Genomic DNA, 54,878 nt, shown 5'->3' on the forward strand with positions numbered 1-54,878 from the left:
GCCGGCCAGCATGATCAGCGCCGACACGGGCGGCAGCGCGTAGGTGGCGGGCAGCAGCATCGCGATGGTCGCCACCGGGCCGATGCCCGGGAGCACGCCGATCAGCGTGCCCAGGATGCAGCCGACCAGGCAATACAGCAGGTTGGTGAAGGTGAACGCGACACCAAAGCCGAGAGAGAGATTTGCAACGAGATCCATTTGTCGTCCTCAACCCGTAATGAAGGTGGGCCACACCTGGATCTGAAGCTTCAACGCCCAGATGAATGCGATGTAGCTGCCGACGGCCAGTACTGTTGCGAGAACGAGCACCTTGCGCAGATCGAATTCGCTGCCGGCAAGGCTGGCGATCAGCACGAGCGCGTAGATCGCGATGATCATGCCCATGGCGGGCACGCCGAAGCTCGGCAGTCCGCCGAGCAGCACGCCGAACGCGAGGTTGGCGCCGATGATGTAGACCACCTGCTTCCAGGCCCACTTGCCGATCTTCTCGCCGTCTTCCGTCTCGACCGTGAGGCCGGAGAACATGATGGCAAGGCCGATAACGGCCATGAGTATGCCGAGCATCAGGGGGAAGTAGCCGGGGCCCATGCGCGCGCCGTTGCCGACGTTGTAGGTCGTCGCGCCCCAGGCAAAAGCGACTCCGACGACGGCGAACATCACCCCCGAGAAGAAGTCTTTCTGACTCTTGATTTTCACGATCAGTCTCCACGAATGAATTCGATGGGCGATTGTGTGGTCAGCCAAGAGTCAGGTTGATGTGGGTTCCACCTACCGGAAATCGAGGGTTATCCCGGGCTCCCTACAATGCGGCCCCTTTTGCCCGCCCCCCGAATCCGCACGCCATGGACATCGTCGTCAACGAAGAACTCAAAGCCTATATCGATCCGCTGACCGAGGAGGAAGAGGAAGCGCTCGAACGCAGCATCCTCGCGGAAGGTTGCCGCGATGCGCTCGTCCTTTGGGGCGACGTGCTGGTCGACGGCCACAACCGCTATCGCATCTGCCGCAAGCACGAGCTGCCTTTCCAGACTGTGCAGAACACGCGCTTCCGATCGATCGAGGACGTGCACCTGTGGATGATCGATCAGCACCTGGGTCGCCGCAGCATCTCGGATTTCCAGCGCGGCGTGCTCGCGCTGCGAAAGCGGGAAATCGTCGCCGACAGGCGCACGCGCGCAGCAGGTGCATCCAGCGACGAGCCGTCTTCCGCGGCACCCGCCGAGGCAGTCGCGGACACGGGCACGCACCCACCGCTCGACAGCCGCGAAGCGCTCGCCAAGGCGGCACGCCTGAGCAGCAATCAGGTCGTGATGATCGAGAAGATCCAGAAGCAGGCTGCGCCGGAAGTGGTCGCCGCCGTGAAGTCCGGCACCATCTCGATCAACGCGGCGGCCGCGGTGGCGACCTTGCCTCCCGAGGAGCAGGTCGCCGCGGCGAATGCGGGCAAGGATGAACTGAAGCAGGCAGCCAAGAGAGCCCGCGAATCCCGGCGAAAGCCTCGCGAGGAACCCGCAGCGACGTCGCAGGACGCGGCGGAACTCGATGAATTGCAGACCCTGAGACAACGTGTGGCCGAACTGACGGCCGAGAACGAAGCGCTGCGTCGGCAACTGGCCGCGCTGGCGGCCGCCTAGGGCCTGTTCACACTACTTCCGGGGATCGCGTTGCCGTGCAAAGGGGCTGGATGCAAGGCGCCCGCGCGCAGCAAGGCTGTGGCCTTGCAAGCGTGGGCAACGCCGCAGACGGCCCCTTTGCACGACAACCCGAAGGGAAGGTATGCCAGGACGGGCCACTCGGCGTTGCGCTCCTTGCATGTGCCAACGCACATGCGGCGTCGCGCGCCTTGATTGACCCGTCCTGGCATACCTTCGCGACCCCGGAAGTAGTGTGAACAGGCCCTAGCCTCCGGCGTCAGTGCGCGCCGTGAAAGGAGTCTGAAGCTTTCTTGAGATGACTGGCCAGTTCGCGGCGGAACTTGGCCGTGTCATGCTGGTTGATGAGGTCGATCACCCAGCCGCCCGCCACGACCAGTGCCAGCACGCCAATCGTCAAAACTTCGGAATTCATCTTGATCTCCCGGATCGTTGGGAGACTCCACTTTGCGACGGTCGCGGCCCTTTGGGAATCATCCAAAATGCCGATGTTGCTATCCGCGCCGAGTGTGAATTTTTTCCTTGTTCCGGCCTGGGGCCAGAAGTCGGATCACTCCAGCGGCGGCGTCGCGCTCAGCACTTCTTCGATGGTGGTGACTCCTTCGGCCACGCGCAGCGCGCCGGCCAGGCGCAACGGCCGCATGCCGTCGGCCACGGCCTGCCGCCTGAGCGAAGTCATGTTCGGCTCCTTCGTGATTTCGCTCTTGAAGGCTTCGGTCACGCTGAGCAGTTCGTAAAGGCCCATGCGGCCCATGTAGCCCGTCATGCGGCAGTCCACGCAGCCGACCGGCTTGTAGGCACGCACCGAGCCGCTGATCTGCCAGGGCGATACGAACTCGGCGAGTTTCTCGCGCGTCACCGTCTCATCAGGCGCCTTGCAATGCGTGCACAGCGTGCGTACCAGCCGCTGGGCCAGCACGCCGAGCATCACGGCGTTGATCAGGTAGGAAGGCACACCCAACTCCATCAGGCGCGTGATCGCGCTCGGCGCATCGTTGGTGTGCAGGGTGCTGAAGACCAGGTGGCCGGTCAGCGCCGCCTGCACCGCCATCTCCGCCGTTGCGAGGTCGCGGATTTCGCCGACCATGATGATGTCCGGGTCCTGCCGCATCAGCGCACGCAGACCTTCGGTGAAGCCGAAGTCGAGCTGCGGCTGCACCTGCGTCTGGTTGAAGGACGGCTCGATCATTTCGATCGGGTCTTCGACCGTGCTCACGTTGACCTCTTCGGTCGCAACGCGCTTGAGCGTCGAGTACAGCGTCGTGGTCTTGCCCGAGCCCGTCGGGCCGGTCACCAGGATGATGCCGTGCGGCCGCGTCACGAGGTGCTCCCAGCGCCGCGCGTCGTGCTGCGCGAAGCCCAGTGCGTCCAGGTCCTTGACCGCCGTGTCGGGGTCGAAGATGCGCATCACCATCTTTTCGCCGAACGCCGTCGGCAGCGTCGACAGGCGCATTTCAACCTCGTCGCCGCGCATGTTGCGGGTCTTGATGCGGCCGTCGAGCGGCCGGCGCTTCTCGACCACGTCCATGCGGCCGAGGAGCTTGATGCGCGACACCATCGCGTTCATCACGCCCATCGGCATCTGGTAGGCGGGATGCAGGACGCCGTCGATGCGGAAGCGGATCACGCCCTGGTCACGCCGAGGCTCGAGATGGATGTCGCTTGCGCGCTGGTCGAAGGCGTATTGCCAGAGCCAGTCGACCACCTGCACCACGCTCTGGTCGTTGGCGTCGAGCTGCTTGGTGCTCTTGCCGAGCTCGACCAACTGTTCGAAGCTGGCGCCGCCCGTGTTCGAGCCCGCCTTCTGCGCGGCCCGAACCGACTTGGCGAGCGCGAAGAACTCCGCCGTGTAGCGCTGGATGTCGGTCGGATTGGCGACCACCCGCCGCACCGATCGCCGCGACTGGCGCTCGACTTCGGCGATCCAGTCCGTGAGGAAGGGCTCGGAAGTGGCCACCACCACTTCGCTCGGCGTCACCTGCACCGGGAGCACCTTGTGCCGTTCCGCGTAGGCCGCGCTCATGGTGTCCGCGACCTTTCCCACGTCGACCTTCAGCGGATCGATGCGCAGATAGGTGAGCCCCGCGCGGGCGGCGAGCCACTGCGTGAGCATCTCCAGGTCGAGCGGCTTGCCGTCGCTTTCGCGCGTCATCGCGACGTTCGCGAGCCGCACCAGCGGCGGCTGGCGGCTCTCGGCCTGGGCGCAGCGTGCGATCGTGCGCTTGGCCTCCGGCGGCGAGATGACGCCGTCCTTGGCGAGCCATTCGATCAGGTGGCGCAGGTCGAGCGGACCCTCGTGGCGCGACGGGGCGTGCGGGGCGGCGGAGACAGCACTCATGGATGAATCAGGTTTTCGCTTCGTGCGGTTTGAACACCCGGAGCCACTTCGGGGCAGGCAGGCGCCAGCGAGTCTGGATGGTTTGGGCGCGCTCGGCAAGCGCGGGACGCTTCAGCCGGCTCGCATTGCGCTGGGCGAGCACGACGGTGTTGCCCTCGCGCGTCGGCTTGAACGCCCAGATCGCGTCTTCGCCGAAAGCGGCCGAGATTTTCTCCAGGCTGCGCTCGTAGCTTGAAGAACGGCCGAAGAGATTGACGGTCATGCAGCCGTCCTCGGTCAGCAAGGCGCGGCAGTCGGCATAGAAGTCCTCGCTGTCGAGCACGGGCGCGGCGGCCTCGTGGTCATAGAGGTCGACCTGGAGCGCATCGACCGTGCCCAGCCATTGCGGCTTGCGGATCTCGGTCGCGGCGTCGGCGATCACGATCTCCAGCTTGCCGTCGTCCGGCGGCAGCTTGAACCAGCCGCGACATGCCGCGACAACCTGGGGATTGAGCTCGATCGCCGTGGTGCGCATGCGCAGCGCCTTGCGGCAGAACTTGGTGAGGCTCGCGGCGCCCAGGCCGAGCTGCATTGCATGGCGCTTCGGCACGCTGGCGTCGTCGACGAAGAGCAGCCACGCCATCATGCGCTGCACGTATTCGAGCTCGATCTCGAAGGGCGCATCGAGCTTCATCGAGCCCTGCACCCACTCGGTGCCCAGATGCAGATAGCGCACGTCTCCCCAATCGGAGAAGTTGACCTCGGGGAGAGCGACCTTCATGGGATGACCAGATACCTTTCAAACACTTCGCGCCAAGCCTGCACCTTGCGCTCGAAACTCCACGATGCGTTGGCCGGGCTCGACGAAGGCAATCGATGAACCGGAACGCCCAGCGTCAGGGTGTGCCTGGCGTGCCGGAAACTCTCGCCGCCGTTGTGGGCGATGGCCGCGAGTTTCGGCAGCCGAAGACTCGCGATGTCGTTGGCGACCGCGTCGCGGATCGCCGAATCCAGGCTGCCCTCGCGCCGGCAACTCGCATACACATCCCACACGCCCAACCCGCGGTCGACCAACCACTTGCTACGCTTTTGATAGCTATCTTCGCCCGCTGGCAGCGGGTTTCCGGGCCACAGAGCCTGCAAAATTTTCCAGAAGTGATTCTGCGGGTGCGCATAATACTGCTGCTGCGCGATCGACCGGGCGCCTGGAAAGCTGCCGAGGATCAACAAGGCGGTGTTGCCAGACACGATCGGTGCAAGCCCCGTGAGCACGACTTTCGCGTCGCCTGGGCGCGGAGTCGGCTTATCCATAACGATGGCTGGTTTGCAGAAGCACCGGCACCTGTGAGGAAACGAGCATGAATACGGAAGCGATCTGGGTTTTCCTGACGACGCAAGGGGTGGATTTTGGCCTGAAAGTGATCGGCGCCATCGTCGCCTGGGTCATCGGGCGATGGCTGATCGGCATCGCGCAGCGGCTGACGGCCAAGGCGCTCGAGCGCGGCAGGAAGCTGGATGCAACGCTGAGCAACTACCTCGTACAGATCCTCGGGGTCGTGCTCACCATCGTCCTGATCCTCGCGATCCTCGACATGTTCGGCATCCGGACGACCTCGTTCGCCGTGCTGCTCGCCGGCGCCGGCCTGGCGATCGGCACCGCCTGGGGCGGCCTGCTCACGCATTTCGCGGCGGGCGTGTTCCTGCAGGTGCTGCGCCCTTACGGGGTCGGGGATTTCGTCACCGTGGGCGGCGGCACGACCGGCACCGTGAAGGAACTCGGCCTCTTCGGCACGACGCTGATTTCGCCGGACAACACCATCATCACCGTGGGCAACAACAAGGTGCTGTCGGAGACGATCCAGAACTTCAGCCAACTGAAATGGCGCCGGGTCGACACCACGGCCAAGATCGCCAATGGCGTCGACGTGAACAAGGCCATCGAGTTGCTCAAGGCGGCGGTGGGCAAGATCCCCAATGTGTCGACCGAGCAGCCGGCCGACATCGAGATCCTCCAGTTCACGCCCGAGGGGCCGCTGCTTGCCGTACGGCCCTACACGCACACGGACCACTACTGGCAGGTGTATTTCGACACGCACCGCGCCATCGTCCAGACCTTCGGCGCCGCGGGCTATCCGACGCCGGAAACACCGATCGCGCACCGCACCGTCACGCCGGCCGCGGCCTGAAAAAAAGCCCGCACAGGCGGGCTTTTCGTTGGAGGGCCGGGAAAGCTCAGGGCTTGGCTTTCTTGGCGGCTTCGTTCTGCTCGGTGCCCGGAATCTTCTCGCCGATCTTGTCACCGACCTTGCGCGTGCCCGATGCCGCGTCGCTGGCCACGTCCCCGACGGCGTCGCCAGCCTTCTTGGCGCCCTTCTCGGTCGCATGCGCGGCCTTCTTGGTTCCGCTCTTTGTGGCATCCCAAGCCTTCTCTGTGCCTTTCTTGGTCGAATCCCAGGCCTTGTCGGCGTCCTTCTCCAGCTTCTGGGTTTCAGTCTGCGCGACGGCCGACATGCCCACGCAAGCAAAGGCCAGGGCCAGAGCGGCCGGCAGGGTGCGAACGATGATTTTGCTCATTGGAAGCTCCTTTATGGATTGCAGTGACAGACCAGTCACTTTGACGCAACGCTGTCGCGGAGTCAAAGGATGACACCGAACGCCAGCCTCGACGCCCGGCAAACGCAAGTCGAGCGCTTGGCCTACGCGCCTTGCGCCATCGCATCCGACACACCGATCAGCGCGGACAGACGCGGCAGCGCGGCCACGGCGTTGCGCGTCGTCGCCCCGGCCAAAACCGCGATCGGGATGCCGCGCAGTTCCGCCACGACTGCGGCGATGCGCGGCAGCTCGCCCGGTTCGTTGCGTCCCTGGGGCTCGCCGGCGTCGCGCTGGGCCTGCGTGCGGTAGAGCCAGTGCGGCTGGATGTCGGGTGCATCGGTTTCCATCACGATCGCGTCCAGCGGCAGCGTGGCCGCGAGGCGGCGCAGTTGGAGCGCGCGTTCGAAGGTCACCGCACCGCCGAAGCCCAGCTTGAGGCCCAGTTCGATGCAGGCCTGCGCCTGCTGCTCGCTGCCGTTGAAGGCGTGCGCGATCCCCTTCCACTTCTGCCCCGGCGCCACCTGACGAAGGTGCTTGAGCACCTTGTCCACGGAACGGCGCACGTGAATGATCACCGGCAGATCGTGCTTGCGTGCGAGTTGCAACTGAGTGTGAAAAAAATGCGCCTGCCTGTCGGGGTCCAGTCCTTCGACGAAGAAGTCGAGCCCGATTTCGCCGACCGCCACCAGCCGGGGATCGTCGCGCCGCCGTTCGAGTTCGGCATCGAGCAGCGCCAGGTGCTCGTCCAAGGCCTGGCCGGTGCACATCGGGTGGATGCCGAGCGCATAGGCGTCGCCCTGAAGATGCGCCAGTTCGCGCACCGTCTCGAAATTGAACGCTGCCACTGCGGGGATGACGCAAAGTGCCACGTTCAGGCTCGCCGCGCGCGCCCGGATCCGGGGCATTTCGGCGCCGAACTCGGGCGCGTCCAGATGGCAATGGGTATCGACAAAGGCGACCATCTTGCGATGATGCCCGAACGGATGCACAGCCGCGGAAAGCGTGCTACCGTGCCTCCTCAAGCGTTCTCTTTTGCCGGAGGTGCCCGATGCGCAGGCCAGCTTTCTACAGCCGCTCGCCCCGTGGGCCGCAGGATGCGGCCGTGCCCGGCGCGCCTGAAACACCGGAGACTTCCGACGCGTCCGACACCTCCGATTCGCACGACGGGGCGGGCACGTCGGTCCCGATGCCGCCCGCCCGGGTTGCCGCCAGGCGCTGGCAACCCGGGCGCCGGAGCCTCGCAGCGCTGCTCGTGCTCTGCGTGGGCCTCGGCGCCGGCGGTGCGATGCTATGGCCGCACCAGGCCACGCGCACGCTCACGCAGAAGGACATCGACGCAGCGGTGCTGCGCACGCTGCAGACCACGACGCTCCCCTCGCCTGCCGCCAAGGCAGCGGACATCATTCGGCCGTCGGTGGTGCGCGTGGTGGGCTACGGCACCGAGAAGACCACGCCCGACGCCAAGACCGAGAAGCGCGGGCGCAACCTTGCCAAGGGCAAGCCGCCGGAAGCCCCTCCCGACGAGGGCCCGGGACAGCTCGTGGAGCGCGGTGTCGGCACCGGCGTCGTGATCGTCGACAAGGGCATCATCCTCACCAACCTGCACGTGGTCGCCGGCGCGGAGTCCATCCACGTCACCTTCGCCGACGGGCTGGAGTCGGCCGCCACCATCACCGGCGTGCAGCCCGAGAACGACCTCGCGGTGCTGCAGGCGCAGAAACTGCCCGACGACCTCATTCCGGCCACGATGCGCTCGACTGCGGACCTCCAGCCCGGCGATCAGGTCGCGGCGGTCGGATTCCCGTTCGGCATCGGACCCTCGGTCTCCGCGGGCGTGGTGTCGGGACTGAATCGCTCGTTCCGCTCGCCCGAGGGCAAGCAGGAGCTGGGCAACCTCATCCAGTTCGATGCCGCGGCCAATCCCGGCAACTCTGGCGGCCCGCTCGTCAACATGAACGGCGAAGTGCTCGGCATCGTGACGGCCATCCTCAACCCGACCCAGCAGCGCACCTTCATCGGCATCGGTTTTGCAGTGCCGATCGAGAACGCCGCAACCGCCGCCGGCTCACCACCCTTCTGAGCCCTTCTGATTCCGATCACTCGAAGAAAGCAAAAGGCATGACCACAGAGACCGAACCGACTTCCGCTGCCACGGCCGAGCTGATGGAGCAGATCCTCTATCAGGTCAAGCGCGTCGTCGTCGGGCAGGACCGATTCCTCGAACGCGTGATGGTCGCCATGCTGGCGGGAGGGCACCTGCTGGTCGAGGGCGTGCCGGGCCTGGCCAAGACGCTCACGGTCCGGACGCTGGCCGACACCGTGCGCGGGCGGTTCAAGCGCATCCAGTTCACGCCCGACCTGGTCCCGGCGGACCTGGTGGGCACGCGCATCTACAACCAGAAGACGGGAGACTTCAGCACCTCGCTCGGCCCGGTCTTCGCCAACCTGCTGCTGGCCGACGAAATCAACCGTGCGCCGGCCAAGGTGCAAAGCGCGCTGCTCGAAGTGATGCAGGAACGCCAGGTCACCATTGCCGGCGAATCGCACAAGGTGCCGCGTCCTTTCCTCGTGATGGCGACGCAGAACCCGATCGAGACCGAAGGCACCTACCCGCTGCCGGAAGCGCAGGTCGACCGGTTCATGATGAAGGTGCTGGTCGACTACCCGAGCGACGAGGAAGAGTTCGTGATCGTCGAGCGCGTGATCGGACCGCCTGTCGAGGCGGCCGCGGTCGCGACCACCGACCAGCTTGCGGCCCTGCAGGCCGAAGCCCGCCGCGTGTACGTCGACCCTTCGCTGATCCAGTACGCGGTCAGGCTCGTGTCAGCCACCCGAACGCCCGAGCGGCATGGACTGAAGGACATGCGCCGCTTCATCACTTTCGGCGCCAGTCCCCGCGCCAGCATCAACCTGACCGAAGGCGCGCGCGCCCTGGCCCTCTTGCGAGGCCGGAGCTATGCGCTGCCCGAGGACATGACCGCGCTGGTGCCCGACGTGCTGCGCCATCGCGTGACGATGTCTTACGAAGGACTCTCCGAAGGGCTGACGCCCGACAGCCTGATCGACAGGATCATGAGGGCAGTGCCCGCACCCGCCAAACCGCTCGAACATGAAAAGCTGGTGGCCTAGGCGCGCGAAAGCGGCCAATGACGAGGCGCTCGCGGCGGCCGATGCCGCGGCGAGCGGCGTCGAGCGCGCGCTTCGCCGACTCGAATGGACGGTGATCCGCCGACTCGACGGTCTGTTGCAGGGCGACTACCGCACGCTGATGCGCGGCGCCGGCCTCGATCTGGCCGACCTGCGTGAATACCAGCACCACGACGACGTCCGGCACATCGACTGGAACGTGACCGCGCGCCTGCAGACCCCGCACGTGCGCGTCTTCACCGAAGACCGCGAGATGGCCGCATGGTTCGTTCTCGACCTGAGCCGCTCGGTCGATTTCGGCTCGGGCCTCCGGGCCAAGCGCGAGATCTCGGCCGGCTTCGTCGGGGTCATCGCCCGGCTGCTCACGCGCCACGGCAATCGCGTCGGCGCGATGGTCTACGGCAACGACGTGGAGGCGGTGATTCCTCCACGCTGCGGCCGGCGGCATGTGCTGCACCTGCTGCACGCCATGGAGCGGCGCGCGGCCAAGGTCGCGCCCGATCAGAAGGGCATGACCCGCCTCGCCGAGTTGCTCCGGTCCGCCGCCGTGCTGACGCCGCGCCGTTCGACCGTCTTCGTGGTGTCCGACTTCATGAGCGAGCCCGGCTGGGAAAAGCCGCTCGCGCATCTGGTCCAGCGCCATGACGTCGTGGCGGTGCGCCTCTTCGATCCGCTCGAACTCGAACTGCCCGACCTCGGACTGGTGCCTTTGCGCGATGCCGAAACCGGCGAGCAGCTCTGGGTCGACACGCATGACGCGGGCTTCCGCAAGCGCTTCGCACGCATCGCCTCGGAACGCGAAGCCACACTGCGCGCGGCGCTGGCGAAGATCGGCGTCGATACGCTCGAACTTTCGACCGACGACGACCTCGTGGAAGCCATCGTGCGTTTCGCCGACATGCGCAAGCGCCGCGTGCGTACCGGGCCGTCCAACTCCAAGGCGGTGGCAGCATGAATTTCCTGTGGCCCCAATTCCTCTGGCTGCTGCTGGCACTACCGCTGCTGGTGCTGCTGTACCTGTGGCTGATACGCCGCAAGAAAAAGCTGGCGCTGCGCTATGCCAGCCTGTCGATCGTGCGCGAGGCCATGAGCACCGGCCAGACCTTTCGCCGTCACGTTCCTCCCCTCCTGTTCATGCTGGCGCTGGCCGCCATGCTGATCGCCGCCGCGCGGCCGATGGCGGTGGTGGTGCTGCCGTCGAACCAGCAGACCATCATCCTCGCGATGGACGTGTCCGGCAGCATGCGCGCGGCCGACGTCCAGCCCAACCGGCTGGTGGCCGCGCAAGAGGCGGCCAAGAGCTTCCTGAAGGAGTTGCCGCGCACCGTGAAGGTCGGCGTCGTCGCCTTCGCCGGCAGCGCGCAGGTGGCGCAGTTGCCAACCACCAACCGCGAGGACCTGGTCACGGCGATCGACTCCTTCCAGCTGCAGCGGGCGACCGCGACCGGCAATGCCATCGTCGTCTCATTGGCCACGCTGTTCCCGGACGCAGGCATCGACATCTCCGACTTCGGCCCGCAACCCCGCGAGCGCGGCGTGTCGCTTGACCGCGCTGGCAAGCCGCAGCCGAAGGACTTCACGCCGGTCGCGCCGGGTTCCTACACATCGGCCGCGATCATCATGCTGACGGACGGCCAGCGCACCACCGGCGTTGATCCGCTCGATGCCGCCAAGGCCGCGGCGGATCGGGGCGTGCGCGTCTACACGGTGGGCATCGGCACGGTCGACGGCGAGACCATCGGCTTCGAGGGCTGGTCGATGCGCGTGCGGCTCGACGAGGAAACGCTCAAGGCGATCGCCAACAAGACGTCGGCCGAGTACTTCTACGCGGGCACGGCGACCGATCTCAAGAAGGTCTACAGCTCGCTCAGTTCGCGCCTCACCGTCGAGAAGAAGGAGACCGAAATCTCCGCGCTCTTCGCGATGGGCGCGGCTGCCCTGGCGCTGCTTTCGGCGGGGCTTTCGCTGCTCTGGTTCAACCGCATCCTCTGACATCGCCGGCGCCCTTTTGCACCTTGGTGCATCGAGAAATGCCCCTTGGAGCACGTAGGCGCCGGGCCCGCCTCCCGCAATAATTCCCGCAGTCCCGGCGGCGAATCCGGGACAGGGGAGTCTCATCCGCGAGACAGCGGCGGCACCGGAGGATCAGGTTCGTGATCAGTGAGTTCGTCGACATCCTGCGCGCACATCCGGAGATCGCACTCTTCCTGGTGCTCGCCCTCGGCTATGCCTTCGGCCAGATCCGCTTCGGCCCCATCCAGCTCGGCGGTGTATGCGGCACGCTGATCGTTGCGCTGCTCGTGGGCCAACTCGGCATCACGCTCGCGGACAGCGTGAAGAACACCTTCTTCATGCTCTTCATCTTCGCGCTCGGCTATGCCGGCGGGCCGCAATTCTTTGCCAACCTCGATGCCAAGGGGCTTCGCATGGGACTGCTCTGTCTGGTCGAAGTCGTCGTCGTCATCGGGCTGGTCGTCAGCGCGAGCCGCTTCTTCGGCTTCGACCAGGGCACGGCCGCCGGCCTGATGGCCGGCGCCGCGACCGAATCGGCCGTGGTCGGCACGGCCACCGATGCGATCTCCAAGCTGGCGCTTCCGCCTGACGAGATCCGTCAGTTGCAGGCCAACGTGGTGACGGCCTATTCGATCACCTACGTGTTCGGCCTGATCGCGATCGTGGTGACCACGAGCCAGATCTTTCCGCTGGTGCTGCGCATCAACCTTCGCGAAGAAGCGGACAAGCTCTGGCGCGCGATGGGCGGCGGGGAAGACGATGCAGCCACGCTGGCAACACCCGAGATGGTCGGCCGGGTGTTCCAGGTCACCGCTGCGCACGGGCGCACGGTGGGGGAACTGATGGCGCCCCTGCAGCGGCGCGCCGGCATCGAGCGGGTAATGCGCGGCGACCGGATCCTGGAGATCACGTCGTCGCTTCGTCTCGAAGCCGGCGACCAGGTGCTGGTGCTCGGCCAACGCCCTGCGATGGTCACGCTCGCGAGTCAGTTGGGCCCGGAGTTCGCGGACACCGCCGCCTTCGACGTGGTGGTCGAAACCGCCGAGGTGATGCTCAGCCAGCCCGAGTGGGTCGACCGCGAGTTGCGCGACCTGAAGGCCGATCGCATCGGCGAGATCAGCCATCTCCCGCGCCTGCCGCAGAACGTCCACGTCGTCGGCGTGATCCGCGACGGCCACACGATGCCGCTCCTGCCGGATCTCAAGCTGAAGAAGCGCGACGTGCTGAAGGTCTTCGGTCCCGCCGCCGACATGCCGAGGGTCGTGCCGATCTTCGGCGTGCGCGTCGTCCGGTCGACCAAGAGCAACATCAGCTACATGGCGGCGGGCATCCTCCTGGGCGTCTTCATCGGCGGCTTCAGCGTCAAGATCGGCGGCATTCCCTTCGCGCTCGGCACCGGCGGCGGCGCACTGCTCACCGGGCTTGCCTTCGGCTGGTTCCAGGCGAGAAATCCGCACCGGCTGAGCATTCCCGAAGACGCGCTCGCACTGATGAAGGACATCGGCCTGGCTACCTTCATCGCTTGCGTCGGCCTCGCCTCGGGACCGCAGGCGCTCACGCTCATCCGCAAGTTCGGCGTCGCGCTGCCCCTGCTCGGGATTGCCATCGCGGTGCTTCCGGCATGCATTTCGCTCTTCATCGGTCGCCGCCTGCTCAAGATCGAGACACCGGTGCTGCTCGGCGCGATCGCCGGGCAGCAGTGCAGCACACCCGCGTTGAGCGCCATCCAGAATGTGGCCGGCAACACGACGCCGCTGCTGGGCTACACGATCACCTACGCCATTTCGAATGTGGTTCTGCCGTTGATGGGCCCGCTGATCGTGGGCATCGTCGGCGTGCTGCAGGCGAAGTGACCCCATCAACCTGAAGACAGGAAGGATCGCTCATGGAATGGCTGCACGATCTCTTCAAGAGATCACCGGAGATGGCGCTCTTCCTTTCCCTGGCGCTGGGCTACTACATCGGCAAGCTGAAGTTCGGCAAGTTCCAGCTGGGCGGCGTGGCCGGTTCGCTGCTGGTCGCGGTGGTTGTCAGCCAGGTTGGCGTGAAGATCGACGACGGCGTCAAGGCGGTGCTTTTCGCGCTCTTCATCTACGCAGTCGGCTTCGAAAGCGGACCGCAGTTCTTCAGCTCGCTCGGCAAGCGCTCGGTCAAGGAAATCGTGCTCGCCCTCGTGATGGCTGTCACTGGCCTCGCCACCGTGATCGTCATGGCAAAGCTGTACAGCCTCGACAAAGGCCTCGCAGCGGGGGTTGCGGCGGGCGGCCTGACGCAGTCCGCCGTCATCGGTACCGCCGGCGACGCCATTGCCAAGCTGGGGCTTGCCCCGGACGAGATGACGCGCCTTCAAGGCAACGTGGCCATCGGCTATGCAGTCACCTACGTCTTCGGCTCTTTCGGCGCGATCATCATCTGCGTCAACATCCTGCCGAAGTTCATGGGCCGCTCGATCCGCGACGATGCCATCGCGGCCGAGACCGCCATGCAGGCCGGCGCCGCAGTGCTCGGGCCCGACCAGGACGCCGCAGCCCCCGCGCTGGTGGGCCGCATCTACGAACTCACGACCGATCTCCAGCGAACGGTGGCCGAGATCGAATACGAGAATCCCACCGCAACCATCACCGTCGAAAAGGTCAAGCGCGACGGCAAGTTCATCGAGGTCGGCCCACAACTGAAGCTGCGCAAGGGCGATGTGGTTCTCGTCGTCGGGCGGCGCGCGGCGGTGGTGGAAGGCGCCTCCAAGGTGGGCAAGGAGCTCTACGACGTCGACGGCATGGAACTCACCATGCAGAAGCGCGAGATCGTGCTGACCAACAAGGCGTTGGATCACAAGACGATCGGCCAGATTCGCGACGAGACCGCGGGCGGCGCGCGCCACGGCATCTTCGTCATCAGGATCAGCCGCATGGGCAAGGACCTGCCGATGGAGTCCGCCACCGTCGTGCAGGTCGGCGACATGGTGACGATCTTCGGCGCGGAGCAGGACGTCAAGCGCGTGTCGACGCGCATCGGCGAGGTCATCGTTCCGAGCACGAAGACCGATTTCGTCTACCTCGGCGCGGGGCTCGTGGTCGGCTTGCTGGTCGGCCTGCTGAGCGTCAGGATCGGCGGCATTCCGCTGACGCTCGGCAGCGGCGGCGGCGCGTTGCTGTCGGGCCTGCTCTTCGGCTGGTATCGGGCCAGGCGCCAGACTTTCGGCGCCCTGCCCGGCGGCGCGGTGCAGTTGCTCAAGGATTTCGGGCTCGCGAGCTTCGTGGTGGTCGTGGGGCTCTCGTCCGGCCTTCAGGCGGTCGAGACCATCAGGCAGCTCGGGCTGACGATCTTCGGGGTCGGCGTCGTGGTCACGATCGTGCCGATGATCATCACGATGCTGATCGGCCGCTACGTTCTGCGTTACGACAACGCGGCGACCTTCGCGGGCGCGCTGTCGGGTTCGCGCAGCGCCAATCCGGCCTTCGGCGAGGTCCTGGACAAGGCGGAGAACGCGATCCCGACCGTGCCATTCGCGATCACGTACGCACTGGCCAACGTGTTTCTCACGCTGCTCGGTCCGCTCATCATTGCGCTGGCGTAAGACACTTGCACCAAGGAGTGAATCAAGATGTTTGATCTGACGGGGAAAGTAGCGCTCGTGACGGGCGGCAACGGCGGCATCGGCCTCGGCATGGCGCAGGGCTTGGCCAAGGCCGGGGCGCGCGTGGTGATCGCGGCGCGCAATGCACAGAAGTCGGCGGCCGCGGTCGAGGCGTTGAAGGCGCTGGGCAGCGACAGCTTCGCGCTCGCGGCCGACGTGACCCATGAGGAATCGGTGCGGGCCTTGTTCGATCAGCTCGCGGCGCGCTGCGGACGGCTGGATATCCTCGTCAACAACGCCGGCACGACGGTGCGCAAGCCGGTGGACCAACTCGCGCTGGCCGAGTGGAACCAGGTGATGGACACCAACCTCACGAGCGCCTTTCTCTGCTGCCGCGCCGCGCATCCGCATCTGAAGGCGGCCGGCGGCGGCAAGATCATCAACATCGGCTCGATGATGTCGATCTTCGGCGCGCCCTATGCGCCGGCCTATGGCGCCAGCAAGGGCGGGATCGTGCAGCTGACCCGCGCGATGGCCGCATCGTGGGCAGAGGACGACATACAGGTCAATGCGGTACTGCCGGGTTGGATCCAGACGGAGCTGACCGACGGCGCGCGCGCCCAGGTGCCGGGACTCAACGAGCGCGTGATTGCGCGCACCGCGGCGGGACGCTGGGGCCAGCCCGAGGATCTCGCCGGCATCGCGGTGTTCCTCGCGAGCGCGGCGTCGAACTTCGTGACCGGAACGGCCATTCCGGTCGATGGCGGCTATTCAATCGCGGCCTGAATCACAGCCTCAGGCCATCTGCGCGAGGATGTCGCGCAGCCTGTCGAGCGACGGATCGATGTCCTCTGTCTCGATGGCGCCGAAGCCCATCATCAGGCCCTGTCGCGCCGGGCCGGCGTGGTGGAACCCGTCGAGGCTGTAGAGCCCGACATCGACGCGCCGCGCCAGTCGCAACAGCATGTCCATGTCGATCGGCCGCCGGCACAGCGCCGCAAGGTGGATGCCCGCCGTGGCCGGCACGAGTTCGAACCAGGAAGAAAGGTCGCCTTCGAAGCGCCGGATGATGCGTTCGCGCCGCTCGGCGTAGACCGCATGGCAGCGACGGATGTGCCTGAGCAGATCGCCGTCGGCGATGAACTTCGCGAGTGCCGACTGGGCCGGTGTCGACGTGTGCCAGTCGCTCAGGTGCTTGGCGACGCAGACCGCCTGCAGGATCGCCTGCGGCGCGATGAGGTAGCCCAGGCGCAACTCCGGCGACAGCGTCTTGGAGAAGGTGCCGACAAATGCGACGCAGCCCTGCGTGTCCATGCTCTGGAGTGAGTCGGTCGGCCGGCCCTCGTAGCGGAATTCGCAGTCGTAGTCATCCTCGATGACGATGGCGCCGAGTTCGTGGGCGCGCGCCAGCAGCGCCTCGCGGCGCCGCGCACTCATCGGCATGCCGAGCGGAAACTGGTGCGCGGGCGTCACGTAGATGAGCCGCGTGCCGTCGGGTATCCGATCCACCCTCATTCCTTCGGCATCGACCGGAATGCCAGCCACCTGGGCGCCCTGCGCGCTGAACAGCAGACGCGCGGGCGGATAGCCGGGCTCCTCGACGGCGACCGTGCTGCCGGGCTCGACGAGCACCCGCGCCACCAGGTCCAGTGCCTGCTGCGCGCCGTTGGTGACGAGGATGTCGTCCACCCCGCAGTGCACGCCCCTCGAGAAAGCCGCATGCCGCGCGATCGCATCACGCAACGCCGGCAGGCCTTCCACCGGCCCGTACATCCCGCGCGAACGGGTGCCTTCGCGCAGCGCATGCAGAACGCAACGGCGCCAGTCGGCGTGCGGAAACAGGCTGCGGGCCGGTGCGCCTCCGATGTACTCGTAGCGCGAATTGCCGGCGGGCGCGGGGTGCCGCAAGGGCGTGTCCATGCTGCGCCAGCGCTCGACCGTCGCGGCGCCGGCAAAACGCACACCGGCCTCCGGCGCCACCCTGGGCCTGACGTCGCCGGCGACGAAGGTCCCGCTGCCGACGCGGCCGACCAGGAGTTTGTCGTAGGTGAGCCTGCCATAGGCCTCGCCGACCGTCTTGCGCGACAGGCCGAGTTGTTCGGCCAGCAGGCGCGAGGGTGGCAGTCGTTCGCCCGCCGCCAGGCGGCCCGAACGGATGGCCTCCTTCAGCTGCCGGTAAAGCTGCCCGGTCAGGTCCTTGTCACCGTCGATGACGACGTGCAGCTCCATGCGATTGGCCTCCTGCAAATGGCTGGAATTGGCCGCCCGTGAAGGGGGCTGCGGTTTTTAGCATGGAGGCACTCGCAACAACCAACCAACCACCGGAGCGACACCATGGAACAAAGGATCGATTTTTACAAGGCCTCTCCCGACGCCCTCAAGGGCCTGATCGCACTCGAGGTCGCCGTCGGCAAGCTCGGCCTCGAACCGGCACTGCTCGACCTCGTGAAGCTGCGTGCATCGCAGATCAACGGCTGCGCATTCTGCGTCGACCTGCATGCCAGCGACCTGCGCAAGAAGGGCGAGACGGAACGCCGCATCTACGCCGTTTCCGTCTGGCGCGAAACGCCCTTCTTCACGCCGCGCGAACGCGCCGCGCTGGCCTGGACCGAGGCCATCACCAACATTGCGACCAGCCGCGCGCCCGATGCCGACTACGACAGCCTTCGCGCCGAGTTCAGCGAGAGCGAGATGGTGAACCTCACCCTCGCAATCGGCGTGATCAACACCTGGAACCGTCTCTCGATCGGCTTCCGCAAGACGTTGACGGCCTGAGCCTGAAACGCCATGGCCTCGCCATCCGTCCCGCCCTGGTCGCAGAAACTGCCGCTGTACGCCCTGATCGCGGCACTGCCTTTCAGCGACTTCCTGCAGACCGGCATCATGGCTTTCAACGCCGCGCCGGTGATGGGCGGCATCGGGGCGAGCCCGGAGGAATACAGCCTCGTCGCCACGCTCTACGCCGTGATCGCGATCGGCGCGATCATGATGCATCGGTGGCTGATCGAGCGCCTGGGCTGGCGTCGCCTGCTGCTGATTGCCAGCGCCCTGTTCGCCCTGGGCGCGATGGCCTGCGCGTTGAGCGGCAACCTCGTCCAGTTCGGCCTGGGCCGCGCATCGATGGCGCTGGGTTGCTCATCCTTCATGACCGCCGGCCGCGTGCTGGTGAACCACATACCGCCCTCGCCGCGTCGCTTCACCGGCATCAAGTTCTTTGCTTCCGGACTTGCGTGGGGCATCGTCGCTGGGCCCGTGGTGGCGTCGACGGCGCTCGCGCTGCAGGGCTGGCGCACGGCATTCGTTGTGCTTCTCGTGCCCGCAGCCTTGGTGGCGACATTGGCCCACTGCGCCCTGGACGATCGGCGGGACCTCGCCGAAACAGCCTCCCAGCCGCATCCCATCGGCCTGCTCGCGCTCATGGGCGGCAGCTTCCTGCTTCTGCATGCATTGCAGCGCTCGAGCTTCGATTTCTTCGCCGGCGCCGCCACTGTCGCCGCCGCGGCAGCGCTTGCTCTGCCGGCGCTATGGATCTTCGTGTGGCTGGACATGCGGCGCGCGAAGCCGCTCATCCGATTCGGGGCGCTCGGGCAGCGGCGCTACATCGCCGGACTTGCGATGTTCGGCCTTTGCTACGTCGTGCTCGGCGCCAACAACATGATGCTGCCGGTGCTGCTGCAAAGGGCGCTCGGCCTGCCGCTGGAAGTCATCGGCCGCTACCTGGGGATGGGAGCGCTGGCCGGCGTCGTGAGCTGGATCGTCCTGTCACGGCTGCTGCCGCGCAGCCAAGGTCCGACGCGCTATTACGTTGCGGGTTTCACTGCACTGCTGTTGTGCGGCTGGCAGCTCTCTCGCCTGAGCGAAGCGGCCCATCCGATGCTCGGTGCCATGCCGGCGCTGCTGTGCAACGGCGCCTTCGTGATCGTCGTCCTGGCGACGACGGCGATGCAGACCTTCCAGACGCTGCAGCGCGACGAAGCGACGTTCTCGAACGCCAACCAGGTGAAGAACATGCTGGGCCAATTCGGCGTGGCTGCTGGCACGGCGCTCGCCACCCTGTGCATGCAGTGGCGCAGCAGCGTGCACTTCGAGCGCTTGAACGAAAGCCTGTCGCCGTCCAATCCCGCCGTGCAGCAGGCGCTCGAACAGATGACGCGTCATTTTTCAGGCACACAGGCCGCCTTCGACGCGCCTCGTCTGGCGATGGCGCAGCTTGGGCTGCAGGCCACGCAGGAAGCGACCTTCATGGCCGCGCTCGACTATTTTCATGGCGTGGCGCTGGTGGCTGCGGCCTGTCTCTCGCTGGTGCTGTTCGGGCGGCTGGTCCGCGGTGCGCTCACGCGGCGGGCGGCGGTCCGTTCGCGAGCCGCCCCGCTGTGAGGCGCAACACGCGGTCGCATCGCGCGGCCAGGCTCTCATCGTGCGTGACCATCACGAAGGCCGTATTTCGCTCATGCGCCAGCCGCAGCATGAGTGCGAACACGCTGTCCGCGGTGGCCCGGTCGAGGTTGCCGGTGGGTTCGTCGGCCAGCACGCAATCGGGTTGCGTGACCAGTGCGCGCGCGATGGCGACGCGCTGGCGTTCTCCCCCCGAGAGTTCGGCGGGGCGGTGCTGGACGCGCTCCCCGAGCCCCACCGCCGTGAGCATCGCCACCGCCGCTTCGTTCGCCTCGGCGGGCGGCATGCGACGGATCTTCAGCGGCATCGCGACGTTGTCGAGCGCGCTGAATTCCGGCAGCAGATGATGGAACTGGTAGACGAAACCCAGATGGCGATTGCGCAGGCGCCCCTGCTCGGCCGCGTCGACGTGCGCGATGTTTTCGCCGTGCAGTTCGACGCTGCCGGCTGTCGGCGCGTCGAGACCGCCCATCAGGTGGAGCAACGTGCTCTTGCCCGAACCCGAAGCGCCGACGATCGCCAGCGTCTCGCCGGCATGCACGTCGAGGTCGACGCCATGGAGCACGGTGAGATCAATCCGGCCTTCGTGGAAACGCTTGGTCAGTCCGCGGACCTTCAGCACCACGTCATTCATCGGCTTACTCATAGCGCAGCGCCTCGGCGGGATTGACGCGGCTCGCGCGCCAGCTCGGGTAGAGGGTCGCAACGAAGGCAAGGATGAGCGAGATCACCGTGATGGGCACGATGTCGCCCCGCTGCGGGTCGCTCGGCATCTGGCTGATGAGATAGATGTCCTTCGGCAGGAAGCTCGCATGGAACAACCGCTCCAGCGCCGGGACGATCACGTCGATGTTGTAGGCGATGCCCAGGCCCAGCAGCAGCCCGCCAAGCGTGCCGATGACGCCCACCATCGCGCCCTGAACCACGAAGATGCCCATGATGCTTCGCGGGCTGGAACCCAGTGTGCGCAGGATCGCGATGTCGGCGCGCTTGTCGGTCACCGTCATCACCAGCGTGGAGACGAGATTGAAGGCCGCGACCGCGACGATCAGCGTCAGGATGATGAACATCATGCGTTTTTCGACCTGCACGGCGGCGAACCAGGTCCTGTTCGCGCGCGTCCAGTCGCGGATGAGGAACTGTCCCGGCAGCGTGGCAGCCAGTTCGTCGGCCACCTCGCGGGCCTGGTGCAGGTCCTTGAGCTTGAGGCGCACGCCGCTTGGCCCTTCGAGGCGGAACACGCGCGCGGCGTCTTCCTCGTGGATCATCGCGAGCGTCGAGTCGTATTCGTAGTGGCCCGAATCGAAAGTGCCGACCACGGTGAACTGCTTGAGCCGCGGCACCACGCCGGCCGGCGTGACCTGGCCTCCGGGCGCGATCAGCGTGACCTGGTCCCCTTCGCGCACATACAGCGAGCGCGCGAGCTCGACGCCGAGCACGATGCCGAACTGCCCCGGCACCAGCTTCGACAGCGAGCCGTGCTGCATGTCGCTCGAAAGATCGGTCACCTGCGTTTCCAGCTCGGGCTGGATGCCGCGCACCAGCGCGCCCTTCATGTCTTCGCCGCGCGCGATCAGCGCCTGCGCCGAAATGAACGGCGCCACGCCGATCACCTGCGGGTTCTTGCGCGCTTCGGCCATGATCGCGTCGATGTCGCCGAGCGCCTGGCCGTCGCGCGAGAAGATCTCGATATGGGAGATCACGCCGAGCATTCGATCGGTCACTTCCTTCTGGAAGCCGTTCATCACGCTAAGCACGATGATCAGCGCGGCCACGCCGAGCGCAATGCCGAACATGGAGACGCCGGAGATGAAGGAAATGAAGCCGTTGCGCCGCGTCGCCCGGCCTGCGCGTGTGTAACGCCAGCCGAGTTGCAGTTCGTAGGGGAGAGGCATAGGGCGGCCATTGTGGCATCCCGGACAATAGGCCTATGCCTGTGTCTCCCACTCCCCGCCATTTGCTGATTCCTTTCGCCGGCCGCGGCTCGCCCGCCTGCCGCGAAGCATTGGCGGGTCTTCGCCTGCCGAAGCTCGAAGCCCTTCTTGGCCGGCTCTCGCTCATCCACGAAGACGTGCAGGACGAAAGCACCCTCTCTCCACCGCACGAACGCGCATTGGCGGCTGCGCTGGGCATCCCGGCGCCCGATGGCTGCATTCCCTGGGCGGCGCTCGAAGCGAAGCAATCCGGCCTGGGGCCCACCGACGGCGGCGAAAGCTGGGGTCTGGCGACGTTGTGCCATTGGCAGGTCGGCATCGACGACGTGGTTCTGGGCGATCCGGCCGCCATCGAGATCGATGCGTCGGAGTCGGCCGCGTTGCTGGCAGCGGCGCAGCCCTTCTTCGCGGAGGACGGCATCGCACTGCATGCATCGGCGACGCCCGGCCGCTGGCTCGCCCGCGGCAAGGTCTTCGACGGACTCGCCACGGCATCGATCGATCGCGCTGTCGGCTATCCGATCTCCGAGTGGTCGCCGCTGACCGACGCGGCACGCCCCATGCGCAAGCTCCAGAACGAGATGCAGATGCTGCTCTATACCGAGCGTGTGAACGACGAGCGCACCGCGCGCGGCGTTCCGCCGATCAATTCATTCTGGCTCAGCGGCACCGGCAGCCTGCCGGCCGCGGCGAGCCCGAATGGCACCACGCCAACGGTCGCCGACGCACTGCGCCCCCCAGCCCTGCGCGACGACGGTGCCGCCTGGGCATCGGCCTGGCAGGCGCTCGACGCCGGCCCGGTGGCCGCGCTGCTGGCCGATGCCGCGGGTGGCGCCGACGTCACGCTCACGCTGTGCGGCGACCGTGGAGCCTGCAGCTACGGCGTGCAGCCACGCGGCCTCGTCGGCTGGGCCCGCAGCCTCTTCAACCGGCAGGGCGCAGCGACTGTGCTCGGGGCGCTGTGATCATGAAGATCATCGCCAGGGACATTCCTCCGCGCAGCGCCTGGGTGCTCGAACAAGCCGGCGTGCATCCGCTGCTGGCGCGGCTCTATGCGGCGCGCGGCGTGCTGGGCAAGGACGAACTCGATGACGGCCTCGCGCTCCTGCTCGCGCCGGACACGCTGCGCGGCGCGCGCGAGGCAGCAGTGCTGCTGGCGGACGCCATCCGCGACGACAAGCGACTCTGCGTCGTGGCCGACTACGACTGCGATGGCGCGACCGCCTGCGCCGTCGCCGTGCGCGGCTTGCGGCTGCTGGGCGCGAAGCACGCGAGTTACCTCGTGCCCGACCGCGTGACCGACGGCTACGGCCTCACGCCGCCCATTGCCGAGCGCGTGGCCGACAGCGGCGCCGACGTGCTGATCACGGTGGACAACGGCATCGCGAGTGTCGAAGGCGTGGCTGCCGCCAAGGCGCGCGGACTGGCCGTGCTCGTGACCGATCACCACCTGCCGGGCCCCGCGCTGCCGGAGGCCGATGTGCTCGTGAATCCCAACCAGCCGAGTTGCACATTCGAAAGCAAGAGCATCGCCGGCGTCGGCGTGATGTTCTACGTGCTGCTCGCACTGCGGTCGGAGTTGCGCACGCGGGGCGTGTTCGACGTCAGGAACCAGCCCAAGCTCGATGCCTTGCTGCCCTTGGTCGCGCTGGGCACGGTGGCGGACGTGGTCCGGCTCGATGCGAACAACCGGCGGCTGGTGGCGCAAGGCCTGCGGCGCATCCGCGCCGGCGCGATGCCCGCCGGGATTGCGGCACTCTTCAAGGCCGCAGGCCGCAACGCCGCAGCAGCGACGACATTCGACTTCGGCTTCGCGCTCGGCCCGCGCATCAACGCAGCCGGCCGGCTCGCCGACATGACGCTCGGCATCGAATGCCTGCTGACCGACGACGCCGGGCGCGCCGAAGAACTCGCGCGCATGCTCGACGGCATCAACCGCGAGCGGCGCGACATCGAAGGCGGCATGCGCGACAAGGCGCTGTTGCTGGCGGAATCGCTGTTCGACGATGTGCAGGCGCCGCCGGCGGCCATCAGCGTGTTCGGAGCAGACTTCCACGAGGGCGTGGTCGGCATCGTCGCGTCGCGCATCAAGGAGCGTTTCCATCGGCCGACCTTCGTCTTCGCGGCGAGCGGCGCCGACGGCAAGTCGCACGAACTCAAGGGATCCGGGCGATCCATACCCGGGTTTCATCTGCGCGATGCGCTCGATCTCGTCGCCAAGCGCCATCCCGGTGTGCTGCTGCGGTTTGGCGGCCACGCGATGGCGGCGGGATGCACCGTCGCGCGTGAGCAGTTCCCGGCTTTCGAGCAGGCACTGGCCGAAGTCGCGCAGGAATGGCTCGATGCAGCCACCCTGACGCGCAGGCTGGACACCGACGGGCCGCTCGCGCCGGAATACCTCCGTGTGGATCTCGTCGACACCCTGCACCGCGAAGTGTGGGGCCAGGGCTTCGCGCCGCCGACCTTCAGCGAAGAGGTGGAAGTGATTTCGCAGCGGCTCGTGGGCGAAAAGCACCTGGCGCTCAAGCTCAAGCACCGGGGCAAGCCGGTGGACGGCATCTGGTTCGGTCATACCGAGCCGCTTCCGCCTCGCGTGGTCATTGCCTACCGGCTCGACGCCGACGAATGGCAGGGCGTGCGCCGGGTCAGGTTCCTGGTGGAAGGCGCCGAGATCTGAGGCGCCGGGCGCGCGCTCAGGAAGCGGGGGGACGAATGCGCTCCGTCCGGCCTTTCGGGGTGGCGCTCACGACGTCTTCTTTCGCAACAACTTCTGGAGCATCCGAGCGTTGGCGCTTGGGCAGCGCGTCCTCTTCATCCGCCTCTGCCGGTGCGACGACGACGATCTCGTCCACGCAGATGGGTGGCGCGTCTTCCACCGCGCCGCGCACCGCCTCCATCACGTGCGCCGTGCCGTGCGGCGACTGAAGGTCGATGAGGATGCGGCGGGCGCCGAAGCCGCGCGCGTTGGCCCGAAGGAAATCCGCAAGGTGTGCCCGAAGCTCCGGCCAATGGAGCTTGTCCCAGATCACCGCCCTGGGCACGGCGCTCAGCGCGAGGGGAAAGAAGCTTGCCGCCTCGCCACGCTCGTTGATCCGGGTGACGAGTTCCTCCACCTGTTCACGCGGCACGCGCCGCTTCGTGTAGTGGGGCAAGGGCCCGTAACCGGAGTCGGCGTAGGTGAGTACGTGGTAGTCCGAGATCGGTCCTTCGACCTTGTTCGAAGGGGTCCGCACGATTCGCATGGCGAGCCTTTCGCGGGGGGCGTTCGACTGCGAATCAGTGTGCAGGGATGCGTCGTTTCGTGGCATGGGCTAGTGGGGCCTCACTCGTCCGAAACGTGAACTACATCACGGTCGCGTGAAGCATGGATGACATGCGGCGCGAGTCTGCATGGCCTGCGCGCCTTGCGCATCCGCCTTACGGAGGATGCCCATCGGCATAGGGGGTGGCTCTCTGCCTCTTTACGCGGGCTTTACCCGTGCTCAACGCGCCTTTGAGGCGTGCCGCCTCTAATGCGTCGGCGGCCGCGCAAGGCATCGGCATGCAAGGAACTCGAATGGCAGGAATCAGGCAGAAACTCGCGTGGGTCGTCTTGCTGGCGGTCGTCAGCTGCCACAGCTTTGCCCAGTTCGGCGGCGGTGGTGGCATGGGCGGGGGCATGGGTGGTGGCAGGCGCGGGCGCAGCGCCGACACGCCACCCGCATCGCGCGCCAACGAACAGCCGACCAACCCGCAGGCACAGGCGAACGCGCTCAGGGACAAGCTCTACGACCTGCGATTGCGCCTGATGATCACGCCGGAACAGACTGCTCTGTGGGACGCCTTCTACAGCAAGATGTGGGATATCGCGGCGAGGGGCACCATGAGCCGGCCGGCGACGTCCGAGGACGTCACGGCCGTCGAGTTGTTTCAGCGGCGGGCGGCCGACGCGAAGGACCGCGCCGCGCGCCTGCAGGAACTTGCCGATGCGCTCGCCAAGCTGTATGCAGGGCTGACGCCCGAGCAGAAGCACACGGCCGACCAGGCGCTGACGGGTGTCCTCCCCTGAGAGAAGCCGCCTGTCAAAAGCCCCGAAACTCCTGATTGACCCCGATCACGTAGCCCCAGACCCCATCCGTTCCGCTGCGCGAGCCGGTCAGGTCGATGCTGAGCAGAGGCCTGACCGTGTATCGCAATCCACCCCTCGAAGTCCAGATACCGAACGCGCGGAAGCGCTCGAACATCAGGGAAACCCGGTCGTTCAGCGCCCATTCGGCCTGGAGCCCGCCGCGGCCGCTGCGTTCGCCGTTCACCGTGTCCCAGTCGGCCCCGAGGTTCGCGTGGATCCACAGGCTGTCGAGCGCTCGCCAACTCACGGGAAACACCAGTTGCCCACCGGTGTGCCCGCCGTGCGTCACGTCGTAGCTCAGGCCGGCCGATATCGCCGCGGCGAGTCGCGCATCGGGCGCCTGACCCAGGTAGGTCCACTTGACCTGCGGGCCCACGACATATCCATGCGCGTCCTCCGCCGAATAGCGATCAATGTTCAGGCCCAGTTCGACGGGTCCGACGCGGCAGGCCGGCCCGAGGTGGTAGTCCGTGATCCGGTCCACGCCGAATCGCCCCGCCCAGACCTCGTACTGGCATTGGCCAGGATCCAGCGTCCCGGCGTCGTCGACGTCGAAATGACCGCCGGCGTGCACTGCCGCGGCCGACCACCATAAAACCAGGAAGAGAACACGCCGGACCATGGCGGCGGATTCTAGGAGCCGCAGATGCAAGCCCCATGGCAGCTCATGGCAGCCCCGCCGCGCCTCCACGCCGGGGGCGCCGGGACGCCCGCTTCAGAGTTCGAACTGCGGCTGCAATTCGCGGATGCGCTTCATCGCAACGCCCGCCGCCGCGGTCCGTGTCTCGACGCCCAGCTTGACATACACGCGTTCCAGGTGCTTCTTGGCGGTCGCCGGGCTGCTGCCCAAAATCTCACCGATGTCCTTGTTGGTCTTGCCCTTGACCACCCAATAGAGCACCTCGGCCTCGCGCGTGGTGAGTTTCAGGCTCAAGCTCATGGCCTCGATCACCGAGGTGTCGGACACCTCGCGCATGATGATCAGCCAGTCGTCGCCGTCGTCGTCGTGGCCAGTCTGCTGATGCAGGCGCAGCTCGAGGCGGGTAGGGCCTTGTTCGATCGACAGCACAGGCGGCTCGATCTGCCGCTGCGACGCGTCGGGCAGATGCCGTTGCAGCCATTCGAGCACCACGGGCGGCGTCATCGGCGCGCTGGTGCCGCAATAGCGCAGCAGCAGGTCGCGCGCCAGCACGGTCTGCCAGATCAGCTTGCCGTCAGGCATGCGCACGGTGATGCTCGCGTAGCCGAAAGCATCGAGCGCATTGCGCGCCTGCCCTGCCTGCTGCGCTTCCTGCCGCGCGCGGCGGGCGCCCTGCAGATGCACGTTCATCCGCGCCAGCACTTCCTTGGGCTTGATGGGCTTGGTCACGTAGTCCACGCCACCGGCTTCCAGGGCAGCAACGAGATGCTCGGTCTCGGTCAGCCCGGTCATGAAGACGATCGGAATGTGCGCGGTCGCGGCATCGGCCTTGAGCCTGCGCGCGACCTCGAAGCCGTCGATGCCCGGCATCATCGCGTCGAGCAGCACGATGTCGGGTCGCGCCTGAGCGGCACGCTGCAGCGCCTGCTCCCCGTTGGTCGCGACGAGCACGGTGTAGCCCGATTCATCGAGCGCATCGTGCAGCACGGCGAGGTTGTCCGGCACGTCGTCGACGATGAGAACGAGATCGCTGTTGCCCGCGAAATCGCGTGCGGACGTGCTCATGAACTGCTCCCCACGGGGAGAGAACACATCTTGTCGAACTGGAATTGCCGCGCCAGGGCGCGTTGGGCGGCGGTCCAGGCCACGCATTCGGGATGGGCCGCATCGATGTCGTCGAGCTGATTCATGATTCCGCGAAAGTAGCCCAGGCTCACCGCTTCCTCGAGTGCGCGCAGCCTGTCGGGCGAAGGCATCGTGGCCGCGGCCGCGGGTTGTGAAGGCGGCTCCGCGGCCACGGCGCTGTCTGTCCACCGAAGTTCGAGCCGCCGCTCCAGCCAGTCGAGCAACTCACTGTGCCGAACCGGCTTGACGAAGAAGTCCTCGGGCGTGATGCCGACGTCGTTGTCCAACCGCTTGTCGAAGGCGTTGGCCGACACGATGGCGACAGCCGCGTGCGCCAGCCCCAGCGCATGCGAACGGCGGATGGTCTCCCAGCCGTCGATACCGGGCATGGCAAGGTCGATGAACATCGCGTCGGGCCGCCAGCCCGCCGCGATCAGGTCGAGCGCATCGTGGCCGCTCGCCGCGGTGCGCAATTCGAAGCCGAGCGGCGCAAGCACCTGCGCGAGCAGCTCGCGGTCGGCTTCCTCGTTGTCGACGACCATCAAGCGCCGGCGTCGGCCTTCGTAGCCACGCCGAGCGCGCGGCGCCGGCACGCGGCGCAGGTGCTGCCCGGGCGGTAACGCGTGCACGTGCGGCAGGAAGAGGCGCAACCGGAACACCGAACCCGCGCCGGGGGTGCTCTGCACCGTCATCTCGCCGCCCATCAGGTCGATCAGCATCTTCGCGATCGTGAGTCCGAGCCCCGCGCCGGGCGCTGCCGATCCGGCGGTGCTGCCACGCGCGAAGGGCTCGAAGATGCGGCCCAGCTCTTCGGCCGACATGCCCGGCCCCGTATCCTCGATCTCGATCGCGGCGAATTCGCGTGCGTACCGAAGGCGCAGCGTGACCTGTCCCGTCGTCGTGAACTTGATGGCATTGCCCAGCAGGTTGATGAGGATTTGCCGCACGCGCTTTTCATCGGCGCGCACCAGTTCCGGCAACGCGCCCGTGGTCTCGAAGCGAAACGCCAGGCCTTTTTCGACCGCCTGCAACTCGAACATGTCGGCCAGTTCGCTCATCACTTGGGCAAACTGCATCGGCTTCGCGTGCAGCGTGAGCTTGCCGGCCTCGATGTGCGCGATGTCGAGCGTTCCTTCGATCAGCGACAACAGATGCTCGCCGCCGCGCTTGATCACCGCGACGGCCTGCCGGCGATGCGGCGGCACGGCGGCGTCCTCGCCCATCAGCTGCGCATAGCCCAGGATGCTGTTGAGCGGCGTACGCAGCTCGTGGCTGATGGCGCTGATGTAACGGCTCTTGGCCTGGTTGGCCTGGTCGGCCGTCTGTTTGGCGGCCTGCAGCGCGCGGTCGGTTTCGCGGTGAAGCTCGATCTCGCGCACCAGCAGGTGCGTCTGGCGGTTCGATTCTTCCTGCGCGACCTTGCGGCTCTGCTGCGCGAGCACGAGCCACCAGGCCACGATGCCGGAGATCAGCATGAGTGCCATGTAGGCCTTGAGAAAACCGGAACGCAGCGATGCAAGCTCCATATCGAGCATGGGGCCGTTCAGCGCACCCTCGCCGAGCGCGCGCAGTTCCTGCTGATAGAGCACGCCGAAGACCGCCGCGAGCAGCGGCACGACGATCAGCATCAGCAGCAGGAAATGGCCGAGTCCGGTGTCGAGATAGGGCCACACCCGGCGCGGCAACAGCCAGCGCAACGCGCCGGACCATTGGGCCGACAGGCTCGCCTGCGGCTTGCACAAGTCGCCGCAGCGCGCATCGAGCGTGCAGCACAGCGAGCAGATCGGACCTTGGTAGGCCGGGCAGTGCGCCATGTCCGGCCCCTCGTATTCGCGCTCGCAGATGGCGCAGCGTTGCACGGCAAGGCGCCGATAACTGCCGGCATCGGACTCGACGCGCGCCCAGCGCACTGCCGAGCGACGCGCGGACGGCACGAACGGCGCGGCGCCGCCTTCGTCGGAGATTCGCGCGATGTAGTACTTGCCGCGTGTCGCCCAGGCAATGACCGGCGACGCGACAAAGGCCGTGCCCAGCGCGATCAATGCCGAGAAAGCCTGCGCCAGCGGCCCGAACACGCCCAGATGCGCCGTGATCGACACCGCCGAAGCCAGCGCCATCGCGCCGACGCCGACCGGATTGATGTCCCACAGGTGCGCGCGCTTGAACTCGATGCCCGGCGGCGAGAGCCCCAGCGGCTTGTTGATGACCAGGTCGGCCACCACCGCCATCATCCAGGCGATGGCAATGTTGGCGTAGAGACCGAGCACGTCGCCCAGGGCCTCGAACACGTTCATCTCCATCAGCATGAAAGCGATGAGCGCGTTGAACACCACCCACACGACGCGGCCCGGATGGCTGTGCGTGACGCGGGAGAAGAAGTTGCTCCACGCCAGCGAGCCCGCGTAGGCGTTGGTGACGTTGATCTTGAGCTGCGAGATCACGACGAAGATGGCCGTCGCCAGCACTGCCCAGCCGTAGTTCGGGAACACGTATTCGTACGCGGCGAGGTACATCTGGTTCGGGTCGATCGCGCGCTCGGGCGGCACCATGTGGCTGATCGCGAGGTAGGCGAGCAGCGCGCCGCCGAGCATCTTGAGCACTCCGAGCACGACCCAGCCCGGCCCACCGACCAGCACGCCGGCCCACCAGCGCCGGCGATTGGCTGCCGAGCGCGCCGGCATGAATCGCAGGTAGTCGGCCTGTTCGCCCATCTGCGTGATCAGTGCGATTCCCACGGTCAGCGCGGCACCGAACAGGTGCAGATCGAATCCGCTCGACGTCGACCTGACACCGACATAGTGCGCAATGCCCGAAAACGCACCAGGATCGCGCGCCAGCACATAGACGAATGGCACGACCAGCATCAGCAGCCAGATCGGCTGCGTCCACACCTGCAACCGACTGATCGCGGAGATGCCGTGCGTCACAAGCGGGATCACCACCAGCGCACAGACCAGGTAGCCCCAGACCGGTGGCACGCCCAGCGCAAGCTCCAGCGCATAGGCCATGACTGCGGCTTCAAGCGCGAAGAAGATGAAGGTGAACGACGCGTAGATCAGCGACGTCAGCGTCGAGCCGATGTAGCCGAAGCCGGCACCGCGCGTGAGCAGATCCATGTCAACGCCGTAGCGCGCCGCATAGACGCTGATCGGCAGACCCGCAAGGAAGATGATGAGCCCCGTGCCCAGGATGGCCCAGAAGGCATTGACGAATCCGTACTGCACCAGCAGCGTGGCGCCGACCGCCTCCAGGATCAGGAACGAGGCCGCGCCGCCGAAAGCCGTGCTCGCCACGCGCCATTCCGCCATGCGGCGAAAGCGCTGCGGCGTGAAGCGCAGTGCGTAGTCTTCGAGGGTTTCGCTGGCGACCCAGCTGTTGTAGTCGCGCCGGACCTTGACGATGCGCTGCGGTGCTTCGTCGCTCGGGGCGGGGGGAACGGCGGTGGAGTCCACGCGTCAACGGTGCACCTTTCATGCCCGCACGTGGCCGCGCACACCGGGAGGCACGACTGTTGCAACGCACATTGCTTGCCCATAATGACTCGCCCCTAGACGCCAACCCTCGCACCCATGGAACTGACACCGCGCGAAAAAGACAAGCTGCTGATCTTCACGGCGGCCCTGCTGGCCGAACGTCGCCGCGCCCGCGGGCTGAAGCTCAATTACCCCGAGGCTGTCGCGCTGATCTCGGCGGCGGTGATGGAAGGTGCACGCGACGGCAAGAGCGTTGCATCGCTCATGAGCGAGGGGCGCACGGTGCTGACCCGCGCCGATGTGATGGAAGGGGTTCCGGAAATGATCCCGGACATCCAGGTGGAGGCCACCTTCCCCGACGGCACCAAACTCGTCACGGTGCACCAACCCATACTATGACTCGCCCCCAGGTTGGCTCACTTCGTGTAGCCGCCCACCCCCTACCAGGGGCAACACCGGCGGCCCGGCAGAGCCGGTTCCGCGGTGTTTCCGGGACTGAATAACAAACCAAGGACTTGTCCATGCGTCTTTCTCGATTTGCACCTGCACTTGCTTTGCTCGCAGCATTGCCCTTGGCCGCCAGCGCCCACACCGGGGTCGATGGTGGGCTTCATCACGGACTCTTCACCGGCTTTCTTCATCCGCTGACCGGTGCGGACCATCTGGCCGCGATGGTGGCGGTGGGGCTCTGGAGCGCGCTCACCGCGCGTCGTGCGTGGCCTGATCTGCTGTGGGCACCCTTGGGTTTCGCCGCGATGCTGCTGGTCGGCGCGGTGGCGGGTCTCGGCGGTCTGCAACTTCCGGCCGTCGAGCCGATGATTGCCGCGTCGCTGCTGGTGATCGGTCTGCTGGTCGTCACGCAACGGCGCCTTCCCGGGTTGACTGCTGCGATGCTCGTCGGGGTGTTCGCCGTCTTCCACGGCGTGGCACACGGGCAGGAACTGGCGGGCGAATCCGGTGCCGCGCTGACGCTGGCTGGCATGCTCGCCGCGACCGTGCTGTTGCACATCGCCGGTATCGCCATCGGCTGGTCGCTGCGCAACGGTCACCGCTGGCTGCCTCGTCTTGCGGGCGCCGCCGTGGCGGCATTCGGCGTCGCGCTGCTCGGCGGGCTTGCCTGAGGCATTTCGATGATTCCTGGCGAACTCATCACCGACGACGGCGACCACGTCCTCAACCCCGGACGCCGCACGCTGACGCTGGTCGTCAAGAACACCGCGGATCGGCCGATCCAGGTCGGCTCGCACTACCACTTCGCTGAGACCAACGGCGCGTTGGGCTTCGACCGCGAAGCCGCGCGCGGCATGCGATTGAACATCGCGTCGGGCACGGCCGTGCGTTTCGAGCCCGGACAGCAACGCACCGTCGAACTGGTGGATTTCTCGGGTGACCGCGTGATCTACGGCTTTCGCGGCCTCGTGCAAGGAAAGCTCTGAACATGGCAACCATCGGGCGCCGCGCCTACGCAGAAATCTTCGGCCCCACGGTGGGCGACCGCATCCGACTCGCCGACACCGATCTCGTGATCGAAGTCGAGGAGGACTACACGCTGCATGCCGGCGGCTACGGCGAGGAGGTCAAGTTCGGCGGCGGCAAGACCATCCGCGACGGCATGGCGCAAGGCCAGCGCACCCGCGCCGAAGGCACGGTCGACACGGTGATGACCAATGCGCTCATCCTCGATCACTGGGGCATCGTGAAGGCGGACATCGGCCTGAAGGACGGCCGCATCGTCGCCATCGGCAAGGCGGGCAATCCCGACGTGCAGCCGGGCGTGGATATCGTCATCGGCGCGGGCACCGAGGTGATCAGCTGCGAAGGCAACATCGTCACCGCCGGCGGCATCGACAGTCACATCCATTTCATCTGCCCGCAGCAAATCGAGGAAGCGCTGGCCTCGGGCGTGACCACCATGCTCGGCGGCGGCACGGGGCCCGCCACCGGCACCTTCGCGACGACCGCGACGCCGGGGCCTTGGCACATCGAGCGCATGCTCCAGGCTGCAGACGCATTCCCGATGAACCTCGGCTTCCTCGGCAAGGGCAACGCGAGCCTGCCGGCGGCGCTGCACGAGCAGATCGACGCGGGCGTCATCGGCCTCAAGCTGCACGAGGACTGGGGCACCACCCCGGCCGCGATCAGCAACTGCCTCGACGTGGCCGACGCCACCGACACGCAGGTGGCGATCCACAGCGACACACTCAACGAATCGGGCTTCGTCGAGAACACCATCGCGGCCGTGAAGGGCCGCGCGATCTGCGCCTTCCACACCGAAGGCGCCGGCGGCGGCCATGCGCCCGACATCCTGCGCGTGGTGGGCGAGGCGAACTTCCTGCCTTCGTCGACCAACCCGACGATGCCCTACACCGTGAACACGCTCGACGAGCACGTCGACATGCTCATGGTCTGCCATCACCTCGATGCCGGCATCGCCGAGGACCTTGCCTTTGCCGAAAGCCGCATCCGCAAGGAAACCATCGCGGCGGAGGACATCCTGCACGACATGGGCGCCATCAGCATGTTCAGCTCCGACAGCCAGGCGATGGGCCGGGTCGGCGAGGTCGTCATCCGCTGCTGGCAGACCGCCCACAAGATGAAAGCGCAGCGCGGCAAGCTGCCGGAAGACCCGGCGCGCAGCGACAATTTCCGCGCCAAGCGCTACGTGGCCAAGTACACGATCAACCCCGCCATTGCACACGGCATCGCGCACGAGGTGGGCAGCATCGAAGTCGGCAAATGGGCCGACCTGGTCGTGTGGAAGCCGGCCTTCTTCGGCGTCAAGCCCTTCGCGATCCTGAAGGGCGGCACCATCGCCATGGCCGCGATGGGCGACCCGAACGCATCGATCCCGACGCCGCAGCCCGTGCACTACCGCCCGATGTTCGGCGCCTTCGGCGGATCGCTCGCGAAAAGCTCGCTGACCTTCGTTTCGCAGGCAGGACTCGCAGCGGACATCGGACGCCGCTACGGTCTCGCGAAGAACCTGAGCGCGGTGAAGAACATCCGCGGCGTGCGCAAGCAGCACATGGTGCACAACGCCTATACCCCTGCGATGGAGATCGATGCCCAGACCTACGCTGTGCGCGCCGACGGGCAGTTGCTGACCTGCGATCCGGCGGTTTCGTTGCCGATGACGCAGCGGTATTTCCTGTTCTGAATGTCAGCCGTTGGACGTAGCAAGGCGGTCGCGAATCCATTTCGCAAGGACGTCCTCATCCAACTGGCCAGCAGCAAGGCCCAGCATCACGAGAACACACTCTTCGTCGGTCGCATTGAGTTCGAACCCGTTGAGGTCGAGAAAGAGTTCCATCGCAATGAAAGCCGTTCGCTTGTTGCCATCGACGAACGGATGATTGCGAGCGATCGCGAAGGCGTAGCTTGCCGCGAGCGTCGCCGCATCGGGCGATTCATACAGGGCCCGGTGCTGAGGACGCGCCAAGGCAGACGCCAGGAGGCCTTCATCGCGCAGTCCACCGGGCCCTCCGTGTTCGACCAACTGCTCGTCGTGCGCTGCATGGATCATGCGCATGCTCAGCCAGACCCATTGCTCATTGGCTGCCGTCACTTGGCCAACTCACGCAGCACGTTGCGTCGCTTCTTCATGATTCGCCGGGCAGCTTCCATCTGCCGCTCGAACTCGTCGTCATACGGCGAAAGATTCACCCCGCCATTGGTGGCCTGGGTGAGGTAGATCGTGTCGCCCTTGCCCAAATTCATCTTTGCCAGGACGTCCTTCGGGAGGATCACTCCGACGGAATTGCCGATCTGGGTCAGTTTGAGGGCGGACATCGAATACTCCGGGGCTTCAAAGTTATAACAAGCGTTATATTATCGCCCGACCTATCCAAGCCGCAAGCAACGATGCTCACCGCCAACAAACTCATGCCCCAGGGCGGCGGCCTCGCGCCCGTCCTGCTGAAGCGCGCCGCCACCGTCGAACTCGACTGGGACGTCCGCCAGAAAAGCCGTTTCGACACCACCGATTCGCAGGGTCGCCAGATCGGCGTCTTCCTGCCGCGCGGCACCGCAGTGCGCGGCGGCGACGTGCTGGTCGCGGAAGACGGCTCGCTCATCAAGGTGATCGCGGCGCCGCAGCCCGTGCTGGTCATCACGCATTGCAGCGAGCACGGCACGCCTTTCGACTTGCTGCGGGCCGCCTACCACCTCGGCAACCGGCATGTGCCGATCGAACTCAAGCCCGACCACCTGAAGATCGAGCCCGACCATGTGCTGGCCGGCATGCTGCGATCGATGCACTTGATCGTGCGCGAAGCCGCGGAAGCCTTCGAGCCCGAGGGCGGCGCGTATGGATCGCAGGGCCATTCGCACGGTGCCGGCCCCGTTGGGCCGGTGCTGCATCCGGATGCGTACGCGGGTTCGCACGATCACGATCATGCGCACGATCATGACCACGACCATTCCCACGGCCACTCTCACTGATGGATGACGCGCCAGCCGCCCTCCCCGCTTCGAGCCTGCTTCAGCTGATCTGGCTGGCATCGCCCGCGCTCCCTGTCGGCGGCTTCTCCTACTCCGAAGGGTTGGAAGCGGCCATCGAATGGGCCGGCATCGGCACCGAGCAGGCCGCCGCCGACTGGCTGGTCGACCAGTTGCACCTGAGCTTGGCGCGCGCCGATCTCGCTGTCGTGGCCGAGGCGATCGGGGCATGGCGATGCGGCGACTTGCCGCGCATCCATTCGCTCAACGACTGGGTCTTCCATACGCGCGAGTCCGCGGAATTCCTGCTGCAGACCGAGCAGATGGGCCGTTCCTTCGTCGAGTGGCTGAAGCTGCACCACGCCGATGCCGCCGACGTCTTCGACACCTTGCCGGCCAGCTACCCGATCGCCTTCGCCTTCGCGGCGAGTCGCACCGACGCGGCCGCGCGCGACGCCTGCCTGGCCTTCGCCTTCGGCTGGGCCGAGAACATGGTCGCTGCCGCGGTCAAGGCCGTGCCGCTCGGCCAGAGCGCGGGGCAGCGCATGCTCGCCCGGCTGGCCGCCGAAATCCCCACGGCGGTCGCGCATGCGAGCGCGCTGGAGGATGATGACCGCCAAGCCTTTTCCCCCATGCTTGCCGTGCTGTCGGCCCGCCACGAAACCCAGTACTCGCGTCTTTTCAGAAGCTAAGCCTGTTCAAGCACCATGTCCTCCGCCCTCCACCACATCGCCCACCGCACCAAGAGACTGCCGCCGCTTCGCGTGGGCATCGGCGGCCCGGTCGGCTCCGGCAAGACCACGCTGCTCGAGATGCTCTGCAAGGCGATGCGCGACAAGTACGACCTCATTGCCATCACCAACGACATCTACACGAAGGAAGACCAGCGCCTGCTGACGGTCGCCGGCGCGCTGCCGGCCGAACGCATCATGGGTGTGGAAACAGGCGGCTGCCCGCACACCGCCATTCGCGAGGATGCATCGATCAATCTCGAGGCGATCGACCGGATGCTCGACCAGTTTCCGGATGCCGACGTGGTGTTCGTCGAATCAGGCGGCGACAACCTCGCAGCGACCTTCAGCCCCGAACTGTCCGATCTCACGATCTACGTGATCGACGTGGCGGCGGGCGAGAAGATCCCTCGCAAGGGCGGTCCCGGCATCACCAAGAGCGACCTCTTCGTGATCAACAAGACCGATCTGGCGCCCTATGTCGGTGCGGATCTCGGCGTGATGGAAGCCGACACGAAGCGCATGCGCAAGCAGCGCCCCTTCGTGATGACAAATCTGAAAACGCATGCCGGCTTGGCCGAAGTGGTGTCGTTCATCGAAGAGCGCGGCATGCTCACTCACACCTGAGCGATACCAAGCCCATTCGCGAAACACCGCAGAACCGGCTTGGCCGGGCCGCTGGTGTTGCCCCCGGCAGGGGGTGGGCGGCTACACGAAGTGAGCCAACCTGGGGGCGAGTCAAAGCTCGCTGGCGTCCTTGAGTTGTCTGGCCTTGTAGACCAGGCGGACGCTGGCGTGCCGCGGATCGCTGGTGCGCTGGGCATAGACGTCCATATCGCCGCTCACCCAAGCCGCGTAGGCACTGCCGGGATCGTTCGAGCTCAGTTCGGGGCCATAGCTGCCGCGGCCCCACGCGACGATTTCGGCGAAGGCGGCTGCACCCAGGTCGGGCAATGCGTCCGCCGCCGCCACCCATTCGACCCGCCGCAACTCGCCGCCGGCGAAGAAAAAGACAGGCTCGAAGACGACGCCCGCAAATTTTGTCGGCGTCGCATGCCAAGTGCCGGCGAGTCCGCCCGCCAGACGCTGGGGCCGCTGCACGCGTTCCAGATCCGGCAGCGCCGCATGGAGTTCTTCGGCCGACATCCCGAACCGCACGCCGGCCGGCAGCGCTTGGGCGTGCAGCGCGGTGACCGCAAGGAGAAGGGTCGAGGCGAGCAGCGTGCGGATTGGTTTCATGGGTCGGATGGCGAGCGCGAGGCAAAGGCGAATTGTGACCAACCCGACAAGCGAACTTGGGTCGGCCCGCCGCGCCGATTGGCATCGATTTGTGACGACAGCCGTGAAATGGTCCGCAATTTGCTCGGGGACATAGAACTTCGGACCTATATTCCGAGCACTGTTAACACCGGATACTGATTGAAACGAATTCTGACATTCGAGATCACCATGGCCTCCGAAGCGATCTTCATCCCCGCAGCTGGCACAGTCCAGTTCGCCATTTACCCGGACGGATACGACGGCGCACGGATCATTGCCCGGATTGACGAGGAAGCGCTCCACACCCGCTTCCACGCACCGGAAGGCGAGGATTCGGAACTGGTGGAGGCCTACGCCCGCAACGCCGATTCGATCGACGCGCTGGCCACGGCGCGCTACCGGGAAAATCCGACCGTCGCCATCTGCCTGCATAGCAACGACTTCTGACCTGAGGGCGGAAGCGCCGTCGCTCACGCCATCAGGGCTTTCACCTTGCCGCTCGTGAAGGGCACGCTGCGCAGGCGCACGCCGGTGGCATCGAACACCGCGTTCGCCAGCGCGGCCGGCACCGGGCTGGAAGCGGCTTCGCCCGCGCCGAGCGGCGGATCGTCACGGCGGTCGATCAGGGCAATCTCCAGGCGGGGCACCGCTGTGAAGCGCAACAGCGGATAGCTGGCCCAGTCGACGCTCGTGACGCGCGAGCGGTCGAAGGTGGTCTCCTCATACAAGGTGCGCGACAGCGTCTGCAGGATGTTTCCCTCGACCTGCGCACGCACCGTATCGGGGTTGATCATCAGGCCGCAATCGTGCGCGCAGCACACGCGGCGCACCGAGATGTTGCCCGTCGAGCGATCGACCTCCACCTCCATCGCCATGGCGACGAAAGTCTCGTTGTTCTTGTAGTGGACGTACGCCATGCCGCGTCCCACGGCCACATTGCCCTGCGCCGAAGATGAGGCCGGCGACGGCCTGGGCTTCCAGCCGATCATCTGCCCGACGCGCCGGATCACCTCCGCACCACGCGGGTTCGACACATCCCGAAGCCGATAGGCCAACGGATCCACGCGCGCCTTGGCCGCGAGTTCGTCGACGAAGCTTTCCACGGCGAAACAGTTCGCCACCTTGCCCGGCGCGCGGATGTTCGAGGGCCGCAATGGCGCCGGCCCCAACCAGTGCGCGGAGACCTTCACCGCATTCGCGGCGTAAGGCGGATCGCCGTTCTGCGACACGAGACCCACGGACTGACCCACCGGCTGCCGGATACCCGCGGCCAGCGGAGACAGCAGCGGAATCCATTCCAGGTTGGCCGTGGCGCGCGGCACCCACATCTCGGTCTCCCAGGCATCGATGCGACCGTCGGGCATCTGCGTGGCCTTGAGTTCGAGCAACTGGGGCGGGCCCTTGGGATCCCAGCCGAGTTCGTCCTGCCGGCTCCACTGCACGCGCACGGGCTTTTCGACCGCCTTGGACAGCAGCACCGCATCCGCGGCCGCATCGTCGTGCCCGTTCATGCCGTAGCAGCCGGCGCCGTCGAGGTAGATGACGCGCAACTTGTCGCGCGGCAGATCGACGAGCCCCGCGAAGACGCTCAGGAAACGATGGCTGGCTTGCGATGCCGTCCAGACCGTGCCGCCGTCGTGCTTGACGTCCGCCACCGCGCAGGACGGGCCGATGGAGCCGTGCGACTGAATGGGCCACGCGTAGGTCGCCTTGGCGATGTCCGTCGCATTGCGCAGATCGGCGATGCGCTGTGCATCGCCCTTGGAACTGATCACCTCGTCGGCGACGAAGGGGCCGCTCCGAGCCCATTCGACGAGTGCTTCATGGCCGATGAGCGGCGCGCTATCGCTCCATTCCACCTTGAGTTCGCGCGCGGCGCGCACGGCCGCCCATTCGTCGGGACTGACGACACCAACGAAATCGGCGATGCGCACGACGCGCACGCCCGGCAGACGCGACACCGACGCCTCGTCGACCGCCAGCACCCGCGCACCCACCGAGGGCGGCCGCACAACGCGCCCGTGCAGCATGCCGGGCATGACCAGGTCATGGACGTAGACATGGCGCCCGGTCACCTTCGTGGGCACGTCAGGGCGCGGGAGCGGCTTGCCGACCAGCACGTAATCGGCCGGTCGCTTGAGCGGCGCCTTGGGATTCATCTTGACGTCGAAGGTGCGGCCGCCGACCAGCGCCGCGACTTCCACGCCTCGGCCGTCGGGGGTACGCACCGCGCCGTCGACCAGCCGGAGCTGATCGGCCGGCACCTGAAGCTTCTGCGACGCCATGGCAACCAGCGCTTCGCGCGCCGTCGCCGCCGCCTGCCGGAGTTCCACGCCGCCGCGCATGATGCCGCTGCTGCCGGCGGTGGGGCCTTGGTTGGGTGTCAGCGCGGTGTCGCCTTCGATCAATTCGATGTGTTCGACCGGTGCGCCGAGTTCCTCGCCCACCATCTGCCGCATAGCGATGCGGTGACCGGTGCCCAGATCGACCTTGCCTGAATAGATGACCACCGTGCCGTCGGCGCGCACGGCGAGGAAGGCATCGACCTGGTCGAGCGACAGCGTCCGCTGCCCGGCGGCGGCGGTTTGCGCCAACGCGGAGGTGGCCGGCGCCAGACCCAAACCCACGACCAGCGCCCCGGCCTGAAGCATGGCGCGCCGCGTCAGCGTGCCGGTACGGGGCTCGTCGATGTGCATCGTGGTCATGACGTCAGGCCCTCGCGGTGCCGGCAGCGCGCTCGACGGCGCGCAGCACCCGGTCGTGGGATCCACATCGGCACAAGTTGCCGGCCAGCGCCTGCTGCGCCTCTTCGCGCGTCGGCCGCGGCACGCGCTTCAGGAGCGCCACCGTGCTCATGACCATGCCGTTGGTGCAGTAGCCGCATTGCGCGGCCTGCTCGGCAATGAAGGCCGCCTGCACCGCATGCGGCTTGTCGGGCGAGCCGAGCCCCTCGGCGGTGATGATGCGCCGCCCCGCCGCATCACCGACCCGCACGGTGCACGAACGCACCGGTGCGTCGTCGAGCAGCACGGTACAGGCGCCGCATTGCCCGAGGCCGCAGCCGAACTTGGTCGCATGGAGGGCCAGGTCGTTGCGCAGGGCATAGAGCAATGGCATGTCCGGGTCCCAGGCCTCCACGTCCCTGGAGGTGCCGTTGACGATCACGGTGATGACAGGCATTCGAAACTCCTTGCATCGGAACCCGGCCAGGGAGGCCGGGCAGATCGACGGCGATGCAGATTGCCACACGGCGCCGAATGCTTCAAGCCGGCTTGACCTTGCAGTCACTTGAGGGTTTCCAATGACGACATGGCAAGAACAACAACCCCGGAAACATCGATCGCCGCCGCTCACCGGACGGACAGCGGCGCGCATGGCCATGTCGCCCACTCAGACTACTGCTGTTCGGCCGACCACCACGACGTCCCCGAGCCCGCGCAAGACGGGCCGGTCGCCGCCAATACCTTTCGCATTCCAACCATGGATTGCAGCGCGGAAGAATCGGACATTCGCCGCGTCGTCGAACCGATCGCGGGGATTCGCGGACTGCATTTCCAGTTGGGCCGGAGAACGCTGAGGATCGACGGCGCTCCGGGGGCGATTCCACACGCCCTGGCGGCCATTCGCAAGGCTGGCTATGTACCCGAACCGCTCGCGCCACAGGGCTCGGCAGGCGCCGAAACCGCATTGAACGATGATCACGGGCACAGCGGCGGCTACCTGCGACTCGCCACCGCCCTCGCGCTGGCGCTCGTGGCCGAAGGTGTCTCCTATTTCGCGCCGGACACCATGCCCTGGAAGGTGGCCGGCATGGCAGTTGCCGTGGCGGCCATCGGCCTGGCCGGCCTCGAAACCTATGCGAAGGGTCTGCAGGCCCTCCGGCACGCGAGGCTCAACATCAACGCGCTCATGTCGGTGGCCGTCACAGGCGCGTTCGTCATCGGCCAATGGCCCGAGGCGGCGATGGTGATGGCGCTCTATGCAATTGCAGAATTGATCGAGGCACGCGCGGTGGACCGTGCGCGCAATGCCATCAAGGGCCTCGTCGACCTCGCGCCGAACGATGCCGAGGTGCGGCAGGCCGACGGAAGCTGGGTGCGCATTCTGGCCAACGACATTCCGCTGGGCGCCGTCGCACGGGTGAAGCCCGGCGAACGCGTTGCGCTGGACGGCATCGTCACGCGCGGCAACAGCAGCATCAACCAGGCGCCCGTCACCGGTGAAAGCATCCCGGTCGACAAGGCGCCGGGCGAGCCGGTCTTCGCAGGCACCATCAACGAAAACGGCGAGATCGAGTTCCGCGTCACGGCGGCCGCCAACGACACGACGCTGGCGCGCATCATCCACGCGGTCGAGGAAGCACAGGGCTCCCGCGCGCCAACGCAGCGTTTCGTGGATCGCTTTGCGGCCGTCTACACGCCGACAGTGTTCGTCCTGGCCGTGGCGGTGGCCGTGCTGCCGCCGCTTTTTCTAGGCTGGGAGTGGCTGGCTGCAATCTACAAGGCGCTGGTTCTGCTGGTGATCGCCTGCCCCTGCGCGCTGGTGATCTCGACGCCGGTCACGGTCGTGAGCGGCCTTGCCTCTGCTGCGCGGCGTGGCATCCTGATCAAGGGCGGCACCTACCTCGAAGATGCGCGCCGGCTCAAGGCCGTTGCGCTGGACAAGACCGGCACCATCACCGAAGGCAAGCCTCAGTTGGTGGCCTTCCGCTCATGGGGGAACACCGACGAAGCCGTTGCCTTTCAACACGCGAGGAGCCTGGCGGCACGATCCGATCACCCCGTCTCCAAGGCCATCGCGGAAGGCCTGGAGGGCCCCGTCTCCGACGTCGATGCATTCGCCGCGCTGCTGGGGCGCGGCGTCGAGGGCGTGATCCACGGCGAGCGTCTGGTGCTCGGCAACCATCGGCTCATCCGCGAACGCGGCCAAGGCGATCCGGCGCTCGACGCGGCGCTCCTCGCGCACGAGGCCGAAGGACGCACGGTGACCCTCCTCGCGAGCGAGCGCGGCGTGCTCGGACTTTTCGCCGTGGCCGACACCGTCAAGCCCAGCTCCATCGAAGCCATCGCCCAACTCAAGCGCCTCGGCGTGATGCCCGTGATGCTGACCGGCGACAACGAAGCCACGGCGCAGGCGGTGGCACGCGAGGCGGGCATCGGCGATGCGCGCGGCGGGTTGCTGCCGCAAGACAAGCTCGGCGCCATCGATCAGATGCGCGAGCGCTACGGCCCCACCGCGATGACCGGCGACGGCATCAACGACGCGCCGGCGCTGGCCCGCGCCGACATCGGATTCGCCATGGGTGCGGCGGGAACGGACACGGCGATGGAAGCGGCGGACGTCGTGATCATGAACGACGATCTCGGCCGCATCGCGGAGACGATCCGCCTGTCCCGGCGCACGCACACCGTGCTGTGGCAGAACATCGGCCTGGCGCTCGCCATCAAGGCCGTGTTCTTCTTGCTGGCGGTGTTCGGCGGCGCGACGATGTGGATGGCGGTTTTCGCGGACATGGGCGCGAGCCTGCTGGTCGTGGGCAATGGCCTGCGATTGCTGCGCCGGATCGAAGCCTGACCCGACCGCGAACCCTCCAAAAAGAAAACGGCCCCGAGGGGCCGTTTTCCTTGGGACGCAGCCATCGGCTGCGAGAAGAAGAATTTACTTCTTGGCGGCCTTCTTGGCGGGAGCAGCCTTCTTCGCCGCAGGCTTGGCAGCGGCCTTCTCGGCCTTGCGCTTGGCGGCCTTGGGATCGATGGCCGCCTTGAAAGCAGCGCCGGGGACGAACTTCGGCACCTTTTGTGCAGCGATCTTGATCTTGGCACCGGCCTGGGGGTTGAAGCCCGTGCGAGCGGCGCGCGCCACCTGCTTGAAGGTGCCGAAGCCGATGAGCTGGACGGGGTCGCCCTTCTTCACTGCGGCGACGATGGAACCCGTCACTGTTTCCAGGATGCGGGCGGCTTCGGCCTTGCTGACGTTGTGGGCGGTGGCGATCTTTTCGACCAGTTCGATACGGTTCACGAGGTTTTCCTTAGGATTGATTTCGCCATGTTGCCGATGGCGGCGCAGCATTCGATACAAGCTGCAAGCGGCGCGGAGTATAGGGCAGTGCGCAAGCCCGTCGGCAAAGCCGGCGGTGGCTACCTGTCAGAGGGCCTTCTCGCGGAGTGCGAGCTGCGGTCTGCAATGAACGAGTATTGAGCCGACACGTCCCTGCTCTGGCCGGTGTGCATCTCGCTGGCAGCGACCTTGTCGGCGCCTGTCCCCAACGCATTGGACCGAAGAGGATCACCGACATACGCGGCGCCGCATGGCCGATCGGAGAGCACCGTTTGCCCCCTGTCGTCCTTGCATCGGTGAATCTCTGCCGACGCCGAGGCGCCAATGGCGCCGATCGCGAGAACGACGGCAACTCGGATGACGTGCGAAACCGGAGAAGACATAGGGTCGCTTTCAATTTGTTACGACTATGCTAACCTGACGGAAATGCCCGTCCACCCGTTCTTCAAGATAGGTGAGCCGACCGTGAAAAAAGACTCGACGTGCCAGAGCCGCTGGCCCTCGCCACACCGATCGGACCCTATGGATGCGGCAGCGTCGCGATGCCACAATGAAATTCGAAAGTGCATCGGATGAATTGCGCAAGGGGGGTCAGCATGCCGACCGTTTGTCGAATCGGGTTCGTACTTTGGCTCGCGGCCTTGTTGCCGCTCGAAGCAGTCGCCGCGCTCGGCGGCCCTGCGTCGTCCGTGGCAACGGACCAGACGCACATGAAAGCCACGCGCGAAGTGAAGGCCGGCCCGGCCTACACCGTGCATGAAATCACCACCCCCACCGGAACCGTGGTCCGGGAGTTCGTCTCTCCCGCCTCGGGCCAAGTCTTCGCGGTGACATGGCAGGGCCCCTTCATGCCCGACCTGAAGCAGGTGCTGGGCGATCACTTCGCCACCTTCGCGGAGGCTGCAGGCAAGGGACGCATCGGCCGCGGCAACGCCCTGGTGAGCCGGCCGGAAGTGGTCATCCATTCGGGCGGACACATGCGTGCCTTTGAAGGCAAGGCCTATCTGCCCGGCCAGTTGCCGGAGGGAGTACGCCTTGAAGACATTCGCTAGCCGACTCGGACTCGGCATGCGCAGCGTGCAGCTTGCGCTCGCGATGGCCGTCTGTGCCTTGGTCATGACAGGATGCGGGGGCGGAGGCGGCGGAGGCGGTGCCGGCTTGCCGGCTTCCCTCCCGGCGACCGGCTCGACCCCGGGGACCGGGGGCACCAGCCCGCCTTCCGGCGGTGGGGCAACGGTCGCCGGCCCCAACGTCACGGCCATCATTCTCGATGCCGGGCCCGTCGGCGCCACCGGCATCGTCAATGCGCCCTATGTCAGCCTCACGGTGTGTGCACCGGGCACCTCGTCCTGCCAGACCATCGACCACATCATCCTCGACACCGGATCGAGCGGCCTGCGCTTGATGGCCTCGGCAGTGAACAACCGCTCGGCCCTGCTGCAACAGGCCGACGCCTCGAACAACCCCATCGCCGAATGCGCGCAGTTCGTCAGCAGCTATTCCTGGGGCTCGGTCAAGCTGGCCGATGTCACCATGGGGAGCTTGACGGCCGCATCGGTGCCGGTGCAGATCATCGCGGACCCCGATTTCGCCAGCGTCCCCGCCACCTGCTCGAACGCCGGCGCAGCGAACAACACGGTCGCAAGCCTGGGCGGCAATGGCCTGCTCGGCGTGGGTTCGTTCCGCCAGGACTGCGGCGACGCCTGCGTGGCCAAGGCCATTCCCGGAACCTACTACGCCTGCCCCGGCGGCAACGGGTGCTCGGCCACCGCCCTTCCCCTGGGCAAGCAGGTGACCAATCCGGTGGCGCTTCTCCCGTCGGACAACAACGGCGTGCTGATCCAGCTCCCCGCGATCGATCCCCGCGGCGCGACGAACGTGATCGGCTCGCTGGTGCTCGGCATCGGCACGCGCGCCAACAATGCGCTGGGCAGCGCCCAGGCCTACGGTGTCGACAGCTCCGGGGATTTCACGACCGTGTTCAACGGGCAAACCTACCTTCACAGCTTCATCGACAGCGGCTCGAATTTCTTCTTCTTCGGTACCACCGCGCTGCCGACCTGCCCCAACATGGGCGAGAGCGGTTTCTATTGCCCGGCATCGACGCAATCGCTCACCGCCGTCAACCTGGGGACCAACGGCACGAGCGGCTCGGTCACCTTCAGCGTCGCGAACGCCCACACCCAGTTCACGAGCAATACGGCAGCAACCGCGTTCAGCAACGTCGCCGGGACGTTCCCGGGGGGCACCGGATTCGACTGGGGCCTGCCCTTCTTCTTCGGTCGCAATGTCTTCTCGGCCATCGAAGGCGCCTCGACGCCTGCAGGAACGGGGCCGTACGTCGCCTACTGACAGATCGTCGCGACCACCACGAAATCATCCGATGCTTCAAATCGACGTAGCCGCCATCCATTTCATGAACGCCTATGCGGGAGTCTCGCGCGGCTTCGACACATTCGAGATGGCGTTTGCGTACAACGGACTGCTCAAGGTCGGCCCCCTGCTGATTTCATTCTGGGCGCTTTGGTTTGCGCCCAATCCCACCGACCCACAGCAGCGCCACGCGCGCCTTGTGTCGGCCGTTGTCGCCAGTTGCTTCGCCGCGGTCATTTCCGTCGGGCTGACGCATATCCTGCCGTCCCGGCCCCGGCCGATCATCGATCCGCAACTCGGCTTCGTGCTGCCCTACGGGATGCACCCCGAAGGTTGGGATCGCAGCAGTTCGCTGCCGAGCGACCATGCGGCAATGTTCTTCGCCCTGGCTGCCGGCATGTGGTTCGTGTCGCGCCTGTGGGGCGGACTGGCGCTGCTGTTCGTGCTGCTGTTCATCGCGGTGCCGCGCGCCTACCTGGGCTTGCACTACGTCTCAGATCTCGCGGCAGGCGGGGCCATCGGCGTGGCGCTTGCATGGATCGGCAACACCAGACTGGGCCTGAGAGTCTTTTCCCAGCACGCGATGACGATGCAATCCCGCCGCCCCGACATCTTCTACCCCGCGATGATTCTCATCACCTACCAGATCGCAGATCTGTTCTGGGACGCCAGGCAACTGTTGAATCTGATGAAGCAGGTGGTCCACGGCACTTGGTAAGTCAGAACCTGGGTGACGTGCAGGTCGCCTCGGCACGCACCTTCCTGACGACAGCGTCGCGTCCGGGTGCGTCGAGCTTCATGTAGATGTTCCTGAGATGCCACTTGACGGTGTCGAGCGAGAGCCCCAGCGCATGCGCGATCTTCTTGTTCGGCATCGATTGCGCGAGCAGTTCGGCGACCTCCCCCTCACGCGGCGTGAGCAAGTCGGCCCACCGCGCGCCTCTTGCCCGACCCGTCTCCGGCAAAGCGCCCTGGATGCCAGTGAACTGGGCGCGCGCCAGCGCCTCGATGCGCTCCACATAGAAGGAAAGCAGCGGATCGACATCGGGCTCCGCGCAAGCTTCACGGATCAGCGCCAGCGCGCCATCGTGTGACCACAGGATGGTCTGCTTGAGGCCGAGGGCATGGCCCAGGCGAAGCGCACTTCGAACCCGGGTTCTGCACGGTTCCGCACGCCCGAGCCTTCTTTCGACCTCCGCAGCCTGCAGCGAAAAATAGACCACGTGCCGCAACTCTCCGCTTTGCGCGGACGCGGTCACGAGCCCTTCGATTTTCGCGAGCGCAACGTGCAAATCGCCTTCATGCATCGCCATGCGTACCCGGGCCTCTTCCGCCAACCGGCGGATACGGCGCGGCGCCCCACCTTGCGCGCCCGTGTGACGCCCGGCCAACGCCCCGATCGCTTCCATGCTTCCACGCGCGAATTCGACATCGCCGCGCGCGAGCTGAATTTTCAGTTGATCGATCAATGCCAGCGCCTGCATACGGTCTATCCGAAAGCGTTGCGCGAGAGTCCTCATGCGTGCGATGCAGGCCAGCGCTTCTTCCGTGCGGCCGGCGGCCTGATGCGCACGATTCAATGCCGCCATGATTCGCAACGTGGTGTCCGGCATCAGGGTGTCATTGGCCCCACCGTGCTCCTCGATGAACCGCATGGCGGCCTCGGGGCCCTCCTGCTCGTAGAGAACCTCGACCAGCAACAGCGCCGCGAGACGGGCTGCTTCGGCGCATGGAGCGCCGCGCTCCTCGGCTTCGCGAAGCACTTCGCGGTAGACCTGCTCCCCGAGACGCATGTGACCCTGGACAACATGCGAGAGTCCGACAAGACATCGCCCCGCCAGCGATCCAAAAATGGAACCGACGATCGGCTCGCCATCCAGAGTCGGGGTCGGCTCTTCGGACTGGATGCGCCGCGCACGTTCGAACTCTCCGACGTGGATGAAGAGCCAAGTCAGGATGTTGCGACGCCCGGCCAGCGCAATGGCATCGGCCTCCGCAGGCGGTTGCAGCAATTCGGACTGCATCGCCTTCACCGTATCGGAATCGTCGAGGCGAATGGCAAGGAGGCAGCGCAGCAGCGTGAGCCGGAAGCGAATCGCGGGTTGGGCATCCGCCAGTTCCACCTGCAAGCGGACGATGCTGGCCGCACAGTCCTCCAGGCGGTATTCGCACAATTCGATCCAGGCCGCCCAGAGGCGAAGGGCAACATTGGCGCGCAAAAGAGTTTGCGGAAGCTGGCGCAGCAGCGCGATCAGCGGGCGCACATCGCCCTTGGCGAACAGGACCATGGCGCCACGGTCCGCGAGCTCGGCGGCCGCCTCCTCATCACCCGCCAGCAGGGCGTGCCTGACGGCTTCGTGATGGATGCCGCGGTCTGCGAAGAACTGCCACAACGTCGCATGGATCTGCCGGCGGTCGTGCTCCGGCCACGCTCTTGCGTGAGCAGCAAGCGTGCTGCGAAGCAACGGATGCATGAGCCACCACCGTTCGCCCGGCAACGCGGCGGACTGCGCACCGAGGAGGCCTTCGCCGGCGAGACGGTCGAACAACCCCTTGCAGCCCGAAAGCGCCGCCGGAACCCCGACGAGGCCGGCACAAAGCGTTTCGTCGAACATGGCAGGTACCGCGCAGCAGACCAGAACATGCAGCTCGCCTTCGGAAAACCGCGAGAGCACTTCCGTCTCGAAAAAGTCCGCGAAGGGCGCCGGATCGGCCATGCCGTCCACCGGGGGCGGAAACACGCCGCGCCGGCGACGCAGGTCTGCACTCGCCAGATTGAGCAACGCTGCCCATCCTTCCGTCTGGCGATGCACCCCTTGTGCCAGGCGGGGATCGACGCCTGAGCCCATGGCTGCCAGATATTCGAGCGTTTCGATGCGGGAAAAGCGCAAGTCCTCGATGCCCAGGTCCAGCACCGTTCGCGCAGCCTGCGCTCGCGCCAGCGAAATCGGAAGCGGCTGCCGGGTCGCAAACACGCATCGAAGGTTCGTCGGGGCGTAGTCGACGAGAAGCTGGATTGCCAATTGCACGCCTGGCTCGCGGGCGAGATGAGCGTCGTCAATGACCAATACGACTTCGCCACTGTGCGCAGCAATACCTCGCACCAGCGCGATGATCACGCGCTCGATGCTTTCGTCATCGGGTTCGAGGCCGGCAAGCCGTGCAGGCTCGCGAGCGATCGGGAGATCCGTGATCGCCAGCGACGCCACCAGGTCGGCCAGGAAGCCCGAAACGTCCGCGTGTCGCTCGGCGAGGTCCAGCCAGGCGACGTCCACACCGGCCGGCACCAGTTCACCCCGCCAGGAGGCCAGGAGGCTGCTCTTGCCGAAGCCGGCCGGCGCTCGCAGGACCACGTACCTGTGACGCGCATCGGCGAGCCTGTCGAGCAGGCTGCGGCGAATCAGGAGATAGCGGCTGCGTGTGCGCAGCGCCGGCGCACGACCGAGGGGCGCGGATTTCTTGCGCAGCCTGGTGAGGTCATAAGTTTGCATTGGCGTGGATTGTCTCCAACGCGCCACGCCGATTACCTTACGGCGGCGTCGAAAGTCCTGGCCGCTGACTCATAGGCGACACCGCGCCCCTGCCGCAATCGTCTGCGGCGCCGCGTTGAGCGTCTCGATGGCGAAGCCCGCCGCAGCCTTGTAACGCGCCGTGAAGGCCTCGCGCTCGGCTGCGAGCACCAGCGCCGAAATATCGGCGCACAGCTTGTTGTTGTACGCCTGCAACGCGGCGGGGCTCACGCCATGCTCGACGATCGCCGCGCCGAGCACCCGCGCGTCGACGATGGCCTGGCTTGCGCCGTTGGAACCCACCGGGTACATCACGTGCGCGGCATCGCCGAATCGGAGAAGAATGCACTCCGCCGCAGTTGCGGCCCTCATCAACCGATCAACCTCTGGAAGGAACCCATCCGTGAGCTTAATCACCACCAAGGACGGCGTCGAGATCTTCTACAAGGACTGGGGCCAAGGCCAGCCCATCGTGTTCAGCCACGGCTGGCCGCTCTCTTCCGACGACTGGGATGCGCAGATGATGTTCTTTCTGAAGAACGGCTATCGCGTCATCGCCCACGACCGCCGCGGCCACGGCCGCTCCAGCCAGGTCGACAGCGGCCACGACATGAACCACTACGCCGACGACCTGGCGGCGCTGACCGCGCACCTCGACCTCAAGAATGCGGTGCATGTCGGCCACTCGACCGGCGGCGGCGAAGTGGTGCACTATTTGGCGCGCCACGGAGAGAGCCGGGCGGCCAAGGCCGTGATCATCAGCGCCGTACCCCCGTTGATGGTGAAGACGGAATCCAATCCGGGCGGACTTCCCAAGGAAGTGTTCGACGACTTCCAGGCGCAAACCGCAAGCAACCGCGCCCAGTTCTTCCACGACATCGCCGCAGGACCGTTCTATGGCTACAACCGGCCGGGCGCGAAGCCGGCGCCGGGCGTGATCCTGAACTGGTGGCGCCAGGGAATGATGGGAGGCGCCAAGGCGCACCATGACGGCATCGTCGCCTTTTCCCAGACGGACTTCACCGAAGACCTGAAGAAGCTCAACCTGCCGGTGCTGGTGATGCATGGCGACGACGACCAGATCGTGCCGTATGCCGATTCGGCGCCGCTGTCCGCAAAGCTTCTGAAAAACGGAACGCTGAAAACCTACAAGGGCTTTCCGCACGGCATGCCGACGACCCATGCGGATGTCATCAACGCCGATCTGCTCGCTTTCGTGAAGGGGTGATGCCGCGCTCCGGTGGCTTTGCCAATCGATCCAGCCGGAGGCGTTGCCGCTCATCGGTGATGGCGCGCGCGGCGAGGTACACCGCTCCGGCGGCAGCCAGGCCGCCCGCGCCTGTCAGCAGGAAGAGCAGCAGGATCTGATACTTCACCGCCTCGATCGGATCCATGCCCGCGAGCAACTGGCCGGTCATGATGCCCGGCAGCGTGATGATCCCCGCAGCCGACATCTGGTTGACGATGGGGATCATCGCCCGACGGATCGACGACCGAAGCAGTTCGGCGAGCGCCTCGTGGATGGACGCGCCGAGTGCGAGCTGGGCCTCGATCGCCGGACGCCGCAGCACCACGCCTTCCAGAAAACTGTCGAGTCCAAGGCTCGCCGAATTGAGCACGCTGCCGAGCACGATGCCCATCAGCGGGATCGCGTAGCGCGGGTCGTACCAAGGGTGCGGGCGGATGGCCGTCATCAGCGCCAGCGCGACCGTGGCAACGCTCGAGATGCCGACCACTGCCGCGCTGATCCGGTAGTTGCCTGCCGATTGCAGCCTTCGCGTGGGACGTACCGCCACCTCGCGCGCCGCGGCCGCGATCATCAGCAGCACGATGACGAGCGTGACGCCCGGCGATGCGGCCCTGAAGACCACGCGCAACAGCAAGCCGACCAGCAGCAACTGCACGACCATGCGCGTTGCGGCCCACAACACCTGCCGGTGCAGATCGAGCCGCAGAAACAGAGAGGCAACCGCGCTCGCGAGAACCAGGACTGAGGCCAGCGCCACGTCGACCGCGCCGAGATGGACCACGGTGTTCACAGCGGGTGCAGTCCTTCGCGCGTCATGGCATAGCGCCGCTGGCTCACGCGCTCGGCCTGCTCCGTGGAGTGCGTGACCCAGAGGATCGACAGGCCGTCATGGATGCGGCCCTGCAGCGTGGCCTCCATCGCCAGCGACGATGCACCGTCGAGCGATGCGGTCGGCTCGTCCAGCAAGAGCACCACGGGGCGGCGCGACAGCGAACGCAGCAGTGCAAGCCTTTGCCGTTCGCCAGTCGACAGGCGCACCACTTCTGCTTCAAGGATGTCGTCGGGCAGGTGAAGCGAAGGTAGGGCAGCCCGCGTCGCCTCGATGGATTCCGCCGGGAAGTGCGGCCCGACGGTCGGCTGCCACCACGCGGGTTCGGCCGCCTGATAGACGACTTGCTGCCGCCATTCGGTCGGGCGCCATGACTCCCGCGGACGGCCGTTCAAGGTCACGGTGCCGCTACCGGGATCGAGGTCGGCGACCAGCCGCATGAACAGGCTCTTGCCCACGCCCGAGGGGCCGACGATGGTCAGGCACTCGCCGCGCGCGAGATCGAGGTCGAAGGGGCCGCCATGCGCTGAACGGAGGCCACGAATGCTCAGCATGGGTGCTTCGTAACACTGGGTCACGTGTGCGTCAATCGCGCTGCTCTGATTCAGCAAGTTGTGGCCTCCATCGCTTTCACGAGAGTTTCACGGTCGCATGGGAATATTGCGCCAACCAAGCTCTCGACGAGAGCCGCGGTGGCCTTGATGCCATATGAAATACGCCTTGAATCATTCCCCCACCCGCCCCGCCACCTGAATCTTCAAGGAAGAGCCATGACATCCCAAGCCTGGGTGGAAACCATCTACATCGCCCCCGGCCACCCTCAGTGCAGGGTGTACGCCATGCCTTATCCGATGGGCCCGAACCAGAAGCCCGCGGACATCCTGCCCCAGCATCAGATGGACTGGCGTGAAGTCGCAAAGCTGGATGGCGAGCAGGAGCTTGTCTATATCGAGCCCGGCTATGCTGATCTGGCGGGCGATATCGCGGGCCAGATGGGTGGCGCGCATTTCGAGGTGACTCGCATCGTCGTGCCGACTCAACGCAGCACGATGACCTGCAACGCGACACGCAATCCGTTTTCGTAGGCTTCGTCAGCGGGTATGGCGCCACCGGGCCGCGCGACGACGCCCTGACGGGGCAAGCTCGGCGCCGGAACAGGAACCGCATCCGGCAAGACATCCGCCCATCGCGAAGCAGGCAGCATCACCGCTTCGCCGCCGCCACTGTTCTGCAGCACCATGCCGGCAAGGCGGCCGGCGGCATCGAGCACCGGACCTCCATCGGTGCTGCCGGCAATCCCGATGCCCAGCTTCCGAAGCCCAGCTTCGCCTTGGAACGCACCGAAGAAGCCTTGGGTCAGCCACGGCCAGGCCGGCGCCGCGTTCTCCATCGCGGCGTACTCGAACGCGAAGCCGGCGCTCCCCGCAAACGGATCGCGCGCAGCCACGGCCGGCATTCCTTCGGCGGCGAGCGGCGCGTCCAGGCGCAGTATCGTGACGCCCAGCGAACCGAGGGGCTGCGCCCCGAGGTCTGCATGCGCAAGCGTGGTCCGCCCCATGCCGTTGCGCAGCCAGATCGCCTTCGTGGTCTCGGGCCGGACCACGGCACTCGGCACCAGCGCCATCGTTCCATTGCCGATCAGCACGCCACCCGACGCCACACGGGCCGCGTCGGGGACCGCGGACTTGCCACCTTCCTGAACCGCCTGGGGCGCCATCCTGTGCGGCGTTTGCAGCATGAGTCCGCTCGCGACGGGTGCCGGGGACGCAAAGGCCCGGCGCACGTCGAGCGCCACCGGATCCTGCGGCAGGCGCTCGATGGTTTCCCGGAGCACGCGGTCGGCCACCGCTCCCTGCCCGCCCGCGCGCAAGAGCCACGCATACAACGCGCCTGCGGGCGCTGATTCAAGGTGTGCGCCGGCCACGTGCGCGCAGAACGCCAGCGCGCGCCGATATTGCCCGGCCTGCATGTAGGCGCGCACCAGGCCCATCTCCGTGTCGGGCGCATGCAGCATCATGGCCGCGCGTTCGAATGTGTCGGTCGCAGCCGCGACATCGCCGCGCGCGAGTTCTGCCTCGCCGCGGCTCAGCAGCGCAGAGCGTTGATCCATCAGCACCGGGTCGTTCACGCGCATGTCGGTGATCGCGGCCGCGGAGCGCGGCGCAGGCTTCACCGCAGCCTCCTGCGCGCCGCAATACACGGCTGGCGGGCCCAGCATGAGCAGCGCCAGCGATACGGCCCGGGCTCTCGATATCAAGCGCGATCGCCTTCAGGGAAGCCGCGTGATCCGCGGAATCGCCAGCGCGGGCAGCGTCGGATCGTAGGCGGCCTTCGGCGCCTTGTAGCCGCCGTTCAGGTAGGCCGTCAGTGCGTCGATGTCCTGCGCGCCGCCGAGCGTATTGGTGCCACCGACCAGGACGGTGAAGCCGTCACCGCCGGTCGCCATGAAGTTGTTGACGGTCACCCGGTAGGTCCTGGTCGGGTTCTGCACCACGCCGTTGACCACGATGTTCTCGGGTGCGCCGGTCGCGACCGGGGGCGTCACGGTCACATCGGTGGGCGTGAGCACAACGTTCACGATCTTCGAGCAGGCGGGAGCCGAGGCGCTCCACGAATACTTCAACCCGTTCGAGATTTGCATCACCCGCTGTGCCGTCTGTCCGTTGCATCCGGTGAACTGCTGCTCGAGCACATCCTTGAGTTGTTGCGCGGTCAGCGTCATCGTCACCAGGCTGTTGCCGAAGGGCTGCACGGTGAAGGCATCGCCGTAGGTCACGTTGTAAGGATAGGCGGCCGTCGGGCTCACGAAACCAGGATTGCGCACGCCACCGGCGTTCATGAACGCCATCACTGCGCCGCCGAGAGCGGCCGGCTGTGTGGCCTGCAATTGGGCATCTGCGATCAGGCTTCCAGCCGGCATTTCACCAGTTTCGTTCGCCGTGTTCGACAGCCCCGTGGTGATCGTGCCGATGACCTGGTTGGCCAGCGGCGATACCAGGGCGTTGTAGCCATCGACGATGTTCTTGACGCTTGGGTCGGTGACGATGGCGTTGTTGATCGCGACGTCGGTGCGGTCCACCAGGCGGTTCGTGGCCGACACCTTGAGCACCTTGTGCGATCGAGGATCCAGCGTGAGATCGATGTCGGTGAGCAAGCGACCGAAGGCGCTCGCGCTGGTGACGGGAACCAGCCGCCCCTTGCGGTTGGGCAGGCCGGTCGAACGCGGCGTGCTGACGGTGGCTCCGTTCACGTTCTTCACGTCCACGGTGTTCGCCGAGCAGTTGTAGGCGGCATGCGTGTGGCCGCTGATGACAAGATCGACCGCGTCGTCGAGGCCCTTCACGATCTTGCCGATGTCGGAGTCGGTGCCATCGGCATTCTTCAGGTTGCCGTCGCAGCCGTTGATGTCGCCGACGTTCGGGCTGGTCTGGAAGCCGCCCTGGTGCACGAGCACGACGAT

General features: G+C 66.4%; 55 protein-coding genes and 1 pseudogene (1 of these 56 running past the window's edge). 28 read left to right on the forward strand and 28 right to left on the reverse strand.

Going from position 1 to position 54,878, the window contains the following annotated elements; genetic code table 11:
• Both AC1DN9_RS22645 and AC1DN9_RS22650 read right to left on the reverse strand, forming a co-directional pair.
• A partial coding sequence (locus tag AC1DN9_RS22645; protein ID WP_478103862.1) for a tripartite tricarboxylate transporter permease occupies window positions 1-198 on the reverse strand: 198 nt, incomplete at its 3' end.
• A gap of 9 nt (window positions 199-207) precedes the next feature.
• Entirely contained in the window at window positions 208-696 is a 489-nt protein-coding gene (locus tag AC1DN9_RS22650) for a tripartite tricarboxylate transporter TctB family protein (RefSeq protein WP_478103864.1), read from the reverse strand.
• 146 nt (window positions 697-842) lie between these two features.
• Between AC1DN9_RS22650 and AC1DN9_RS22655 the strand changes: the two genes are divergently transcribed.
• On the forward strand, window positions 843-1,634 hold the full coding sequence (locus AC1DN9_RS22655) for a ParB N-terminal domain-containing protein (protein ID WP_478103865.1): 792 nt from the start codon (window positions 843-845) through the stop codon (window positions 1,632-1,634).
• Between the two features lie 277 nt (window positions 1,635-1,911).
• Here AC1DN9_RS22655 and AC1DN9_RS22660 read toward each other — a convergent pair whose 3' ends face one another.
• The 4 genes from AC1DN9_RS22660 to AC1DN9_RS22675 all read right to left on the reverse strand — a co-directional run bounded on the left by AC1DN9_RS22660 (window position 1,912) and on the right by AC1DN9_RS22675 (window position 5,280).
• Window positions 1,912-2,067 carry a hypothetical protein gene (locus AC1DN9_RS22660; RefSeq protein ID WP_478103867.1) on the reverse strand — a complete coding sequence of 52 codons (156 nt, stop codon included), beginning with the start codon at window positions 2,065-2,067 and terminating at the stop codon, window positions 1,912-1,914.
• Between the two features lie 135 nt (window positions 2,068-2,202).
• Window positions 2,203-3,990 carry a type IV pilus assembly ATPase TfpB gene (tfpB, locus tag AC1DN9_RS22665; RefSeq protein ID WP_478103868.1) on the reverse strand — a complete coding sequence of 596 codons (1,788 nt, stop codon included), beginning with the start codon at window positions 3,988-3,990 and terminating at the stop codon, window positions 2,203-2,205.
• 7 nt (window positions 3,991-3,997) lie between these two features.
• Window positions 3,998-4,750: a class I SAM-dependent methyltransferase gene (locus AC1DN9_RS22670; protein WP_478103869.1), complete on the reverse strand. Its 753-nt coding sequence runs from the start codon at window positions 4,748-4,750 to the stop codon at window positions 3,998-4,000.
• Entirely contained in the window at window positions 4,747-5,280 is a 534-nt protein-coding gene (locus tag AC1DN9_RS22675; protein ID WP_478103870.1) for a DNA-deoxyinosine glycosylase, read from the reverse strand. The genes AC1DN9_RS22670 and AC1DN9_RS22675 overlap by 4 nt, the downstream gene beginning before the upstream one ends.
• Window positions 5,281-5,327: 47 nt before the next feature.
• Here AC1DN9_RS22675 and AC1DN9_RS22680 point away from each other — a divergent pair, with 47 nt between their 5' ends.
• Window positions 5,328-6,155, forward strand: coding sequence for a mechanosensitive ion channel family protein (locus AC1DN9_RS22680; RefSeq protein ID WP_478103872.1), 828 nt, complete (start codon window positions 5,328-5,330; stop codon window positions 6,153-6,155).
• A gap of 46 nt (window positions 6,156-6,201) precedes the next feature.
• Here AC1DN9_RS22680 and AC1DN9_RS22685 read toward each other — a convergent pair whose 3' ends face one another.
• Together AC1DN9_RS22685 and AC1DN9_RS22690 are read right to left on the reverse strand one after the other, a co-directional pair.
• The gene (locus AC1DN9_RS22685; RefSeq protein WP_478103873.1) at window positions 6,202-6,543 is read right to left on the reverse strand and encodes a hypothetical protein; all 342 of its coding nucleotides are present in this window, start codon (window positions 6,541-6,543) and stop codon (window positions 6,202-6,204) included.
• 122 nt (window positions 6,544-6,665) lie between these two features.
• On the reverse strand, window positions 6,666-7,526 hold the full coding sequence (locus AC1DN9_RS22690) for a TatD family hydrolase (protein WP_478103874.1): 861 nt from the start codon (window positions 7,524-7,526) through the stop codon (window positions 6,666-6,668).
• A gap of 86 nt (window positions 7,527-7,612) precedes the next feature.
• Between AC1DN9_RS22690 and AC1DN9_RS22695 the strand changes: the two genes are divergently transcribed.
• The 7 genes from AC1DN9_RS22695 (at window position 7,613) to AC1DN9_RS22725 (ending at window position 16,084) form a co-directional block, all read left to right on the forward strand.
• Entirely contained in the window at window positions 7,613-8,644 is a 1,032-nt protein-coding gene (locus tag AC1DN9_RS22695; protein ID WP_478103876.1) for a S1C family serine protease, read from the forward strand.
• A 38-nt stretch (window positions 8,645-8,682) separates the two neighbouring features.
• Complete coding sequence (locus AC1DN9_RS22700; RefSeq protein WP_478103877.1) at window positions 8,683-9,693, forward strand: AAA family ATPase; 1,011 nt, start codon at window positions 8,683-8,685, stop codon at window positions 9,691-9,693.
• The gene (locus AC1DN9_RS22705) at window positions 9,674-10,666 is read left to right on the forward strand and encodes a DUF58 domain-containing protein (RefSeq protein WP_478103878.1); all 993 of its coding nucleotides are present in this window, start codon (window positions 9,674-9,676) and stop codon (window positions 10,664-10,666) included. The genes AC1DN9_RS22700 and AC1DN9_RS22705 overlap by 20 nt, the downstream gene beginning before the upstream one ends.
• On the forward strand, window positions 10,663-11,703 hold the full coding sequence (locus AC1DN9_RS22710; RefSeq protein ID WP_478103879.1) for a VWA domain-containing protein: 1,041 nt from the start codon (window positions 10,663-10,665) through the stop codon (window positions 11,701-11,703). The genes AC1DN9_RS22705 and AC1DN9_RS22710 overlap by 4 nt, the downstream gene beginning before the upstream one ends.
• 161 nt (window positions 11,704-11,864) lie before the next feature.
• Entirely contained in the window at window positions 11,865-13,577 is a 1,713-nt protein-coding gene (aspT, locus tag AC1DN9_RS22715; protein ID WP_478103880.1) for an aspartate-alanine antiporter, read from the forward strand.
• 32 nt (window positions 13,578-13,609) lie between these two features.
• On the forward strand, window positions 13,610-15,298 hold the full coding sequence (aspT, locus tag AC1DN9_RS22720; RefSeq protein WP_478103882.1) for an aspartate-alanine antiporter: 1,689 nt from the start codon (window positions 13,610-13,612) through the stop codon (window positions 15,296-15,298).
• A 27-nt stretch (window positions 15,299-15,325) separates the two neighbouring features.
• Complete coding sequence (locus AC1DN9_RS22725) at window positions 15,326-16,084, forward strand: SDR family NAD(P)-dependent oxidoreductase (protein ID WP_478103883.1); 759 nt, start codon at window positions 15,326-15,328, stop codon at window positions 16,082-16,084.
• A gap of 9 nt (window positions 16,085-16,093) precedes the next feature.
• Here AC1DN9_RS22725 and pdxR read toward each other — a convergent pair whose 3' ends face one another.
• A complete protein-coding gene (gene pdxR / locus AC1DN9_RS22730) occupies window positions 16,094-17,527 on the reverse strand; it encodes a MocR-like pyridoxine biosynthesis transcription factor PdxR (protein WP_478103884.1) in 1,434 nt (477 codons plus the stop codon).
• 105 nt (window positions 17,528-17,632) lie between these two features.
• Between pdxR and AC1DN9_RS22735 the strand changes: the two genes are divergently transcribed.
• Both AC1DN9_RS22735 and AC1DN9_RS22740 read left to right on the forward strand, forming a co-directional pair.
• On the forward strand, window positions 17,633-18,073 hold the full coding sequence (locus AC1DN9_RS22735) for a carboxymuconolactone decarboxylase family protein (RefSeq protein WP_478103886.1): 441 nt from the start codon (window positions 17,633-17,635) through the stop codon (window positions 18,071-18,073).
• Between the two features lie 12 nt (window positions 18,074-18,085).
• Window positions 18,086-19,675 (forward strand): MFS transporter, encoded by a 1,590-nt coding sequence (locus AC1DN9_RS22740; protein WP_478103887.1) that lies wholly within the window; start codon window positions 18,086-18,088, stop codon window positions 19,673-19,675.
• Here the strand turns inward: AC1DN9_RS22740 and lolD are convergent.
• Together lolD and AC1DN9_RS22750 are read right to left on the reverse strand one after the other, a co-directional pair.
• Window positions 19,632-20,327, reverse strand: a complete 696-nt coding sequence (gene lolD / locus AC1DN9_RS22745; RefSeq protein WP_478103976.1) for a lipoprotein-releasing ABC transporter ATP-binding protein LolD — start codon at window positions 20,325-20,327, stop codon at window positions 19,632-19,634. The genes AC1DN9_RS22740 and lolD overlap by 44 nt on opposite strands.
• Before the next feature lie 4 nt (window positions 20,328-20,331).
• Complete coding sequence (locus AC1DN9_RS22750; protein WP_478103888.1) at window positions 20,332-21,588, reverse strand: lipoprotein-releasing ABC transporter permease subunit; 1,257 nt, start codon at window positions 21,586-21,588, stop codon at window positions 20,332-20,334.
• Window positions 21,589-21,623: 35 nt separating this feature from the next.
• On the opposite strand from AC1DN9_RS22750, the gene AC1DN9_RS22755 reads away from it, so the two are divergent.
• Together AC1DN9_RS22755 and recJ are read left to right on the forward strand one after the other, a co-directional pair.
• Window positions 21,624-22,592: a hypothetical protein gene (locus AC1DN9_RS22755; protein WP_478103890.1), complete on the forward strand. Its 969-nt coding sequence runs from the start codon at window positions 21,624-21,626 to the stop codon at window positions 22,590-22,592.
• 2 nt (window positions 22,593-22,594) lie between these two features.
• The gene (gene recJ / locus AC1DN9_RS22760) at window positions 22,595-24,304 is read left to right on the forward strand and encodes a single-stranded-DNA-specific exonuclease RecJ (RefSeq protein ID WP_478103891.1); all 1,710 of its coding nucleotides are present in this window, start codon (window positions 22,595-22,597) and stop codon (window positions 24,302-24,304) included.
• Window positions 24,305-24,320: 16 nt separating this feature from the next.
• Here recJ and AC1DN9_RS22765 read toward each other — a convergent pair whose 3' ends face one another.
• The gene (locus AC1DN9_RS22765) at window positions 24,321-24,869 is read right to left on the reverse strand and encodes a hypothetical protein (protein ID WP_478103892.1); all 549 of its coding nucleotides are present in this window, start codon (window positions 24,867-24,869) and stop codon (window positions 24,321-24,323) included.
• Between the two features lie 314 nt (window positions 24,870-25,183).
• On the opposite strand from AC1DN9_RS22765, the gene AC1DN9_RS22770 reads away from it, so the two are divergent.
• Window positions 25,184-25,675, forward strand: coding sequence for a Spy/CpxP family protein refolding chaperone (locus AC1DN9_RS22770; protein ID WP_478103893.1), 492 nt, complete (start codon window positions 25,184-25,186; stop codon window positions 25,673-25,675).
• A gap of 13 nt (window positions 25,676-25,688) precedes the next feature.
• On the opposite strand, the gene AC1DN9_RS22775 is transcribed toward AC1DN9_RS22770, so the two are convergent.
• From AC1DN9_RS22775 to AC1DN9_RS22785, 3 genes are all read right to left on the reverse strand, one after another.
• Window positions 25,689-26,357, reverse strand: coding sequence for a hypothetical protein (locus tag AC1DN9_RS22775; protein ID WP_478103895.1), 669 nt, complete (start codon window positions 26,355-26,357; stop codon window positions 25,689-25,691).
• A gap of 93 nt (window positions 26,358-26,450) precedes the next feature.
• Window positions 26,451-27,440, reverse strand: coding sequence for a response regulator (locus AC1DN9_RS22780; protein WP_478103897.1), 990 nt, complete (start codon window positions 27,438-27,440; stop codon window positions 26,451-26,453).
• Window positions 27,437-30,952, reverse strand: coding sequence for a hybrid sensor histidine kinase/response regulator (locus AC1DN9_RS22785; RefSeq protein ID WP_478103898.1), 3,516 nt, complete (start codon window positions 30,950-30,952; stop codon window positions 27,437-27,439). Before AC1DN9_RS22785 ends, AC1DN9_RS22780 begins: the two co-directional genes overlap by 4 nt.
• A 117-nt stretch (window positions 30,953-31,069) precedes the next feature.
• On the opposite strand from AC1DN9_RS22785, the gene AC1DN9_RS22790 reads away from it, so the two are divergent.
• The 4 genes from AC1DN9_RS22790 (at window position 31,070) to ureC (ending at window position 34,130) form a co-directional block, all read left to right on the forward strand.
• Window positions 31,070-31,372, forward strand: coding sequence for an urease subunit gamma (locus tag AC1DN9_RS22790; protein ID WP_478103899.1), 303 nt, complete (start codon window positions 31,070-31,072; stop codon window positions 31,370-31,372).
• Window positions 31,373-31,494: 122 nt separating this feature from the next.
• A complete protein-coding gene (locus AC1DN9_RS22795) occupies window positions 31,495-32,094 on the forward strand; it encodes a HupE/UreJ family protein (protein WP_478103901.1) in 600 nt (199 codons plus the stop codon).
• A 9-nt stretch (window positions 32,095-32,103) separates the two neighbouring features.
• Window positions 32,104-32,409, forward strand: coding sequence for an urease subunit beta (locus tag AC1DN9_RS22800; protein WP_478103902.1), 306 nt, complete (start codon window positions 32,104-32,106; stop codon window positions 32,407-32,409).
• 2 nt (window positions 32,410-32,411) lie between these two features.
• Window positions 32,412-34,130 carry an urease subunit alpha gene (gene ureC, locus AC1DN9_RS22805; RefSeq protein ID WP_478103903.1) on the forward strand — a complete coding sequence of 573 codons (1,719 nt, stop codon included), beginning with the start codon at window positions 32,412-32,414 and terminating at the stop codon, window positions 34,128-34,130.
• Window positions 34,131-34,133: 3 nt separating this feature from the next.
• On the opposite strand, the gene AC1DN9_RS22810 is transcribed toward ureC, so the two are convergent.
• Together AC1DN9_RS22810 and AC1DN9_RS22815 are read right to left on the reverse strand one after the other, a co-directional pair.
• Window positions 34,134-34,538, reverse strand: a complete 405-nt coding sequence (locus AC1DN9_RS22810) for a type II toxin-antitoxin system death-on-curing family toxin (protein WP_478103905.1) — start codon at window positions 34,536-34,538, stop codon at window positions 34,134-34,136.
• Window positions 34,535-34,762, reverse strand: a complete 228-nt coding sequence (locus tag AC1DN9_RS22815; RefSeq protein ID WP_478103906.1) for an AbrB/MazE/SpoVT family DNA-binding domain-containing protein — start codon at window positions 34,760-34,762, stop codon at window positions 34,535-34,537. Before AC1DN9_RS22815 ends, AC1DN9_RS22810 begins: the two co-directional genes overlap by 4 nt.
• Window positions 34,763-34,834: 72 nt before the next feature.
• Between AC1DN9_RS22815 and ureE the strand changes: the two genes are divergently transcribed.
• The 3 genes from ureE to ureG are packed head-to-tail and all read left to right on the forward strand — an operon-like array spanning window position 34,835 to window position 36,768.
• The gene (gene ureE / locus AC1DN9_RS22820) at window positions 34,835-35,413 is read left to right on the forward strand and encodes an urease accessory protein UreE (protein WP_478103907.1); all 579 of its coding nucleotides are present in this window, start codon (window positions 34,835-34,837) and stop codon (window positions 35,411-35,413) included.
• Window positions 35,413-36,102: an urease accessory protein UreF gene (locus AC1DN9_RS22825; protein WP_478103909.1), complete on the forward strand. Its 690-nt coding sequence runs from the start codon at window positions 35,413-35,415 to the stop codon at window positions 36,100-36,102. Before ureE ends, AC1DN9_RS22825 begins: the two co-directional genes overlap by 1 nt.
• 15 nt (window positions 36,103-36,117) lie before the next feature.
• The gene (gene ureG / locus AC1DN9_RS22830) at window positions 36,118-36,768 is read left to right on the forward strand and encodes an urease accessory protein UreG (RefSeq protein WP_478103910.1); all 651 of its coding nucleotides are present in this window, start codon (window positions 36,118-36,120) and stop codon (window positions 36,766-36,768) included.
• 111 nt (window positions 36,769-36,879) lie between these two features.
• On the opposite strand, the gene AC1DN9_RS22835 is transcribed toward ureG, so the two are convergent.
• Complete coding sequence (locus tag AC1DN9_RS22835) at window positions 36,880-37,380, reverse strand: hypothetical protein (protein ID WP_478103911.1); 501 nt, start codon at window positions 37,378-37,380, stop codon at window positions 36,880-36,882.
• 180 nt (window positions 37,381-37,560) lie between these two features.
• Between AC1DN9_RS22835 and AC1DN9_RS22840 the strand changes: the two genes are divergently transcribed.
• Window positions 37,561-37,848 (forward strand): hypothetical protein, encoded by a 288-nt coding sequence (locus tag AC1DN9_RS22840; protein ID WP_478103912.1) that lies wholly within the window; start codon window positions 37,561-37,563, stop codon window positions 37,846-37,848.
• A gap of 23 nt (window positions 37,849-37,871) precedes the next feature.
• Here AC1DN9_RS22840 and AC1DN9_RS22845 read toward each other — a convergent pair whose 3' ends face one another.
• Together AC1DN9_RS22845 and AC1DN9_RS22850 are read right to left on the reverse strand one after the other, a co-directional pair.
• Window positions 37,872-40,106 (reverse strand): xanthine dehydrogenase family protein molybdopterin-binding subunit, encoded by a 2,235-nt coding sequence (locus tag AC1DN9_RS22845; RefSeq protein WP_478103914.1) that lies wholly within the window; start codon window positions 40,104-40,106, stop codon window positions 37,872-37,874.
• Window positions 40,107-40,110: 4 nt separating this feature from the next.
• A complete protein-coding gene (locus tag AC1DN9_RS22850) occupies window positions 40,111-40,581 on the reverse strand; it encodes a (2Fe-2S)-binding protein (RefSeq protein WP_478103915.1) in 471 nt (156 codons plus the stop codon).
• A 129-nt stretch (window positions 40,582-40,710) separates the two neighbouring features.
• On the opposite strand from AC1DN9_RS22850, the gene AC1DN9_RS22855 reads away from it, so the two are divergent.
• Window positions 40,711-42,975, forward strand: coding sequence for a heavy metal translocating P-type ATPase (locus AC1DN9_RS22855; protein ID WP_478103916.1), 2,265 nt, complete (start codon window positions 40,711-40,713; stop codon window positions 42,973-42,975).
• An 84-nt stretch (window positions 42,976-43,059) separates the two neighbouring features.
• On the opposite strand, the gene AC1DN9_RS22860 is transcribed toward AC1DN9_RS22855, so the two are convergent.
• Window positions 43,060-43,419 carry an HU family DNA-binding protein gene (locus AC1DN9_RS22860; RefSeq protein WP_478103917.1) on the reverse strand — a complete coding sequence of 120 codons (360 nt, stop codon included), beginning with the start codon at window positions 43,417-43,419 and terminating at the stop codon, window positions 43,060-43,062.
• A gap of 119 nt (window positions 43,420-43,538) precedes the next feature.
• Window positions 43,539-43,841, reverse strand: a complete 303-nt coding sequence (locus AC1DN9_RS22865) for a DUF4124 domain-containing protein (protein WP_478103919.1) — start codon at window positions 43,839-43,841, stop codon at window positions 43,539-43,541.
• A gap of 213 nt (window positions 43,842-44,054) precedes the next feature.
• Here AC1DN9_RS22865 and AC1DN9_RS22870 point away from each other — a divergent pair, with 213 nt between their 5' ends.
• From AC1DN9_RS22870 to AC1DN9_RS22880, 3 genes are read left to right on the forward strand one after another with little or no spacing between them, the layout of a single operon-like run.
• Entirely contained in the window at window positions 44,055-44,510 is a 456-nt protein-coding gene (locus AC1DN9_RS22870) for a DUF2844 domain-containing protein (protein ID WP_478103920.1), read from the forward strand.
• Complete coding sequence (locus AC1DN9_RS22875; protein WP_478103921.1) at window positions 44,494-45,810, forward strand: DUF3443 domain-containing protein; 1,317 nt, start codon at window positions 44,494-44,496, stop codon at window positions 45,808-45,810. The genes AC1DN9_RS22870 and AC1DN9_RS22875 overlap by 17 nt, the downstream gene beginning before the upstream one ends.
• 31 nt (window positions 45,811-45,841) lie before the next feature.
• The gene (locus AC1DN9_RS22880; RefSeq protein WP_478103923.1) at window positions 45,842-46,549 is read left to right on the forward strand and encodes a phosphatase PAP2 family protein; all 708 of its coding nucleotides are present in this window, start codon (window positions 45,842-45,844) and stop codon (window positions 46,547-46,549) included.
• A 1-nt stretch (window position 46,550) separates the two neighbouring features.
• Here the strand turns inward: AC1DN9_RS22880 and AC1DN9_RS22885 are convergent, their stop codons facing one another.
• Window positions 46,551-49,322 carry a LuxR C-terminal-related transcriptional regulator gene (locus AC1DN9_RS22885; RefSeq protein WP_478103924.1) on the reverse strand — a complete coding sequence of 924 codons (2,772 nt, stop codon included), beginning with the start codon at window positions 49,320-49,322 and terminating at the stop codon, window positions 46,551-46,553.
• A gap of 69 nt (window positions 49,323-49,391) precedes the next feature.
• Window positions 49,392-49,670, reverse strand: a pseudogene (locus AC1DN9_RS22890) (flavin-dependent oxidoreductase); the annotation flags it as partial.
• A gap of 73 nt (window positions 49,671-49,743) precedes the next feature.
• Here AC1DN9_RS22890 and AC1DN9_RS22895 point away from each other — a divergent pair.
• A complete protein-coding gene (locus tag AC1DN9_RS22895; RefSeq protein WP_478103925.1) occupies window positions 49,744-50,568 on the forward strand; it encodes an alpha/beta fold hydrolase in 825 nt (274 codons plus the stop codon).
• Here the strand turns inward: AC1DN9_RS22895 and AC1DN9_RS22900 are convergent.
• Together AC1DN9_RS22900 and AC1DN9_RS22905 are read right to left on the reverse strand one after the other, a co-directional pair.
• Window positions 50,534-51,379 (reverse strand): ABC transporter permease, encoded by an 846-nt coding sequence (locus AC1DN9_RS22900; protein WP_478103927.1) that lies wholly within the window; start codon window positions 51,377-51,379, stop codon window positions 50,534-50,536. The two genes, AC1DN9_RS22895 and AC1DN9_RS22900, sit on opposite strands and share 35 nt — an antisense overlap.
• On the reverse strand, window positions 51,376-51,972 hold the full coding sequence (locus AC1DN9_RS22905; protein ID WP_478103928.1) for an ABC transporter ATP-binding protein: 597 nt from the start codon (window positions 51,970-51,972) through the stop codon (window positions 51,376-51,378). Before AC1DN9_RS22905 ends, AC1DN9_RS22900 begins: the two co-directional genes overlap by 4 nt.
• A gap of 216 nt (window positions 51,973-52,188) precedes the next feature.
• On the opposite strand from AC1DN9_RS22905, the gene AC1DN9_RS22910 reads away from it, so the two are divergent.
• Window positions 52,189-52,503 (forward strand): hypothetical protein, encoded by a 315-nt coding sequence (locus AC1DN9_RS22910; RefSeq protein ID WP_478103929.1) that lies wholly within the window; start codon window positions 52,189-52,191, stop codon window positions 52,501-52,503.
• On the opposite strand, the gene AC1DN9_RS22915 is transcribed toward AC1DN9_RS22910, so the two are convergent.
• Window positions 52,455-53,675 (reverse strand): tetratricopeptide repeat protein, encoded by a 1,221-nt coding sequence (locus tag AC1DN9_RS22915; RefSeq protein WP_478103931.1) that lies wholly within the window; start codon window positions 53,673-53,675, stop codon window positions 52,455-52,457. The genes AC1DN9_RS22910 and AC1DN9_RS22915 overlap by 49 nt on opposite strands.
• A 12-nt stretch (window positions 53,676-53,687) precedes the next feature.
• Window positions 53,688-54,878, reverse strand: the 3' portion of a protein-coding gene (locus tag AC1DN9_RS22920; RefSeq protein ID WP_478103932.1) for a bifunctional metallophosphatase/5'-nucleotidase. 891 nt of this gene lie beyond the right edge of the window; only the last 1,191 of its 2,082 coding nucleotides appear in the window; the start codon falls outside the window, past its right edge — the gene reads right to left on this strand; it ends in the stop codon at window positions 53,688-53,690.

The sequence above is a fragment of the Variovorax sp. 05L425 genome (assembly GCF_056397705.1).

What these genes read in the sequence shown, in the direction of transcription:
- AC1DN9_RS22655 (WP_478103865.1), top strand. Translation starts at nt 843, where the DNA reads ATGGACATCGTCGTCAACGAAGAACTCAAAGCCTATATCGATCCGCTG.
- AC1DN9_RS22660 (WP_478103867.1), bottom strand. Translation starts at nt 2,067, where the DNA reads ATGAATTCCGAAGTTTTGACGATTGGCGTGCTGGCACTGGTCGTGGCG.
- tfpB (WP_478103868.1), bottom strand. Translation starts at nt 3,990, where the DNA reads ATGAGTGCTGTCTCCGCCGCCCCGCACGCCCCGTCGCGCCACGAGGGT.
- AC1DN9_RS22670 (WP_478103869.1), bottom strand. Translation starts at nt 4,750, where the DNA reads ATGAAGGTCGCTCTCCCCGAGGTCAACTTCTCCGATTGGGGAGACGTG.
- AC1DN9_RS22675 (WP_478103870.1), bottom strand. Translation starts at nt 5,280, where the DNA reads ATGGATAAGCCGACTCCGCGCCCAGGCGACGCGAAAGTCGTGCTCACG.
- AC1DN9_RS22680 (WP_478103872.1), top strand. Translation starts at nt 5,328, where the DNA reads ATGAATACGGAAGCGATCTGGGTTTTCCTGACGACGCAAGGGGTGGAT.
- AC1DN9_RS22685 (WP_478103873.1), bottom strand. Translation starts at nt 6,543, where the DNA reads ATGAGCAAAATCATCGTTCGCACCCTGCCGGCCGCTCTGGCCCTGGCC.
- AC1DN9_RS22690 (WP_478103874.1), bottom strand. Translation starts at nt 7,526, where the DNA reads ATGGTCGCCTTTGTCGATACCCATTGCCATCTGGACGCGCCCGAGTTC.
- AC1DN9_RS22695 (WP_478103876.1), top strand. Translation starts at nt 7,613, where the DNA reads ATGCGCAGGCCAGCTTTCTACAGCCGCTCGCCCCGTGGGCCGCAGGAT.
- AC1DN9_RS22700 (WP_478103877.1), top strand. Translation starts at nt 8,683, where the DNA reads ATGACCACAGAGACCGAACCGACTTCCGCTGCCACGGCCGAGCTGATG.
- AC1DN9_RS22705 (WP_478103878.1), top strand. Translation starts at nt 9,674, where the DNA reads ATGAAAAGCTGGTGGCCTAGGCGCGCGAAAGCGGCCAATGACGAGGCG.
- AC1DN9_RS22710 (WP_478103879.1), top strand. Translation starts at nt 10,663, where the DNA reads ATGAATTTCCTGTGGCCCCAATTCCTCTGGCTGCTGCTGGCACTACCG.
- aspT (WP_478103882.1), top strand. Translation starts at nt 13,610, where the DNA reads ATGGAATGGCTGCACGATCTCTTCAAGAGATCACCGGAGATGGCGCTC.
- AC1DN9_RS22725 (WP_478103883.1), top strand. Translation starts at nt 15,326, where the DNA reads ATGTTTGATCTGACGGGGAAAGTAGCGCTCGTGACGGGCGGCAACGGC.
- pdxR (WP_478103884.1), bottom strand. Translation starts at nt 17,527, where the DNA reads ATGGAGCTGCACGTCGTCATCGACGGTGACAAGGACCTGACCGGGCAG.
- AC1DN9_RS22735 (WP_478103886.1), top strand. Translation starts at nt 17,633, where the DNA reads ATGGAACAAAGGATCGATTTTTACAAGGCCTCTCCCGACGCCCTCAAG.
- AC1DN9_RS22740 (WP_478103887.1), top strand. Translation starts at nt 18,086, where the DNA reads ATGGCCTCGCCATCCGTCCCGCCCTGGTCGCAGAAACTGCCGCTGTAC.
- lolD (WP_478103976.1), bottom strand. Translation starts at nt 20,327, where the DNA reads ATGAATGACGTGGTGCTGAAGGTCCGCGGACTGACCAAGCGTTTCCAC.
- AC1DN9_RS22750 (WP_478103888.1), bottom strand. Translation starts at nt 21,588, where the DNA reads ATGCCTCTCCCCTACGAACTGCAACTCGGCTGGCGTTACACACGCGCA.
- AC1DN9_RS22755 (WP_478103890.1), top strand. Translation starts at nt 21,624, where the DNA reads ATGCCTGTGTCTCCCACTCCCCGCCATTTGCTGATTCCTTTCGCCGGC.
- recJ (WP_478103891.1), top strand. Translation starts at nt 22,595, where the DNA reads ATGAAGATCATCGCCAGGGACATTCCTCCGCGCAGCGCCTGGGTGCTC.
- AC1DN9_RS22765 (WP_478103892.1), bottom strand. Translation starts at nt 24,869, where the DNA reads ATGCGAATCGTGCGGACCCCTTCGAACAAGGTCGAAGGACCGATCTCG.
- AC1DN9_RS22770 (WP_478103893.1), top strand. Translation starts at nt 25,184, where the DNA reads ATGGCAGGAATCAGGCAGAAACTCGCGTGGGTCGTCTTGCTGGCGGTC.
- AC1DN9_RS22775 (WP_478103895.1), bottom strand. Translation starts at nt 26,357, where the DNA reads ATGGTCCGGCGTGTTCTCTTCCTGGTTTTATGGTGGTCGGCCGCGGCA.
- AC1DN9_RS22780 (WP_478103897.1), bottom strand. Translation starts at nt 27,440, where the DNA reads ATGAGCACGTCCGCACGCGATTTCGCGGGCAACAGCGATCTCGTTCTC.
- AC1DN9_RS22790 (WP_478103899.1), top strand. Translation starts at nt 31,070, where the DNA reads ATGGAACTGACACCGCGCGAAAAAGACAAGCTGCTGATCTTCACGGCG.
- AC1DN9_RS22795 (WP_478103901.1), top strand. Translation starts at nt 31,495, where the DNA reads ATGCGTCTTTCTCGATTTGCACCTGCACTTGCTTTGCTCGCAGCATTG.
- AC1DN9_RS22800 (WP_478103902.1), top strand. Translation starts at nt 32,104, where the DNA reads ATGATTCCTGGCGAACTCATCACCGACGACGGCGACCACGTCCTCAAC.
- ureC (WP_478103903.1), top strand. Translation starts at nt 32,412, where the DNA reads ATGGCAACCATCGGGCGCCGCGCCTACGCAGAAATCTTCGGCCCCACG.
- AC1DN9_RS22815 (WP_478103906.1), bottom strand. Translation starts at nt 34,762, where the DNA reads ATGTCCGCCCTCAAACTGACCCAGATCGGCAATTCCGTCGGAGTGATC.
- ureE (WP_478103907.1), top strand. Translation starts at nt 34,835, where the DNA reads ATGCTCACCGCCAACAAACTCATGCCCCAGGGCGGCGGCCTCGCGCCC.
- AC1DN9_RS22825 (WP_478103909.1), top strand. Translation starts at nt 35,413, where the DNA reads ATGGATGACGCGCCAGCCGCCCTCCCCGCTTCGAGCCTGCTTCAGCTG.
- ureG (WP_478103910.1), top strand. Translation starts at nt 36,118, where the DNA reads ATGTCCTCCGCCCTCCACCACATCGCCCACCGCACCAAGAGACTGCCG.
- AC1DN9_RS22835 (WP_478103911.1), bottom strand. Translation starts at nt 37,380, where the DNA reads ATGAAACCAATCCGCACGCTGCTCGCCTCGACCCTTCTCCTTGCGGTC.
- AC1DN9_RS22845 (WP_478103914.1), bottom strand. Translation starts at nt 40,106, where the DNA reads ATGACCACGATGCACATCGACGAGCCCCGTACCGGCACGCTGACGCGG.
- AC1DN9_RS22850 (WP_478103915.1), bottom strand. Translation starts at nt 40,581, where the DNA reads ATGCCTGTCATCACCGTGATCGTCAACGGCACCTCCAGGGACGTGGAG.
- AC1DN9_RS22855 (WP_478103916.1), top strand. Translation starts at nt 40,711, where the DNA reads ATGGCAAGAACAACAACCCCGGAAACATCGATCGCCGCCGCTCACCGG.
- AC1DN9_RS22865 (WP_478103919.1), bottom strand. Translation starts at nt 43,841, where the DNA reads ATGTCTTCTCCGGTTTCGCACGTCATCCGAGTTGCCGTCGTTCTCGCG.
- AC1DN9_RS22870 (WP_478103920.1), top strand. Translation starts at nt 44,055, where the DNA reads ATGCCGACCGTTTGTCGAATCGGGTTCGTACTTTGGCTCGCGGCCTTG.
- AC1DN9_RS22880 (WP_478103923.1), top strand. Translation starts at nt 45,842, where the DNA reads ATGCTTCAAATCGACGTAGCCGCCATCCATTTCATGAACGCCTATGCG.
- AC1DN9_RS22885 (WP_478103924.1), bottom strand. Translation starts at nt 49,322, where the DNA reads ATGCAAACTTATGACCTCACCAGGCTGCGCAAGAAATCCGCGCCCCTC.
- AC1DN9_RS22905 (WP_478103928.1), bottom strand. Translation starts at nt 51,972, where the DNA reads ATGCTGAGCATTCGTGGCCTCCGTTCAGCGCATGGCGGCCCCTTCGAC.
- AC1DN9_RS22910 (WP_478103929.1), top strand. Translation starts at nt 52,189, where the DNA reads ATGACATCCCAAGCCTGGGTGGAAACCATCTACATCGCCCCCGGCCAC.